Raw genomic sequence first — 54,966 nt, 5'->3', positions numbered from 1 at the left:
GTCATGCTCGCACCACTGGCCGACACCGCATAGCCAGCAACCTGCGATCGATCACTGGTCACCTGCTCGGGGTCACCATATTTTCGTGTCAGTGCCGCAACCGACGCGGCGAGCCGCTTCGCGGCGGCGGCCTCTACGTGGTTGGGCTGAGTGCGGATCGCCTCATCGCCACGACGAGTGCGGGCCGTGGGTAGCGGTACCTGGCGCACGCGTCGTCGATCGCTTCGTCCAAGTCCTCGGAAACGACGCGCAGGTAGCTGCGTTCGCAACCAACTTCGGCAGCGTGGAACTCGGCGAGGCTCACACGGGTGAGGATGACGTCGCGCTTGGAGCGGATCCACGACATCTGGGCGATCATCTCCTGCACGCTGTCGCCTGCCGCGTCACGACCGGCGTCGCCAAGCCGACAGTGCAGCCCGATGAGGTCCAGTCGTTGACGGGCCATGATCGCCGCCGCCAGCACGTCAGCGGGTTGCGCCGTCACGTCGACCAGCAGCCGCTGGGGCCGTTGAGCGCAGCTGGCGAGCAGCGCGATCTGTTGGCCCGAGTGCACGACCAAGCGCCCGACGCCTGCGTTGACGGCGAGGCGAATCTGGCGTGCGGTCGCGTCGGCGCAATGCATGACCAGACGCGGCGGCGAAATTCCCTCCGCAACGGCGAGTTTCAGTTCGTCGGCGCTCGTCACGTCGACACTTACACCGTGCCGCTTCACCCAGTTGGATACCGGCTCCATCCACAAGATGCCCGCCGGATAGCTGATTGCGCCTGCGCGCAATGCCTTTCGGTACGTCGCGCACCGGCGCAACGCAACGGTCACGTCTAGTCGGGGATCCAGTGGTTGCGCAATTGGGCGCTGGGTCAGGCCGACGTGAAATCGTGCGGTGGCTTCCGCCGGTAGCGCCCAGACGCTGCGGGGGTGGTGTGCGGTCATGCGGCCTCCTGACCGAGAATTGCGAGACCTGCCGAGATGGCGACCATGGGGCGCGGGAAGCGCAGCGTGGCGCAGGCATCGTCGAGTGATTCATCGATCTCGGACGCGAGTTTCGGCAGTTGCACCGCCCAGTCGCCCGGCGGGACGGCCCGGCCACCGCCGAGTGCCAGGGCGGAGAGCACGATGTCGTGCTCGTCTCTGATGTGGGCCATCGCGGAGATCATGTGACCGATGGCGGCGGGATAGCTGATGAAGTCCCGCTCCCGCGAACCGATTTCGCAGTGCAGACCGACCAGGTCGAGCCGGCCGCGGTCGAGGATCACGCCGACCGCTTCGTCTGCTTCGCCGGTAGCGCCGTCCGCGACCGCGTTGCGGTCCGTCATCGCGACGAGCACTCCCTGCCTGCGCCGCGGAGCGCGCGAGGCCAGCAGATCAACCTGGTCGGTCGAGGTGACGACCAATCGGTTGACTCCGAGATTCGCCGCGCAGAACAGGATTTCGTTCGCGCTCAATGCGTCGGCGTGGATGGTCAACCGCGCCGGATGAATTCCGGCGGCAAGTGCCACCCCGAGGTCCTCGCTCGAGCGCACGTCGACCGCCAGGTTCTGGTCTCTGACCCACTTGGCCACGGCGGAATTTCGCAATGCGCGTGCGGGAAGGGCTATCTCGGTCGTCGAGAAGGCGCGGCGGTAGACCACGCAGCGGAGCAGAGGTCCCGACAACGGCGGGATCTGGCCGTCGTCACCGTGCACCACTGGATGCCTGCGCGCCGCGGAGGCGTGCGGCGTCGTTCCTGAAATCACCGAAAGAAAGACGTCCGAGAGAGTCACCGACACCTTGTCCACCAACACCTTGTCTCGACGAGCCCCGGCCTGCTGCCGACTGGGCACAACATCGACGATCCACCGATCCCGATCCGCTGACCAGGTACTTTGCGATCTCTTGACGGCCCCCGGGCAAACCTTGACGCCGCATTGACACCGAGCAGAGGCTCACCCAGCGCGTCGGCAAGGGGGCCGAGTGCGAGCGCGGGCAGGTACTCCAGTCCCACCATGATCAAGGTGACACTGACGATCAGCAGGATCACCGCCACCAAGACGGACAGCGGGATCAGGATGCGTACCACCGTCCGCACCAGATCTACCCAGAAATTGCCGATCTCGTTACGCTCCCTGCGCGTGAAACCACGAATCAGGGCAATCGCGACGCACATTCCGACGGCGCAACTCGCGAACGCCTGCACGCCGAGGCCTGCGGTCAACCCGACATGCCCGAGAGTGGATTCACCGGGATAATTCTGCCAACTGGTATTGGACGTAAAGGAAATAGCGGCGGTATTGAACGCTAATGCCGGTGTCATTCCCTTATGGCCCCACGGTTCCGGCAAATACGTTTGCCCAAGCAATATCCCGTAGAGAAGCAAAACGCTTACCGCCGAGATTGCCAACAGCGAAGTCAGATACTTCGTCCACCGTTGCTCGTTGTCGGGTTCGACCCCGACGATCCGGTAGATCGCCATCTCCACCCGCCAACTGGTCGGGGCGGTGTATGCCCTGGCCAGGTAATTCCCAAGTGGCACATGCAAGATCACCACGATGGCGATGACGGCGGCGACCTGCAACCATGCCGCTTGCCCCCAGTACTGCGGACCGTCGATGACCCCGCCTCCTCTGTCTTCGGGTTGTCGTCGGATAACCGTATGAGCTATCGCCCGACAGCCACCCAATGATTACGCGATCGCAACGCCGAATCGACGCCCGTTGACGCGATCTTGACGGGACGGCCGAGGTGCCCGATCGCCTCGCCGAAGGAAGACCGTAAAGGACTCAGGCGGCGGCGTAAAGAAAGCGTCAATGGACGCCTTCGCCCTGCTCGTGCGGGTCTAACTTCGGGTCTGGCCCTCAACGCAGGGGCCCGGCAGAGGCTGTCTCGACCGACACCCGAGCGCCCGCAGGTTTCATTGAACGGAGACGACATGTCCGTAGTGGTGTTCATCGTGCTGACGGTGGCGATCTTCGCCCTGCTCGGCCTGGTGCAGAAGTTAGTCGAGCGGCTGTGAGCTACGACAACGTCATCGGCCTGGCCCTGGCGATACTCATCGCGGTATTCCTCTTCGCCGCCCTGCTCTTCCCCGAGAGGTTCTAGTGAGTACTACGACGGCGGGGATCCTGTTTCTCGCGCTGCTGATCTTGGCCCTTGCCGCGGTACACGTGCCGCTTGGCGACTACATGTACCGGGTCTACACCTCGGCGAAACATTCGCGTCCCGAGCGGCTGATCTACCGGTTGATCGGGGCTGACCCGAAGTCCGAACAAACCTGGGGTGCCTACGTGCGCAGCCTGCTGGCGTTCTCGGCCGTCAGCATTCTGTTCCTCTTCGTCTTCCAGCTGGTCCAGGGCAAGTTGCCGCTGCACCTCAATGACCCCGCAACACCGATGACGCCTGCGCTGGCCTGGAACACCGCCGTCAGCTTCGTGACCAACACCAACTGGCAGGCCTACTCCGGCGAGTCCACGCAGGGCCATCTGGTCCAGATGGCCGGTCTGGCCGTGCAGAACTTCGCGTCGGCCGCGGTGGGCATGGCAGTCGCGATCGCTCTTGTCCGTGGCTTCGCCCGCAGGCACGCCGGTGAGCTGGGCAACTTCTGGGTGGACCTGACCCGCGGCATCATTCGTATCTTGCTGCCCTTCTCGATCATCGCGGCGATCATCTTGATCGCCGGCGGCGCGATCCAGAACTTCCACCTGCACGACCAGGTCGTCAACACCCTCGCCGGCGGCCAACAAACCATCACCGGTGGTCCGGTGGCCAGCCAGGAGGCGATCAAGGAACTCGGCACCAACGGCGGCGGGTTCTATAACGCCAACTCCGCGCACCCGTTCGAGAATCCGACCACGTGGACGAACTGGATCGAGATCTTCCTGCTGCTTGTGATCAGCTTTTCGCTGCCACGCACCTTCGGTCGCATGGTGGACAGCAAGAAGCAGGGCTACGCAATAGCCGCCGTCATGGCAACCCTGGCGGGGATCAGTGTCGCCTTCATGATGCTCGTGCAGTTGCAGCACCACGGCACCAACCCCACCGCGATCGGCGCGGCCATGGAAGGTGTCGAGCAGCGATTCGGCATCGCCAACTCCGCGGTGTTCGCCGATGCCACCACCCTGACCTCAACGGGCGCGGTCGACTCGTTCCACGACTCCTACACGAGCCTGGGCGGCATGATCACGCTGTTCAACATGCAACTCGGCGAGGTCGCGCCGGGCGGCACTGGCTCCGGCCTGTACGGCATGCTGATCCTCGCGGTGATCACGGTGTTCATCGCAGGCCTGATGGTCGGGCGCACGCCGGAATACCTCGGCAAGAAGATCAACCCGCGTGAGATCAAGCTGGCGTCGAGCTACTTTCTGGTCACACCACTGATCGTGCTGATCGGTACCGCGATCGCCATGGCGCTGCCAGGCCAACGCGCTGGCATGCTCAACTCCGGACCGCACGGGCTGTCGGAGGTGTTGTACGCGTTCACCTCGGCGGCCAACAACAACGGGTCGGCATTCGCAGGCATCTCCGTCAATACCGTGTGGTACAACACCGTCCTTGGCCTGGCCATGGTGATCGGCCGATTCCTGCCGATGATCCTGGTACTCGCGCTGGCCGGTTCACTGGCCAAACAGGGCAGCACACCGGCATCCATCGGTACGTTGCCCACCCATCGCCCACAGTTCGTCGGAATGGTTGCCGGTGTGACGATCATTCTGGTCGCCCTTACCTTCCTGCCCGCATTGGCACTCGGGCCTCTCGCTGAAGGAATTCACTGAAATGTCCTCTACCACAATTGATTCTGCTCCCGAAGCGCAGCAGCCGGCCGTGACGCTGAACAAGCGGGTGCAGGGCGGCCTGCTCGACCCGAAGATGCTGCTGAGGTCGACGCCCGACGCGCTGCGCAAGCTCAACCCGCGCACGCTGTGGCGCAATCCGGTCATGTTCATCGTCGAGATTGGTGCCGCTTGGGGCACTATTCTGGCAATCGTCGAACCGTCCTGGTTCGCCTGGTTGACCGTGATCTGGCTATGGCTGACGGTCGTTTTCGCCAATATGGCCGAAGCGGTCGCAGAAGGCCGCGGCAAGGCGCAAGCGGAATCGCTGCGTAAGACCAAGGCCGACACCATGGCTCGCCGGCTCACCGGCTGGCAGGCTGGAGTTCCTGGCCGCGAGGAAGAAGTCGCGGCACCTCTGCTGCAGCAGGGCGACGTCGTCGTCGTGGAAGCCGGCCAGGTGATTCCAGGTGACGGCGACGTCGTGGAAGGCATCGCCTCCGTTGACGAATCGGCCATCACCGGCGAGTCTGCTCCCGTGATCCGTGAGTCCGGCGGCGACCGTTCCGCGGTCACCGGCGGCACCACGGTGTTGTCGGACCGCATCGTCGTGAAGATCACGCAGAAACCCGGCGAGAGCTTCATCGACCGGATGATCGCCCTCGTCGAGGGGGCCAACCGGCAGAAGACGCCGAACGAGATCGCGCTGAACATCCTTCTCGCCGCGCTGACGATCATCTTCGTATTCGCAGTGGCGACACTGCAGCCGCTGGCGATCTACTCCAAGATGAACAACCCGGGTGTTCCGGATTCGCTGGCTCTCAACGGCAATGGCGTAACCGGCATCGTGCTGGTGGCGCTGTTGGTCTGCCTCATCCCGACCACGATCGGCGCACTTCTGTCGGCGATCGGCATCGCCGGCATGGACCGGCTGGTGCAGCGCAACGTACTGGCGATGTCGGGCCGAGCCGTCGAAGCAGCCGGAGACGTGAACACCTTGCTCCTCGACAAGACCGGAACGATCACCCTTGGCAATCGGCAGGCCGCCGGGTTCATGCCAGTACCCGGTGTATCGCCCGAGGCGCTGGCCGACGCGGCTCAACTGTCCAGCCTCGCCGACGAAACACCCGAGGGCCGCTCGATCGTGGTGTTCGCCAAGCAGGAGTACGGCCTACGGGCACGCACCCCTGGCGAGCTCTCGAGCGCCCTCTGGGTGGAGTTCACCGCAACGACCAGGATGTCGGGAGTCAACCTGGAGAACGGGCACCGGCTGCGCAAGGGTGCGGCCAGCTCCGTGGCCGATTGGGTGCGCGGTGAGGGCGGCATCGTGCCAATCGAGCTCGGCCAGATCGTCGACGGCATCTCAGCCGCCGGTGGTACTCCGCTGGTGGTTGGCGAGGTCGTCAACGGAAAGGCATCGGTGCTCGGCGTCATTCACCTCAAGGACGTCGTCAAGCAGGGCATGCGCGAGCGGTTCGACGAGATGCGCAAGATGGGCATCCGGACGGTGATGATCACCGGCGACAACCCGTTGACGGCCAAGGCAATCGCCGATGAGGCCGGTGTCGACGACTTCCTGGCCGAGGCCACGCCCGAGGACAAGATGGCCCTGATCAAGAAGGAGCAGGCGGGCGGCAAGCTGGTTGCGATGACCGGCGACGGCACGAATGACGCACCGGCGCTTGCGCAGGCCGATGTGGGCGTGGCGATGAACACCGGTACGTCGGCCGCCAAGGAGGCCGGCAACATGGTGGATCTGGACTCCGACCCCACCAAGCTCATCGAGATCGTCGAGATCGGCAAGCAGCTGTTGATCACGCGCGGTGCATTGACCACGTTCTCGATCGCCAACGACATCGCGAAGTACTTCGCGATCATTCCGGCGATGTTCGTGGCGCTGTTCCCCGGTCTGGATCTCCTCAACGTAATGCGGCTGCACAGCCCGCAATCGGCGATCCTGTCCGCGGTGATCTTCAACGCGGTCATCATCGTGGCGCTGATCCCGCTGTCGCTGCGCGGCGTGCGCTATACGCCGAGTAGTGCGTCAAAGTTGTTGAGCCGCAACCTCTACGTCTACGGTCTCGGCGGCATCATCGCCCCGTTCATCGGGATCAAACTAATCGACCTGGTAATCCAACTCTTCCCGGGAATGTAAAAGAATGAACTTTTCAAATCTCGCCCGGCAGCACTGGGCAGCGCTACGCGCCTTACTGGTGTTCACCGTCATCGTCGGCATCGGCTACCCCGTGCTCATCTGGCTGATCGCGCAGGTGCCTGGTCTGAACGACAAGGCCAACGGCTCGATCATCGAGGTGGACCGAAAGCCGGTGGGCAGCGGCCTGATCGGTCAGTCCTTCACCGACAGCGACGGCAACCCGTTGCCGAAGTACTTCCAGAGCCGGCCGTCGGCCGCAGGTGCCGGATACGACCCGCTGGCCACCAGTGCCAGCAACCTCGGACCGGAGAGCATCGTCGACACACCCGGCGATCCGTCGCTTCCCGAAGCCGACAACGGCTACAAGGCAAGCCTGCTCACGCTGGTCTGCTCACGCAGCGCCGCCATCGGCAAGCTCGAGGGCGTCAACGGCGCCCGGCCGTTCTGCACCGGTGACGGCGTCGGCGCCGTGCTTTCGGTGATCGGGCCGCGCGACGCCCGTGGAAACGTCGTCGACCCGATCCGCGTGATCAGCGTCAACGAGCCCTGCAAGACGACAACGACGCCGTTCCTAGCCACCTACGAGGGTGTGCGCGTGGAATGCGCCAAGTTCGGCGACGACTACTCCGTCGGCCAGGTCGTGCCCATCAAGGGCGCCGCGACCGACCCACAGGTGCCTGCAGATGCGGTCACCGCCAGCGGTAGTGGCTTGGACCCCGATATCTCGGTGGCCTACGCCGACATTCAGGTCAATCGGGTGGCCAAGGCTCGCAGCATCAGTGCCGATCAAGTGCGGGAAGCGGTGCAGGCCCACGAGTATGGCCGCGACCTCGGATTCATGGGCGAACCGCGGGTGAACGTGCTGCAGCTCAACATCGACCTAGACAAGAAGTATCCGGTGAAGGGTTGACTGCCCGGTGGATGATGAGCATGTGACGCAGCCCGAGCCCAAGGCCGACCACAAGCAGAAACGCGGGGAGCTGCGCATCTATCTGGGCGCAGCTCCCGGCGTCGGCAAGACATTCGCGATGCTCGGCGAGGCGCACCGCAGGCTGGAACGCGGCACCGACGTCGTCGCCGCGGTGGTCGAGACACACGGCCGCAAGAAGACCGCGGAGATACTCACGGGAATCGAGCTCATCCCGCCCCACTACGTCGACTACCGAGACAGCAGCTTTCCCGAGCTTGACGTTGAGGCGGTGCTGGCGCGCCAGCCGCAGGTGGTGCTCGTCGACGAGCTCGCGCACACGAACACTCCTGGCAGCAAGAATCCCAAGCGCTGGCAGGACATCGAGGAGCTGCTCGACGCGGGCATCTCCGTGATATCGACGGTCAACGTCCAGCACCTGGAAAGCCTGAACGACGTCGTCGCGCAGATCACCGGCATCGAACAGCAGGAGACGGTGCCCGACGAAATCGTCCGCGCGGCCGCGCAGATCGAGCTCGTCGACATCACGCCGGAAGCGTTGCGCCGCAGGCTTTCACACGGGAACGTGTACGCCCCCGAGCGCATCGACGCCGCGCTGACGAACTACTTCCGGCGTGGCAACCTGACCGCACTACGCGAGATTGCCCTGTTGTGGCTCGCCGATCAGGTAGACGCCGCGCTGGCCAAGTATCGCGCCGACAACAAGATCACCGACACCTGGGAGGCCCGCGAGCGGGTGGTGGTCGCCGTCACCGGCGGCCCCGAGTCGGAAACCCTGGTACGCCGAGGCTCCCGTATCGCATCGAGGTCCGGCGCTGAGCTGATGGTGGTGCACGTCGTTCGGGGCGACGGACTTTCGGGCCTCTCGGCACCGCAGATGGGCAAGGTGCGCGAGCTGGCCCTCAGCCTGGGCGCGACGTTGCACACGGTGGTCGGCGACGACGTCCCCGCGGCGCTGCTGGATTTCGCCAGGGACATCAATGCCACCCAGCTGGTTCTCGGCACCTCACGCCGGTCGCGGTGGGCACGCATCTTCGAGGAGGGCATCGGCGCCGCGACGGTCCAGCACTCGGGGAAGATCGACGTCCACATGGTGACGCACGAGGGCTCCAGCGGAGCGTTCTCGCTGTCGTCGTTGTCCCCTCGCCGTCGGCACCTGGTGTCCTGGCTGGCCGCCGTGATCGTTCCGTCCGTCATCTGCGCACTGATCGTGTTCGTGCTCGACCCCTATCTCGCTACCGGCGGTGAGAGCGCGCTGTTCTTCGTCGGGGTGCTGATCGTTGCGCTGCTCGGCGGCGTGGCCCCCGCCGCACTGTCGGCGTTGCTCTCCGGGCTCCTGCTCAACTACTTCCTGGTTGTTCCCCGATACAGCTTCACCATCGCCGAGCCCGACAGCGCCGTCACCGTCGTGGTGCTGCTGGCCGTGGCCGTGGCCGTGGCGGCGCTTGTCGACGGCGCGGCGAGCCGGGCAAGGGAGGCCAGGCGCGCGTCGCAGGAGGCCGAACTCCTCGCGCTGTTCGCCGGGTCGGTGCTCCGCGGCGCCGACCTGGAAACGCTGCTGGAGCGGGTCAGGGAAACCTACTCTCAGCGCGCGGTCAGCCTGCTCCGCGACGGCCACGGCGTCATCGCCTGCGTCGGCACCGACCCTTGTGTGGACGTCGATACGGCCGATACCGCCATCGAGGTCGGTGACGACGAATTCTGGCTGCTGATCTCGGGCAAGAAGCTGGCCGCCCGGGACCGCAGGGTTCTCGGGGCGGTTGCCAAGCAGGCGGCAGGGCTGGTCAAGCAGCGTGAGCTGACCGAGGAGGCCGGCAAGGCCGAAGCGATTGCGCAAGCAGACGAATTGCGCCGCGCACTGCTTTCGGCGGTCAGCCACGACCTGCGCACGCCGCTGGCCGGCGCGAAGGCCGCGGTGTCCAGCCTGCGCAGCGACGACGTCGGCTTCTCCCCCGAGGACACCGCGGAGCTGCTGGCAACCGTCGAGGAGTCGATCGACCAGCTGACGGCACTGGTTGGGAACCTGCTCGACTCGTCGCGGTTGGCGGCGGGGGTGGTCCGGCCAGAACTGCGCAGGGTGTACCTGGAGGAAACGGTGCAGCGCGCGCTCCTCGGAATCAGCAAGGGAGCCACCGGGTTTGGCAAACCGGGAGTCGACAGGGTCAAAGTCGAGGTCGGCGATGCCGTGGCGATGGCCGACAGCGGCTTGCTCGAACGAGTGCTGGCGAATCTGATCGACAACGCGCTGCGCTACGCCCCGGATAGCGTGGTACGGGTCAACGCGGGCCAGGTGGGCGATCGAGTGCTGATCGCGGTCATCGACGAAGGGCCAGGGATACCGCGTGGCACCGAGGAGCAACTCTTCGAACCCTTCCAGCGCGGCGGCGACAGCCACAACAGCAGCGGCGTCGGCCTCGGCCTTGCGGTTGCGAAGGGATTCGTTGAGGCGATGGGCGGCACCGCGATCGCGACCGACACCCCGGGAGGGGGTTTGACCATCGAAATCGATTTGGCCGCACCTCCGAAGGAGGAACGGCCATGACCGCGCCGAAGACGACCCCGCCGAAGATCAGAGTCCTCGTCATCGACGACGAACCGCAGATTCTGCGGGCGTTGCGAATCAACCTGTCCGTACGGGGCTACGAGGTCACCACCGCCGCGACCGGCGGTGCCGCGTTGCGCGCTGCCGCCGAGCACAAGCCCGACGTCATCGTGTTGGATCTCGGCCTGCCCGACATGTCCGGAATCGAAGTGCTGCAGGGCCTTCGCGGCTGGCTTACCGCGCCGGTCATCGTGTTGTCCGCCCGCACCGACTCGGCGGACAAGGTCGGCGCGTTGGACGCAGGCGCCGACGACTACGTGACGAAGCCGTTCGGGATGGACGAGTTCCTCGCACGACTGCGGGCCGCCGTCCGGCGAGGGGCCGCGGCGTCCGACACCGATGAACCCATCGTCGAAACATCGTCGTTCACCGTCGATTTGGCTGCGAAGAAGGTCACCAAGAACGGGTCCGAGGTCCACCTCACGCCCACCGAGTGGGGCATGTTGGAGATGCTGGTCCGCAACCGGGGCAAGCTGGTGGGCCGCGAGGAATTGCTCAAGGAGGTGTGGGGGCCCGCCTATGCCAAGGAGACCCACTACCTACGGGTGTACCTGGCTCAGTTGCGCCGCAAGTTGGAGGACGACCCGTCGCACCCGGTGCACTTGTTGACCGAGGCCGGGATGGGTTACCGCTTCCAGGAATAGGTTTCAGCGGTCCGACCCTCCGCCGAGCGCGCGTGTTTGCGGGCGACACGCCGAACGCAGCCCCAACTCTGCGCGCGCTCACGCCGCGTTCGAACGGTCCAACTCAGCGCTTGATCGCCTGCAGGGTGTAGGTCAACGGCATCCGGTCGCGCCCTTCGGCGAGGATGTACTCCTCTTCGTAATCGGGGCTGGGAATCATCGCGTCGTCCAACGGGTTCCACGGCACCTCCCGATGTTCTTCCAACGCGGTCACGGCCAGCCCGGCCTCGGTGAGCGCGGTGAAGATCTCGCCGAGACCATGGTTGAAGCTGACCGACTCGGGTGCGGTGACGACGCCGTCACCGGCGTAGGTGTCGTGTTCGACGAAGACCGTGCCGCCGGTCTCGAAGTACGGATACTCGAGCACCAACAGGCCGTCGGGCCTTGGGTCACTCATCGCCCACAGCACGGGATGGCCCTCCCTGATGAACAGCCGGCCGCCCGGCCTCAGCAGTTCGGCGACGACGGCCGCCCATCGGCGGATGTCGGGCAGCCAGCAGATTGCACCGATGCCGGTGTAGACCACGTCGCAGCATTCCGCACCGAGCACCCCGACCGCACCATCCACGTCGGACTCCACGAAGCGCACGTCGGCGTTGGCCCTGCGGGTCAAGGCCCGGCCCGCGTCGAGTGCGGCAGGTGAGAAGTCCAACCCGGTCACCGAACGCGCGCCGAGCCGGGCGAGCGACACCGTGTCGGTACCGATGTGGCACTGCAGGTGTACGACGTCGAGACCGTCCAGTCGCCCGAGCCGCGGCAGGTCGTAACGCACCACGGGTGACAGGTACTCGGGGTCGTCGAAGCCCGCCAGCTCGTATCCGTCGGGTGCAGTGTGCAGCGGCACCCGCGACTCCCAGTTCGCCAGGTTGATGCGGCGCCAGTCGTCGGTCATGGCTCCATCCTCACAGCCCGGCGTTCACAGCTCGACTTCTTTTTGCCGTCACGCGATCCACGCACAGCATTCGCTCGCTGATCGCCTGCCCGTCCGTGCCACGGTGCCACGCTTGATCGACGCCCTCGCCCAACCCCGCGATTTGTGCACGTGCAGTTGCGACCACCAATGCGACTGCGCGTGCACAAATCGCCTACTTGTCGGCGGTTGCGGCCCGCCTGGCACCTAGTTGCGCTGGGAGCCCTGCGAATCCGCGCAAGTTGACCAGCCCTCGCCGTCGCGGGGGTTCGGTGAGACGCATGTCGGGAAACGCCTCGAAGAGTGAGCGCAACGCGGTAACGCCCTCGATGCGGGCAAGTGCGGCGCCAAGACAGACGTGAATACCGGACGCGAACGCCAGGTGTTCGCGCGCATTGGCCCGGGTGACGTCCAAGTGGTCGGGGTCCGCAAACACCAAGGGGTCGCGGTTGGCTCCTCCGAGCAACAGCGCGACCATGTCGCCCCGTGCGATGCGGTGTCCGGCGATGTCGACGTCGCAACTAGCCGTCCGCGCGGTCATCTGGACCGGGCTGTCGAGTCGCAGGATCTCCTCGACGGCGCCGGGCCACAGGCCGGGGTCGTCGCGCAGTAGTGCGAGCTGCTCGGGATGTCGGAGCAGCAGGGCGATGCCGTTGCCGATCAGGTTCACCGTGGTCTCGAAGCCCGCGCCAACGATCAGTGCGGCGTTCGCCGCGAGCTCGCGATCCGTCAAGGTACCGTCGGCAGCCATTCTGCTGAAAGGGTTTTCACTCGGACCGCCGTCGCGCATTCGGGCAAGATGCTCGTTGAAGTAGCCATCGGTATCCCGCAGACCATCGATGGCCCTCCGATAGGTCTTCCATCCGATTCCGATGTCCAACAGCGGGGCGCCGCCGTGGCCCCACGCCAACATCTGGTCGTGGCTATCGGCGGGCAGGTCGAGGATCTCAGCGATGATCGCGACGGGAAGTCTCGCCGCAAAGTCGGCGATCAGATCGGGATTCGGCGTGCTCGCGAGCTCATCGATCAGTTCAGCGGTCACCTCGGCGACCCTGGTGCCGAGCGTCTCGGTCGCACGTGGGGTGAAGCTTTGGGCCACCAGTTGCCGGTAGCGGGTGTGGTCCGGCGGATTCACGATCACCATCGCAGGCGGTTCGACCGGATTGGCCACGCCAGGGTCGGTCCTCTTGAGCAGCGCAGGCAGAGGCCGGGGCAGGTCCATGTCCGACGGCGCGGTGACGCCGAACCTCTTGTCCCGCAGAACTTCCCGGCACACACCGTGATCGACGCTGGCCCAGACGAACCGCGTGTGCATGAGCGGCCCGTGCGCCCTGACCTCTTCCATCAGCGGATAGGGGTCATCGTCTCGCCCGTGATTGGCGATCAGCCGGGCCAACGGGTCGCCCCGCCGCGCGTGAACCGCCATGTAGGCCCGCGGCACCCCGTGCATCGCCACCCACCGCGCCCAAAGTCCGCCGCCCATAACAACCTCTTCCCCGAGAGCCACCGGTTAGAATGAGACGCGCGAGACAGAAAGACAATCAATGTCTCGCGTGCTTCAGTCGCCACGATACGGCGACGGAGAGCCGCGGGCAAGGAGGAATCCAGTGACGTCGAGTCGAACGGCTGAGTTCGTGCGGCGGCTCGTCGATCCAGATCCCGCCGTGCTCGCCCAGGTCGACAACCCGGACGAGATCACCGCCCGCATCCTGCACGCGACGCTCGAGCAGGCCGAACTCGTCGGAATGCGGCGCAGCACCATGGAGGACGTCGCCCGCCGAAGCGGTGTCGGTCGCGCGACCCTCTACCGGCGCTTTCCGACCAAGGCGGCTCTGACCGATGCCATCGTGCTCGCCGAGGCGCGCCGCTTCATGGAGGGCAGTTCGCAGGCGCACGCCCGTGGCGACACCCTTGAAGACAGCCTGGTCTACGGCACGGTGTTCAGCGTGACCTTCATGCGTGGACACGCTCTGCTCAAGAAGCTGCTGCACACCGAGCCCGAGACGATCCTGCCCAGTCTGACGATCGACGCCGGCGCCATCCTCGACTTCGCCACCGAACACTCGGCTGCCCTGTTGCGGAACGACATCTACGGTGAAGGCGCCACGACGCCCGCCCAGGAGCGCCAGCTGCGTACCGCCGCCGAGCTCCAAACCCGACTCACGCTGTCCTTCATCGTCACGCCACACACCAGCATCAAGCTCGAGACCATCGACGACACACGCGAATTCGTGCGCACCTACCTATTGCCGATGGTTACCGGCTAGCCAAAACGCGCGATTTGTGCACGCGCAGTTGCGATCGACGCGATCGACGCGACTGCGCGTGCACAAATCGCCTTAGGGGGAGGTCTCTTCGGCGAGTGCGATCAGCTTGGCGCGCACCAGGTCCGGGCGCTCGTCGATGATGAAGTGCCCGGCATCGACCGGGTCGAATGTGTAGTCGTCGGCCTTGGCCGTCGCCGGATCCGCCAGCGACTGATGTACCGCGAAGTCGGCGGTGCCGAAGAGCACCCTGACGGGCAGGGTCACGCGGCGGGTCTCGGGATTCCTTGCACTCGAGGGTATTTCGCGCAGGAGAAAGGTCCGATAGGTGTCCCTGGCGGTGCGGGCGCACACCGGATCGCGGAACCGCTCGGTGTAGACGCGGACGACCGCGGGATCCAGGCGATGACTCGCCGGGCCGCTCCCGAACACCATCCGCTCGATGATCCTGGTGCGCTGGTGCACCTGCACCCCGACCGTGGCCATCATGGGCTGATAGGTCAGCAGTCGCCAGAATGTCGGCAGCAGGACCCGCGGGGTCACCCACGGGTGCGCCATGTTCATCACCAGGTAGCCGTCGATCCGCTCCGGCGACGACAGCACCATCCGGTATCCTACGAAGCCGCCCCAGTCGTGGCCGACGAGCAGGAAGCGGTCGAGCCCGAGCGCATCGGCGAGGGCCAGCACGTCCCTCGCGACGTCGTCCTTGGCCCACTTGTGCGGCGCGGGTCCCGACCAGCCGTAGCCGGGCAGGTCGGGTGCGATGATCCGCAGCCCCGGCGGCGGGTCGGCCAGCAGATCCCGGTACACCCAGTGGTGCTGCGGCCAGCCATGCAGCGCGATCACGGGCCTGCCGTCCACCGGCCCCGACTCGGTGACGTGGAACCGGACCCCGCGGGCCTCGACGAACGATCGGCGCACGCCCGCGATGGCGGGCGGTTCGTTGCTTGTTGGCGTGGTGTCAGTAGCCATGCAAGGGACTATAGAGAAACGCGGCGAACGGCCGGACAACGGCAGCCCACGCGATACCGTGCCGCTATGGCCGGATACCAAGCAATGTTCGACGCCAGCATCGAAGACCCGTGCACGTTCTGGGCCGAGGCCGCCCGCGCAGTGACGTGGATCCGCGAGCCGGTACGCATCCTCGACGACTCCAATCCCCCGTTCTACCGGTGGTTTCCGGACGGGGAACTCAACACGTGCGCCAACGCGCTGGACCGACACGTCGACGCGGGGCGCGGTGATCAGGCGGCGCTGATCTACGACTCCCCCGTCACCGACACCAAGCGCACCTACACCTATCGCGAACTGCTGGATCTCACCGCGCGGTTCGCGGGCGTGCTGCGCGGCCTCGGCGTCGACAAGGGCGACCGCGTGGTGATCTACATGCCGATGGTGCCCGAGACGGTCATCGCCATGCTGGCCTGCGCGCGACTGGGTGCCGTCCACTCGGTGGTGTTCGGCGGCTTCGCCGCACCCGAACTCGCGGCCCGCATCGACGACGCCCGCCCGGCCGTCGTGGTGTCCGCATCGTGCGGCATCGAACCGACCCGCACCGTCAACTACAAGCCGATGCTCGACGCGGCGCTCGGCCTGTCGAACTACGCAGCCGAGCACTCCGTTCACTGCGTCATCGTGCAGCGCGAACAATGCCCCTGCGCACTGGTGCCGGGCAGGGACATCGACTGGCAAGAGGCGATCGCCGCCGCCGAGCCCGTGGACCCCGTCCCGGTCGCCGCGACCGATCCGCTGTACGTGCTCTACACGTCGGGCACCACCGGCAAGCCCAAGGGGATCGTCCGCGACAACGGCGGACACGCCGTGGCGCTGCTGTGGACCATGCGACACGTCTACGACACGAATCCCGGCGACGTGTATTGGGCCGCTTCGGATGTCGGCTGGGTGGTTGGCCACTCCTACATCGTCTACGGGCCGCTCCTGCTTGGCGCCACGACAGTGCTCTACGAGGGCAAGCCCGTCGGCACCCCCGACGCAGGCGCGTTCTGGCGGGTGGCCGCCGAGCACGGCGTGAAGACGTTGTTCACCGCCCCGACCGCGATGCGCGCCATCAAGAAGGAGGACCCCGACGGCACGCACCTCGACCGCTACGACCTGTCCGGGCTGCGCTACCTGTTCCAGGCAGGCGAGCGACTCGATCCCGGCACCTACCACTGGGCCGCGCAGCGACTCGGCATCCCCGTGATCGACCACTGGTGGCAGACCGAGACGGGATGGTCGATCGCCGCAGGCCCGATGGGCATCGAGGCCCTGCCTGTGAAGCCGGGCTCTGCGACGGTGCCGATGCCGGGCTACGACGTCCGCATCCTTCGCCCGGACGGCACCGAGTGCGACGCAGGCGAGGAGGGCGCGATCTGCGTGAAACTGCCGCTGCCGCCAGGCACGTTGCCGACGCTGTGGGGCGCCGACGACCGCTACGTCGCGTCCTACCTCTCGGCCTTCCCCGGCTATTACCTGTCCGGCGACGGCGGCTACCTCGACGACGACGGCTACCTGTTCGTGATGGGCCGCACCGACGACGTCATCAACGTCGCGGGCCATAGGCTGTCCACCGGCTCGATCGAAGCTGTGCTTGCCAACCATCCCGCGGTCGCCGAATGCGCGGTGATCGGCGTCGCCGACGACATGAAGGGCCAGGTCCCGCGGGGGTTCGTGGTGCTCAAGGCGGGTGCGTCCGCGGACGGCCTTGTCGACGAACTGGTCGCGGCCGTGCGACAGAGCATCGGCGCGGTGGCCAGCCTGAAGCGGGTCGACGTGGTCGCAGCGCTGCCAAAGACCCGCTCGGGCAAGATCCTGCGCAAGACGATGCGCGGCATCGCCGACGGTCGCGACGAAGCGCCGCCGTCGACCATCGAGGACGCCACGGTCCTCGACGCGCTGAAGCCCGTGCTGCAGTCCTGACGGCGTCACGGTTCGGCCGCAACGGTTCCGCCTCAGCGTGATCCGAACTATTGTGAAGTAGTCATATGTTGATGCCAGTCTGAACCAGCAGAGGAATTGCAATGCGCGTTTCAGAGGTCAAGGCAGGGTCGGGTTGCACGTGTCATTGCAACGCATGCGACGGCGGTCACCATTGCGGAAACCCGCCAAACTGCAACGTACGTAAGTAAACAACGCCGAACGTGCGGTTGTTGAACGGGTCGCGCGAGTCGAGCCGTCAGCAACCGTACTTCGGTGCGCCTCCGGCTTAGACCATCGACAGCGCGATGCCGTCGAGGATGTCGTGCTCGCTGACGATCAGTTCGTCGATTCCGGCACGGCTACCTAGCTCCCGTGCCAACTCCTCGACGATGATCGCGCCACCGCCGATCACGTCGACACGTCCCTCGTGCATCGGGCCGAGGGCCGCGCGCTGCTTGCGCGTCATCGCGATCAGGTCGCCACACACCCTCAGCAATCCGTCGAACCCCACCCGCGACAAGTGGATCGCATCGGGGTCGTAGGTCACCATTCCCTGAGCGAGCGCCGACAGCGTCGTCATGGTGCCCGCCACGCCGACCCACGTCTTGGCGCCCTCGACGAGTACCACCCGCAACGCCTCGGATAGCGCGTCGCGCACCACGATTCGGGCCTCCTCGACCTCCGCGGCCGTCGGCGGGTCCGAGTGCAGGCACCGTTCGGTGAGTCGCACGCAACCGATGTCGGCGGAGAAGCTGGCCGTCACACCCCCAGCGTCGCCCACCACCACCTCGGTCGAGCCGCCGCCGAGGTCGACGACGACGAAAGGTGCTGCGGAGCCATCCAATTCGCCGACCGCACCGGTGAACGATAGCGCAGCCTCCTCGGTCCCGGTGATGACTTCGGCCACCGCGCCGGGCACCACGGCGCCGAGCAGTTCGGCGGTCATCGCGAAGAACTCCTCGCGGTTGCTCACGTCCCGCGCTGCGGACGTCGCGACCATCCGCACCTTCTCGGCGCCGTGCACGCGCATCTCGTCGGCGTACTCCGCAAGCGCAGCGCGCGTGCGGGACAGCGCCGCCGGCGCGAATTGCCCTGTGGCGTCGACACCTTCGCCCAGCCGCACGATGCGCATCTCGCGGTGCACGTCGCGCAGCCGGGCTCTATCGCCTACTGCGTCGACGTCGGCGATCAACAACCGGATCGAATTCGTCCCGCAGTCGATCGCAGCGACCCTCACGTCCAGCTCCTCCGGTCCAGGATTCCCGCCATCGCCGGCTCGATGGCCAGCACGGCCAACGCCTCGTCGCCGAAGGGATTGACCCCTCGGCCCTTCGCCAGCGAATGCGCCATCACCACGTGCAGGCACTTGACCCGATCCGGCATGCCGCCGCCGGAGAACGTGGTGCCCAGCGACTCGATGGCATCCCGCTCCGCCAGATACGACTCGTGCGCCCGACGGTACGCGGCGGCCAGTTCCTCGTCGTTCTGCAGACGCTCGGTCATGTCCCGCATCAACCCCGAGGACTCCAGCCGGCTCGCTGCGGCCGTCAACGCCGGGTGGGTCAGGTAGTACAACGTCGGGAATGGGGTGCCGTCGGGCAGACGTGGCGCAGTCTTGACGACGCCCGGCTCTCCATTCGGGCAGCGGTAGGCGATCTCGAGGACACCGCGGGGCTCGCGGCCCAGCTGCCGCGCGACGGCGGCGAGATCGGCGGGGTCAGCCACCGGGAGGCGGTGCGGGTGGAGGCGGAACCGCAGGCGCAGCAGGCACCGCCGGCGGACCGTGCGGCGCATCGGCGATGGTGTGCCACAGCGACGTGTACCACGGTTGGCCACTGGGGACCGGCGCGGCAGCCGTGCCCGGTAGCGCCTCCGGTCCGGCGGTCGCGGGCAGCTGCACCTGGTAGGGAATTTCGCCGGGCATGACGAACCCGAGGCGTTCGCGCGCCTGGGCGGCGATGAACACCGGATCGCCGAGCTTGACCTTCTGCTGTTCGAGATCGGCGATCTGAGAACGCAATTGGGCTTGGATGGTCTCCAGTTGCTGCATCTCGGTCCGCTGCGCGAAGTAGGTGCGGACCGGGCCGGCGATCGTCAGGGTCAGCACGCAGATCACCGCGGCAAGGATCGCCGCGCGCCGGGCCGCCGAACCCAACCGCTGTTCGGACTGCTGCTCGGCAGCCTCGGCGATCGCCTGCCTGATGGGCTCGACGGCGGCCGGCTTCTCGGCCTCCGTCGACTCGGCCTGCTCCGACGTCGCCCGCGGCAGTGCGGGTCGGGGCTCCCGCTGCACCGGCGATGCACCCCGTGGCCTTCCGCGACCCGACTCACCCGGCTTGCCCGGCCGCGACGCGGGAGTGCGCCGCTTCGGGTCTGGCCGCTTCGCGTCGGGCATATGTGAAAAGTTACTGGGTTGCGGGCGTGAACCGCGGGAAGGCCAGGTCACCGGCGTAGCGCGCGGCGTCGCCGAGGGCTTCCTCAATGCGCAGCAACTGGTTGTACTTCGCGACGCGCTCGCTGCGGGCGGGCGCACCGGTCTTGATCTGCCCGCTGCCAACGGCGACGGCCAGATCGGCGATGGTGGTGTCCTCGGTCTCGCCTGAGCGGTGGCTCATCATCGTCCGGTAACCGCTGCTGTGGGCAAGGGCGACGGCGTCCAGCGTCTCGGTGAGCGTGCCGATCTGGTTCACCTTGACCAGCAGCGCGTTGGCCGCACCCTTCTCGATGCCCTCTTCCAGGCGCTCAGGGTTCGTGACGAAGAGGTCGTCGCCGACGATCTGGACGCGGTCGCCGATCGCCGTCGTCAACGACACCCAGCCGTCCCAGTCGTCCTCGGACAGCGGGTCTTCGATCGACACCAGCGGATACGCGTCGAGCAGCTCGGCGTAGAAGGCCGTCATCTGCTCGGCGGTCCTCGTCTCCTTCTCGAACGCGTAACCGGTGCCGTCGGTGTAGAACTCGGTCGCGGCCACGTCGAGCGCGAGCGCAACGTCGGAACCGAGCTTGAACCCGGCGCCCTCGATGGCCGTGCTGATCAGGTCGAGCGCGGCCTTGGTGCCTGCGATGTCGGGCGCGAAACCGCCCTCGTCACCGAGGCCGGTGGACAGGCCCTGCTTCTTCAGCACCGACTTCAGCGAGTGGTAGACCTCCGCGCCCCAGCGCACCGCCTCCTTGAACGACGGCGCACCGATCGGCGCGACCATGAATTCCTGGACGTCGACACCCGTATCGGCGTGGGCGCCGCCGTTGACGATGTTCATCATCGGGACCGGCAGGATGTGTGCGTTCGGTCCGCCGATGTAGCGGAACAGCGGCAGCCCCGCCGAGTCGGCGGCGGCCTTGGCCACGGCCAGCGAGACGCCGAGGATGGCGTTGGCGCCCAGCCGCGACTTGTCCGGCGTGCCGTCCAGGTCCAGCAGCGCCTGATCGATCAGGCGCTGGTCGTCGGCATTCAGCCCGATGACGGCGGGCGCGATCTCGTCCAGGACGGCCTCTACCGCCTTCTCCACGCCCTTGCCGCCGTAGCGCTCGCCACCGTCACGCAACTCGACGGCCTCGTGCTCGCCGGTCGAAGCGCCGGAGGGCACCGCGGCCCTGGCGAACGTGCCGTCGCTCAATGCCAACTCGACCTCGACCGTGGGGTTGCCGCGGGAGTCGAGGATCTCGCGTGCGCCGACCTGCTCGATGATGGGCACTGGACATCTCCTTGGACGTGGTCGTTTGGTACCTGATTCGGTGATGGCGCCATCAGCCTAATGGGGCCGACTACCCCACGCCGATCCCGACTCCGAAGAGCTACAGCGGGTGGCCGTCGGCGTAGGCCGTGGCCCAGTCGCGGACCGTGCGCGCGTACTGGTCGGACAGGTTGTAGGCGCGCAGCGCGTCCATCCAGCCGCGCGGTTTCGCGAGGTCCTTGCCGCGCCAGCACAGGTAACCTGCCGCCGACAGCGCCGCGTCGTCGATGTTGTCGGGGCTGATCACACCGTCGTTGTTGGCGTCGACGCCGTACAGCCGCCACGTCTCGGGGATGAACTGCATGGGACCCATCGCCCTGTCCAGGGTGGGATCGCCGTCGAGCTTGCCGCCGTCGGTGTCGGGGATCTGCATGTTGCCGAGGGACCCGTCCAGCCGGACCCCGCGGATGGGTGGGGTGACGTTCCCGTTCGGCGCGACGACGGCCCCGCGGTAGGTGCCGTGATGGCTCTCCACCATCCCGATGCCGGCCAGCGTGGTCCAGGCCAGATGACAGCTCGGGTTCTCCACCTGCGCTACCCGAGCCGCGTAGGCATAGGCCTCCAGTGCGGCGACCGGGATGCCGAGGGCCGGTGCACGCTGCGCCGCCCAGGCATGGAGTTGATTGGCGGGTCGGCCCTTGGCGTGCGTGTCGATCTCGGGCACCGGATCGCCCGATGGCGGCGGCACCCCCTCGGGTATGGGGGTGCCGACCTGCCACGAACAGCTCGATGCCATGAGCAGGGCCGTTGCGCATATGACTACGACCGCCCGCAGCCAACGCACTGGCAACACCGGACTCCCTCGACCGACTCGGATTACGGCCATCGTCCCACGCGCAGGGACTGCTCTCGCGTCGCGCCGCGGAGGTGTGAAAAACGCCCGGGTGCGCTGCTAAGGTCAGCCATACCTATCATTGGCTAGCCAATGCTATGTACGCGAAAGGAACAGCAAAGGATGACTGCCGTCGGGGACATGTCGGTGTCGGTTCTCGCTGTGGGCGCCAGCGTTTCCTCGCAACTGTTCGGCAGCGGGCTGATCGGCCTGCGTGAGGGCCTCGAGACCGCGATCGTCGTCACCATCCTGATCGCGTTTCTGGTCAAGTCGGACCGGCGCGACGCCCTGAAGTGGGTCTGGTTCGGCGTCGCCGCCGCCATCGTGATGACGATCGCGGTGTTCCTCGTCATCCAGTTCGGCGAGAACACGATCTCCGGTTTGGCCGCCGAGGCCATCGCGGGCGTCGCGTCGCTGGTCGCCGTCGCGATCGTCACGACCATGGTGCTCTGGATGAAGAAGGCCTCCGCCACGATCTCCGGTGCGCTGCGCGGCGACATGGCGCGGGCGCTCGAGACGGGCGGGCTGGCCGTTCTGACGCTGGCCTTCCTTGCCGTTGGGCGCGAGGGCGTCGAGACGGCGCTGTTCATGGTCGGCTACGCGGAAGCCGACACCCTGTGGCCGCTTGTCGGCCTCGTCGTCGGCGTGCTGATCGCGATCGCGATCGCCTACGGCATGTACGTGGGCGCGGTGCGGATCAACCTGGCAAAGTTCTTCTCGTACACCGGCACGTTCCTTGTCATCGTCGCCGCGGGCATCCTGTCCTACGGGATCGGTGCCCTGCAGACGGTGGGCTGGCTGCCCGGCCTTGCCAATAAGGCCTTCGACATCACGTCCTGGTTCAACTGGTCGGCCTGGTACGGCGAGGCCATCCAGGGCATCTTCAACGTGACTCCGACGCCGACCGTCCTGCAGTTGGCCCTGTGGCTGGCCTACCTCGTCATCGTGCTGGCGCTGTTCCTGCGCCCGATCCGCAAGCCCGCCACACCGAACGACACTTCTCCCTCTGGGCCCCCCGACACCTCCCCCTCCAGCTCCAGTCCGACCCCCGAACCGGAGCCTTCTACCGCACCCGAAAGGTCGACTACGTGAACATCTCTCCCTTGCCTGCCAAGGCGGGCCTCGCTGCGGTCGCGGCGCTGCTGGCCGGCATCTCGCTGACCAGCTGCACCGCCAAGGAGCCGGAGGCCACCCCGAGCACCGACGGCGGCAAGGCCGGACCCGCCCATATCACGGTGGCCGCCTCCGACACCGAGTGCAAGCTCTCGGGCACCGAGGCGGCCACGGGACCAAGCACGTTCGTCATCTCCAACAACGGCACCAAGGTGCAGGAGTTCTACGTCTACGGCGAGGGTGAACGGGTGATGGGCGAGGTGGAGAACATCTCCCCCGGACTGGAACGCAAGCTCATCGTGCAACTCGGCGAGCCCGGCACCTACCAGACCGCGTGCAAGCCCGGCATGGTCGGCGACGGCATCCGCACCGAGTTCAAGGTCACCGGCGACACCGTCAAGATCGACGACGAGGGCAAGTTCAAAGAGGCGTCCGAGAGCTACAAGCGGTACGTGAACAGCCAGACCGACGCACTCATCGCAGCGACGCAGGTGTTCGTCGACGCGGTGAAGAAGGGCGATGTCCCCGCTGCCAAGGCGCAGTTCCCGCTCGCCCGCACCTACTACGAGCGCATCGAACCGGTGGCCGAATCGTTCCCCAACGACCTCGATCCCCGCATCGACCTTCGCGAGGCCGATCTGGAGCCCGGACAGAAGTGGACCGGTTTCCATGTGCTGGAGAAGCAGTTGTGGGTCACCGGTCTGCAGCCGGACGCCAATGCGCTCGCCGACCAGCTGGCGGCCGACGTCAAGGAACTCGACAACGGCGTCAAGGCCCCCGAATACAAGATCGACTCCACCCAGATCGCCGGCGGCGCACAGGGTCTGCTCGACGAAATCTCCAAGAGCAAGATCACTGGTGAAGAGGACATCTTCAGCCACACCGACCTGTGGGACTTCAAGGCCAACGTCGAGGGCAGCCAGACCGCCGTCGCTTCGGTGCGGCCGATCGTCGACGAGCGCAACGCCGAACTCGGCAAGAAGGTGGACCAGAGGTTCACCGAGGTTGAGGCGCTGCTCGAGAAGTACCGTGAGGGTGACGGATTCGTCTCCTACGACAAGGTGACCGAGCCGCAGCGCCAGGAGCTGTCGCGTGCGGTCGACGCGTTGTCAAAGGAAGTAAGTCAGGTGCAGGGTGTCATCGCACCCCAATAGCCCGCCCAATGGCACGGAAACCCCCGCGGTAGAACCGGATTCAGCTCGCCGGGGACTGTCAAGGCGCAAGCTGTTCGGCGCCGCGGGGGTGACTGCCGCCGTGGTCGGTGCGGCGGGTGCCGGTACCCTCGCGGGCCGGGCGTCCGCATCGAGCACCGACCTCGGTGGGCTGGACCAAGCGGTTCCGTTCCGCGGTGAGCGGCAGGCAGGCATCATCACGCCCCAGCAGGACCGGATGCATTTCTGTTCGTTCGACGTCACGACCAACGACCGCGACGAAGTCATCGAACTGCTCAAGCAGTGGACCCAGATGGCAGAGCGGATGACGCAAGGCCACGACGCGTATCCGGACGGTGCGGTCGGCGGCAATCCCTATGCGCCGCCGGAGGATACGGGCGAGGCGCTGGGATTGCCTCCTTCGGCGTTGACGCTGACCATCGGGTTCGGCCCGTCGTTCTTCACCAAGGACGGCAAGGACAGGTTCGGCATCGCCTCACGGCGTCCAGCCGGCCTCGCCGATCTGCCGAAGTTCACCAACGAGATCCTCGACCCCGTCAAGTGCGGTGGCGACATCGCCATCCAGGCATGCGCGCACGACCCGCAGGTGGCGGTGCACGCCGTTCGCAATCTGGCCCGCGTCGGGTTCGGCACCGTCGCGGTGAAGTACTCACAACTCGGGTTCGGCCGCACGTCCTCGACCACGCGTGAACAGTCAACGCCGCGAAACATGCTCGGGTTCAAGGACGGAACGAACAACCTCAAGGCCGAGGACACCGACGCACTCGACAAGAACGTATGGGTGGCCAAGGGCGACGGACCGGACTGGTTGGCCGGCGGCAGCTACCTGGTGACGCGACGCATTCGCAATCGCATCGAGGCGTGGGACCGGACGTCGCTGCTCGAGCAGGAGCGAGTGATCGGACGGCAGAAGGGCAGCGGCGCACCCAACGGGCTGGTTCAGGAGTTCGAGCAACCCAACTTCGACCTGGTGGACGACAAGAACACCCCACTGATCGACGTCGACGCGCACGTGCGGCTCGTCAACCCCGATCACGTGGGTGGGGTCAAGATGCTCCGCCGCGGCTACAACTTCACCGACGGTTCCGATGGTTTCGGCCACCTCGATGCGGGGCTGTTCTTCATCGCGTTCGTCCGAAGTCCAACCACGAACTTCATCCCGGTGCTGGCGCAGATGTCGGGCGATGCGCTCAACGAGTACATCTTCCACACCGGCACAGCCGTTTTCGCGTGCCCACCCGGGTTGCGCGAGGGTGATTCGTCGGCCTACTGGGGCTCGACGCTCTTCTCCTGATCAGGCTGCTCGGGCTCGTCGGCGGCCTCGTCTGAGTCTTCGGACTCGTCCGAGGCTTCGGGCTCTTCCGGCTCTTCGGAATCCTCCGAGGCTTCCGGCTCGACTGGCTCGTCATCGTCGGCTTCGAGGGGCTCGGATTCATCCAGCTCGGGCACGGGCTCCACCTCGGGCTCGACCGTGGGCCAGTGCGCGCGCCACTCCTCCTCGGTGACGACACCGAGCTGCGAGATGTCGAGTACCTCGGGCACGTCATCGGGCCGACGGCTGGCGGCAACGGCGTGCTCGACCTTGCGGACGGTGTCCATGAACTCCAACGTCGCCGAGCGCAAGGTGTTCTCGGCGTCATCACCGAGCGACACAACGATCGACGTCATCGCATCCGGGATCAGATCCACCGGCAGACCCGCCGCGATGACGCGTTGAAACACCTTCTGGGTCAACGCCAGAGCGGGCTGACCGGTCGGCACGTCATCCATGGCCGAGACGGCGCCCTTGTTCCTCTTCTCGTCGGCCTTTCGCTCCTCCCACTGGGCGAGCTGCTCGTCGAGCGAAATCGACTCTCCGGCAAGCACGCTCGGTGCGCGATTGTTCAGCTTGCGCACCAGCGAGTCGGCGACGTCGTCGATGGTGAAGGCGTGCTGCGTCGCGTCCTCGGCGATGCGGGCGTGGAACAGCACCTGCAGCAGGACGTCACCCAACTCCTCGCGCAGTTCACCTGCGTCGCCGCTGCGCACCGCGTCGAACAGCTCGTAGGTCTCTTCGAGCAGGTACCGGCGCAATGAGTCGTGGGTCTGCTCGCTCTCCCACGGACCGGTGGTCCGCAGACGGTCCATCAACGCGACCGCGTCGACGAGCCGGTCACCGCGCTGTGGTCCTGGCGCCGAGATCACCTTCTCGCCGGCCTCGAGACGCGCCCTGACCTTCGGGTGGTTGGGGTCAGAGGACAGCAGCACGGGCGCGTCCTCACCGTCGTACGCCGGTCGCGCCGCAGGCAACGACCACGGCACCTTGACGGGCATCTCCTCGGTGTACTGCACGTCACCTGCGAGCAGCGCAACGGCGTCCACCGGAACGAGCGAAGGACGGCGAGGATCGACCAGGACGACGGTCATCGCGCTCGGCGCTGCTCGTTCATCGGTTCCCTTTGCTCTTCGCGGGGCGCTCTTCCCCACCTCCGGTGAGCTTCGTTATATCAACATCTGCCTGCGGTTTACCATCCAGCGCCAATAGCAAACCGGCCACCACCCGCACCAATTCAAGATCACGAACCCGGGGCGCGCCGATGCCGGTACCCACCCGCGGGATGGGCATCACCACCGTCGACGTGGTCGCACGGAAGGTCGCGCTCGGGTACATCCGCTTGAGCCGAAGTTGCTGGGAGTCCATCAGCGGCAGCGGCGCGATGCGCACGTTCGCCTCCGATATCGAGCTCACCTCGGTGACGTGGTACTCGCGGCACAGTAGCCGCAGCCGGGCCAGTGCGACCAGCCGCTCGGCCGGTTCTGGCAACGGCCCGTACCGGTCGACGAGTTCCTCGACCACTGCGGCGATGCCTGCGTCGTCCGGCGCCGCAGCCAGCCTGCGGTACCCCTCCAGCCTCAGCCGGTCACTGCCGATGTAATCGGGTGGCAGGTGCGCGTCGACCGGCAGATCGATGCGTACGTCCCTCGGTTCCTCAACGGCGGCAACGGTTCCACCGTCCAAAGATGCGGAGTAGGCCGCTCGATATGCTTCCACGGCCTCGCCGACCAGCCGCACGTACAGATCGAAGCCCACACCCGCCACGTGGCCGGACTGCTCGGCGCCGAGCACGTTTCCCGCACCGCGGATCTCGAGGTCCTTCATCGCCACGGCCATGCCCGCGCCCAGCTCGTTGTTCTGCGCGATGGTGGCCAGCCGGTCGTAGGCGGTCTCGGTCAGCGGCACCTCCGGCGGATACAGCATGTAGGCGTAGCCGCGCTCCCGGCTGCGCCCCACCCGGCCTCGCAGCTGATGTAGCTGCGACAGGCCGAACGTGTCGGCACGCTCGACGATCAAGGTGTTCGCGTTGGAGATGTCCAAGCCCGTTTCGACGATCGTGGTGCACACCAGGATGTCGAATTCGCGGTTCCAGAACCCCTCGACTGTGCGTTCCAACACCTCTTCGCCCATCTGCCCATGCGCGACGACGACGCGCGCTTCCGGCACCAGCGCCCTGACCTTGGCGGCCGCGGCGTCGATGGAGCGCACCCGGTTGTGGATGTAGAAGGCCTGACCGTCGCGCAACAACTCGCGCCGCAGCGCCGCGGCCACCTGCTTGTCGTCCTGCGGCCCGACGTAGGTGAGCACCGGAAAGCGCTCCTCGGGCGGGGTGAGGATCGTCGACATCTCACGGATGCCCGCCAGGCTCATCTCCAGCGTGCGCGGGATCGGGGTGGCGCTCATGGTCAGCACGTCGACGTGGGTGCGCATCGACTTGATGTGCTCCTTGTGCTCGACGCCGAACCGCTGCTCCTCGTCGACCACGACCAGGCCGAGGTCCTTCCAGGTGACACCGGTCTGCAGCAGCCGGTGGGTACCGATGACGATGTCGACCGAGCCGTCCTTCATGCCCGCGAGTACGGCGCGCGAGTCGGCCGGGTCGGTGAACCGCGACAACCCCTTCACGGTGACCGGGAAGCCGGCCATTCGCTGGGTGAACGTCTGCAGGTGCTGATCGGCCAGCAGCGTCGTTGGCACCAGGATGGCGACCTGCTTGCCCGCCTGCACCGCCTTGAATGCGGCACGCACCGCGATCTCGGTCTTGCCGTAGCCGACGTCACCGCAGATCACCCGGTCCATCGGGACGGGCTTCTCCATGTCGGACTTGACGTCGTTGATCGCGGTCAGCTGATCGATGGTCTCGGTGAACCCGAACGCGTCCTCCATCTCGGCCTGCCACGGAGTGTCAGGGCCGAACGCGTATCCGGGCGCGGCCTGGCGCTTCGCGTACAACGTCACCAACTCGCTGGCGATCTCCCGCACCGCGCGCCGCGCCTTGGTCTTGGTGTTGGTCCAGTCACTACCGCCGAGCTTGCTCAGCGATGGTTCGGCGCCGCCGACGTAGCGGGACAGCTGATCCAGCGAGTCCATCGGCACGAAGAGCTTGTCCGAACCACCACCGCGTTTGGCCGATGCGTACTCGAGCACCAGGTACTCACGCCGCGCGCCGCCGACGATGCGTTCGGTCATCTCGACGAACCGGCCGATGCCGTGCTGGTCGTGCACCACCAGATCGCCCGCGGTCAGCGCGAGCGGGTCGACGACGTTGCGGCGCTTGGCGGCCAACCGCTTTCCCTCGGTGGCCGCGGCGCGGTTGCCGGTCAGATCGGTCTCGGTGATGATCACGAGGGCGGCACCCGGTAACACGATGCCGTCCCGCAACGGCCCCTTGAGCACCCCGACCACGCCGGGTTTCGGCTCGGCCCCAGGCTCCAAGAGAGCTGCGGGAGTATCGGCTTCGCCCAACTGCTCGACGACGCGCTGCGCGGTGCCTGAGCCTGGGGTGACGACGACGGCGAACCCGCCGGTGGCGACGTGGGCCCGCAACATCGCGAACAGCTCGTCGAGGTCGTGTTGTTGACCGCGCGTCGACGGGGACGGACGGACGTCCACCTCGATGGCCGACTCGCTGCTGAGCTGGCTCAGCGTCCACCACGGATGCCCACTCGCGACGGCGCCGGAGCGGGCCTCCTCGAGATCGCGGAACCCCGACCCACCCAGCTGCTCGATGTCGATGGGCGCGTTCCCGCCCATCGCGGCCACCGACCACGACGCCTCGAGGAACTCGCGGCCGGTCTTGATCAGATCGCCTGCCCTGGTGCGTACCTTCTCCGGGTCGCACACCAGCACCGGGGTGCCTGCGGGCAGATGGTCGTGCAGCAGCGAGAGATCGGTCGGTCGAAGCACGGGCAGCAGCGCCTCCATACCGTCCACCGGGATGCCCTCGGAGAGCTTGGTGAGCATGTCCGCCAGCGTGTCGCCGACCCGGTTCTCCAGGGTCGGTATCTCGGCCGCCAACGCGGCGGCATTCTGGCGCACGTCATCGGTGAGCAGCAGTTCGCGGCACGGCACGGCGACCACGTCGACGACGGCGATCTCCGGGATGGTGCGCTGATCGGCGACGGCGAACATCCGCATCTCGGATACCTCGTCGCCCCAGAACTCGACGCGCACCGGATGCTCGGCGGTGGGCGGGAACACGTCGAGAATGCCGCCGCGGACCGCGAACTCCCCCCGCTTGCCGACCATGTCGACCCGGGTATATGCCAGCGTGACCAGCCGTTCGATGACTGACTCGAATGTCGCCGCCGGAGCGGCTCCGACGGCGAACCCTGGCTGAGCCCCTACCGCAAAACTCACCGGCTCGATCTCGGCCAGGTCGGGCGCCATCGGCTGCAGCAGCGAACGTGCCGCGGTGACCACCACCCGCAGCGGCGGCCCCAGCCGGGCATCGTCGGGATGGGCGAGCCTGCGCAACACCATCATTCGGGCACCGACGGTCTCAACGCCCGGCGACAGCCGTTCGTGCGGCAGCGTCTCCCATGACGGGAAAAGCGTCACCGCATCGCCGAGCACACCGCGCAGTTCGCCGGTCAGGTCATCGGCCTCCCTGCCGGTGGCAGTGACGACGAGCAGCGGGTCCGTCCTGGCCAAGGCGCTTGCGACGAACAGCCGCGAACCGATGGGGCCGACCATGGCCAATTCGGCGGGCCGCTCGGCGGCTCGGTCGATGAGGTCGGTGAAGGTGGGAGCGGTCAGTGCGAGTTCGACGAGCCCCGCAATCGGGGTTTGGGCAGCCGTGTGCCCCACTGCGGTCATGATCTCCCCATTCTATGAGGACGGACAACGTCAAAATTTCGGCGCCCGGCAGTAGGAGACCGTCAAGATTGCCGAACGCCAGGTAAACCGCGCGCACCGTGGAAACCGTGACTCTTCTCGATGTAATGCCGTCGCTCCACCACGCCGCCGCAATGCGCGTCGACCCGGACCTCTGGCCGCTGACCACGCGGGTGGACGTCGAAGGCAGGTTGTGCGTCGGCGGCGTCGCACTCAACGAAATCGCCGATCAGTACGGCACACCGGCTTACATCCTCGACGAGGCCGACTTCCGGTACCGGATCCGCCGCTACCGGGCCGCGCTGCCCGGGGTGCGGATCACCTACGCGGGCAAGGCGCTGCTGACCAAGCAGGTCGCGCGGTGGGTGGCCGACGAGCGTCTTGGCCTCGACGTGTGTTCGCCCGCCGAACTGGCCACCGGCCTGGCAGGCGGCGTGGATCCCCGCAACATCGTCGTGCACGGCAACGCCAAGACCACCGGTGAACTCCGGGCGGCCGCCGATGCGGGCGTTGGCCGCATCGTCATCGACTGCGGCACCGAGATCGCCCTGCTGGCCAGTCAGCTGCGCCACCCGCAGGAAGTCCTGATCCGGGTGGCACCCGGCATCGACATCCATGGCCACGCCGCTGTGACCACCGGCATCGTCGACCAGAAGTTCGGCTTCGCGGTCGCCGAAGGGCAGGCCGCCCTCGCCGTGCGCCGCGTGCTCGATCAGCCGCTGCTCCGGTTGGCCGGGCTGCACTGCCACCTCGGCTCGCAGGTCACCGACCCCGCCCCGTATGGCGAGGCGATCAGGAGAATGGTGTCGCTGATGGCCGACGTCCGCAACCACTACGGCGTGGTGCTCACCGAGCTGAACATCGGCGGCGGCCACGGCGTGCCCTACGTCACCGGTGACGCCGAGCTCGACCTCGAGAAGCTGGCAAGGGTCATCGACGACGCACTCGACCAGGCCTGCGCCACCGAGCGCTTCCCGAGGCCGAAGGTCGCCGTCGAGCCCGGCCGCGCGATAGCCGCCCGCGCCGGGGTGACCTGCTACCGCGTGGTGTCGGTGAAACACCGGCCCGGCGGCCGCACGTTCGTCGCCGTGGACGGCGGCATGGGCGACAACCCGCGGGTGGCTCTCTACGGCGCGCGCTACACGGTGACCGTCGCCAACCGCCATCCCCTTGGCCCGACCCAGACCGTGACCGTCGTCGGCAGGAACTGCGAGGCAGGCGACGTCGTCGCCAACGACGTGCAGTTGCCCGCCGACCTGCATCCCGGTGATCTGCTGGCGGTGGCCTGCACCGGCGCCTACCACCACAGCATGGCGTCGACCTTCAACATGGTCGGACGCCCGCCCGTGGTGGCGGTCCACGACGGACGGCTCCGCGAGCTGGTCCGGCGTGAGACGACGGCCGACCTGCTCCTCCGTGATCTGGGCTGACCTACTCCTGCAACCGCGGATCGGCCTCGAGGTGAGTGAGGCCGTTCCACATCAGGTTGACCAGGTGCGCGGCGACGACTTCCTTCTTGGGCTCCCTGGTGTCCAGCCACCACTGCGCCGTCATCGACACCGAACCCACGAGCGCCTGGGCGTACAGCGGCGCGAGTTCGGGGTCGAGGCCGCGACGGGAGAAGTCGCCGGCAAGGATCGACGCCACCTGCGACACCGCATCGTTGAGAAGGCTGGAATAGGTGCCCGACGCGATGCTGGCCGGCGAGTCGCGGATCAGGATCCGGAAGCCGTCGGTGCGCTCTTCGACGTAGGTCAGAAGAGCCAGCGCCACCCGCTCGACGCGGACCCTTGAGCGGTTGTTGGTCAGCGACGACGTGATGCCGTCGAGGAGGGCCGACATCTCGCGGTCCACCACGACCGCGTACAGACCTTCCTTGCCACCGAAGTGTTCGTAGACGACGGGCTTGGAGACATTGGCGCGCTGGGCGATCTCCTCGATGGACGTGGCGTCGTAACCACGCTCGGCGAACAGCGACTTGGCGATCTCGACGAGTTGCTGACGGCGCTCGGTGCCAGTCATGCGCGCGCGGGGTGCACGCGCTTCCTTCTCCGGTGCGGCCATCGTCTCAATGTAATCCCGGGTCGCTTCGCTCCTGCCCTCCGATGCGTAATCCTCGGAGCTCTCGCCCCACGGGTTCGACTAAAGTCACACCGACAGTCCGTCGTGGTGTAATCGGCAGCACCTCTGATTTTGGTTCAGATAGTTCAGGTTCGAGTCCTGGCGACGGAGCAGTGGAAGGCAGGTCGATGACCACACGAGGCGAGGCCGCGGTGATCGTCATGGCCGCCGGGGCCGGCACCCGGATGCGGTCGGACACCCCGAAGGTGCTGCACACCTTGGCTGGCCGCAGCATTCTGTCGCACACCCTGCACGCCGTCGCGAAGGTCGCCCCGCAACACGTCGTCGTGGTGGTCGGTCAGGACCGCGAGCTGGTGTCGGCTGCCGTCGACGCGCTCGCCGACCAGCTGGGCCGTCGCATCGACATCGCCGTGCAGGACCAGCAACTGGGCACCGGCCATGCCGTCGGGTGCGGGTTGACGGCGCTCCCCGACGACTTCGACGGCACCGTGGTCGTCATCACCGGTGACGTCCCGCTGCTCGACGCGGACACCCTTGCCGACCTGATCGACTCGCACGGCGCCGAATCCGCTGCTGCCACGGTGCTGACCACGACCGTGCCGGACCCGAAGGGTTACGGCCGCATCCTGCGTACCCAGGACGGCGAAGTGATCGGCATCGTCGAGCAGGCCGACGCCACCCGCTCGCAGCAGGAGATCCGCGAGATCAACGCCAGTGTGTACGCGTTCGACACCGCACCGCTGCGCTCGGCGCTGAGCCGCTTGCGCTCCAACAACGCCCAGAGCGAGCTGTATCTGACCGACGTGGTCTCGATCGTCCGCCAGGACGGCGACCTGGTGCGGGCACGCCACGTCGACGACAGCGCGCTGGTCGCGGGCATCAACGACCGGGTGCAACTCTCCGACCTCGCCGCCGAGCTCAACCGCCGCATCGTGGCTGGTCACCAGCGCAGGGGCGTCACGGTCGTCGATCCGGCCACCACGTGGATCGACGTCGACGTCACCATCGGCCGCGACACCGTCATCCGGCCAGGCACCCAGCTTCTTGGCACCACCGAGGTCGGCATGAACTGCGAGATCGGCCCGGACACCACGTTGGCCGACGTCGAGGTCGGTGATGGTGCGTCGGTGATCCGTACGCATGGACAGCTGGCAGTCATCGGCGCCGGTGCCACCGTTGGACCCTTCGCCTACCTGCGCCCGGGCACGCAGTTGGGCGCCGACGGCAAGATCGGCACGTTCGTCGAGACCAAGAACGCCACCATCGGGGCGGGCACCAAGGTGCCGCACCTGACCTACGTCGGCGATGCCGACATCGGCGAGCACTCCAACATCGGCGCGTCGAGCGTGTTCGTCAACTACAACGGAGAGACCAAGAACCGCACCACAATTGGATCGCACGTCAGGACCGGGTCCGACAACATGTTCGTCGCGCCAGTGACGATCGGCGACGGCGCGTACACCGGTGCGGGCACGGTCGTCCGCGAGGACGTGCCGCCGGGGGCGCTGGCGGTATCGGCCGGTCCGCAGCGCAACATCGAGGGCTGGGTGGTGGAGAAGCGGCCCGGCAGCCCCGCGGCAGCCGCGGCGGCAGCCGCAAATCAGGCGGAGGCCGCGCTCGAGGCCGAGGCGGCCGCCGCCGAAGACGACCCAGCCAACGGCTGATTCGTATTCCTTTTGTTGGCAATCTGGTAACCCGGCAACGCGCCACCGGCAACGCTACGTACGATTGCTCCGTATCGCTCCCCGACCGCGAAGGCAGTACCACTGTGGGCACGGACTGGACCGACAACCGCAAGAACCTGATGCTCTTCTCGGGTCGCGCGCACCCTGAGCTCGCCGAACAGGTGGCCAAGGAGCTCGACGTCGAGGTCACCGCTCAAACGGCTCGCGACTTCGCCAACGGCGAGATCTTCGTCCGGTTCGAGGAGTCGGTGCGTGGCAGCGACGCATTCGTGTTGCAGAGCCATCCGGCGCCGCTGAACCACTGGCTGATGGAACAGCTCATCATGATCGATGCGCTCAAGCGCGGTAGCGCCAAGCGCATCACGGCGATCCTGCCGTTCTACCCGTATGCGCGGCAGGACAAGAAGCACCGCGGCCGCGAACCGATCTCGGCGCGCCTGGTCGCCGACCTCTACAAGACGGCGGGCGCCGACCGGATCCTCACGGTGGATCTGCACACCGACCAGATTCAGGGCTTCTTCGACGGTCCGGTGGACCACATGCGCGGGCAGTCGCTGCTCTGCGGGTACATCGCCGAGAACTACGCCGACCACGACATGGTCGTGGTCTCCCCCGACTCGGGCCGGGTGCGCGTCGCCGAGAAGTGGGCGGACTCCCTTGGTGGCGTTCCGCTGGCCTTCATTCACAAGACCCGCGACCCGCTGGTGCCCAATCAGGTGAAGTCCAACCGCGTCGTCGGCGACGTCAAGGGCAAGACCTGCATCATCACCGACGACATGATCGACACCGGCGGCACCATCGCCGGTGCGGTCAAGCTGCTCAAGGAGAACGGCGCGGACGACGTCGTCATCGCCGCCACGCACGGTGTGCTGTCCGACCCGGCGTCGCAGCGGCTGGCCGACTCCGGCGCCCGCGAGGTGATCGTCACCAATACGCTGCCGATCGGCGAGGAAAAGCAGTTCCCGCAGCTGACCGTGCTGTCGATCGCACCGCTGCTGGCCAGCACCATCCGCGCGGTGTTCGAGAACGGCTCCGTCACAGGGCTCTTCGACGGGTCGGCGTAGATGGGCGAGCGTCCAGCCGTCATCTATCACAACCCCAAGTGCACGACGTCGCGCAAGACGCTGGATCTGCTGCGCGACAACGGGATAGAGCCGAACGTCGTGCTGTACCTCAAGACTCCGCCGTCGCGTGCGGAGCTGAAGAAGATGATCGCCGACGCGGGCATCGACGTCCGTACCGCCGTGCGCAAGCGTGAGGCGCTCTACGCCGAACTCGGTCTTGCCGGCGCCTCCGACGACGAACTGCTCGACGCCATGGCAGAACACCCGATCCTCATCGAGCGCCCGTTCGTCACCACCGCCAAGGGCACCCGGCTGGCCCGGCCGATCGACGCCGTCCGCGAGATTCTGTGACCCGCTGGGTAGTACCGGCCGTCAGGATCGGCACAGCCGCGGTGGTCGTCACGGCCGCGGTGGGCTGTGGCCCCGCGACACCCGACTATCAGTCGATCTGGTCGACGTCCGCCACCACGACGACCACCACCAACACCGAAGTGCCGGTGCCCCTCGCGACGTATCTGGAGAACATCGGCATCACGGGTGCGCCGGTGGCACCCGACAAGCTCACCGATCTGACCGTTTCCTTCCCCACCCCGCCCGGCTGGGCACCATATGTCAATCCGAACCTCTCGCCCGGCACGCGCATGATCGCCAAGGGCGACACCTACCCGACGGTGATGCTGCTGGTGTTCCAGCTGACGGGCGACTTCGACGTCGCGGAGGCGCTCAAGCACGCCAACGCCGACGCCCAGATGTCGGAGAACTTCAAGAAACTCAACGACTCGTCCGACAACTACCGCGGCTTCCCGTCGTCGATGGTCGAGGGCACGTACGACCTCAACGGCAAGCGCATGCAGAGCTACAACCGCGTCGTGATCGCCACCGGCACGCCGGCGCGCCCGAACGTGCCGGGGCAGAAGTACCTGGTCCAGTTCACGATCACGAGCTTCGCCGACCAGGCCGCCGCAAACGGACCCGACATCGAGGCCATCCTGAGGGGATTCGTGGTCAAGGCCAAGTAGGCCTTGACCGGTCATTAGGCTTTGGCCCATGAGCGAATGGACCGCCGCCGACCTGCCCTCGTTCGCCGGCCGCACCGTCATCGTGACCGGCGCCAACAGCGGCCTCGGCGAGGTGACCGCGCGTGAGCTCGCCCGCGTCGGCGCCAAGGTCGTGCTCGCCGTCCGCAACACCGCCAAGGGCGACGCTGCCGCGTCGGGTATGACCGGCGACGTCGAGGTCCGCCAGCTCGACCTGCAGGATCTGGCCTCGGTGCGGGCATTCGCCGACGGTGTCGACAGCGTCGACGTACTGGTCAACAACGCGGGCGTCATGGCCGTGCCGTACGCGCAGACCGTCGACGGATTCGAGAGCCAGATCGGCACCAATCACCTCGGCCACTTCGCGCTGACCAACCTGCTACTGCCGAAGGTGACCGACCGCGTCGTCACGGTGTCGTCGATGATGCACCTGCTCGGCAAGATCAGCATCAAGGATCTGAACTGGAAGTCGCGCCCCTACTCCGCGTGGCTGGCCTACGGCCAGGCCAAGCTGGCCAACCTGCTCTTCACCAAGGAGCTGCAGCGCAGGCTCGACGCCGCCGGGTCGCCGGTGAAGTCCCACTCAGCCCATCCCGGCTACTCCGCGACCAACCTGCAGGGACACGCCGCAGGCGGATTCAGCAGCGCGATGATGTCAATGGGAAACAAGCTGGCCACCGATGCCGACTTCGGCGCCCGCCAGACGCTCTACGCGGTGTCGCAGGACCTGCCGGGCAACAGCTTCATCGGCCCGAAGTTCGCGATGCGCGGCCCGACCGGACCCGTCGCCCACCGCAGCCCGCTGGCACGCGACGCCAACAAGGCGACGGAGCTCTGGGAGCTGTCCGAGCAGCTCACGGACACCACGTTCAGCCTCTGATTTTCGCTGAAGGCGCTGTTTGCGCTAACCTTGCTGGCGATCACGGCGAGGGTGGCTTCGGCACTTCTGAGAGAAGTCACCGTTATCGACGGGAACCGATCCGCAGCCCAGCTGTTCGAGTCACCCTTGCCGCGCCAATCTTCACACCGGCACAGGAGCTGACACCATGGCCAAGACCCAGGCCCACACCGCGAACAATCTGACCGCAGAGGTCCGCGCCAAGACGGGCAAGGGCGCGTCGCGTCAGGCCCGCCGCGATGGCAAGATCCCAGCCGTCCTCTACGGCCACGGCGCCGATCCCCAGCACCTCACGCTGCCCGCCCACGAGTTCGCCGCCGTGCTGCGCAACTTCGGCACCAACGCAGTCCTGACTCTGGACATCGACGGCACCGAGGCTCTCGCGCTGCCGAAGGCGCTCGAGATCCACCCGATCCGCCGCAGCATCCAGCACGTCGACCTGATCATCGTGCGCCGCGGCGAGAAGGTGACCGTCGAGGTCAACGTCATCGTCGAGGGTGACGCCGGCCCGGACACCCTGGTCAACCAGGAGACCAACAGCATCGAGATCGAGTCCGACGCGATGTCGATCCCCGAGAACCTGACGCTTTCGATCGAGGGTGCCGTGGCGGGCACCCAGTTCTTGGCCGCTCAGGTCCCGCTGCCCGACGGCGTCACGCTGATCTCCGATCCCGAGTTGCTCGTGGTCAACGTCATCAACGCGCCGACCGCCGAGGACCTCGAGTCCGAGGGCGCAGGCGCCGTGGCCGAGGCCGCCGATGCGGGCGAGGCAGCGGGCGGGGCTGACGAGGCCCCCGCCGAAGCCGAATCCGAATAACTTCGGGTAGTACGGGACCCCTGCCGTGGCCGAACCGCTACTGGTGGTCGGCCTCGGCAACCCCGGACCGGACTACGCCAAGACCCGGCACAACCTCGGTTTCATGGTCGCCGACATCCTTGCCGACCGCATCGGCTCAGGATTCAAGGTGCACAAGCGCTCCGGCGCCGAGGTGACCACTGGTCGCCTCGGCGGCCGGTCTGTGGTGCTGGCCAAGCCGCGCGTCTACATGAACGAATCGGGCCGCCAGGTCGGGCCGCTGGCCAAGTTCTACTCGGTGGCGCCTTCCGACGTGATCATCCTGCACGACGAACTCGACATCGACTTCGGTCGGATCCGGCTCAAGTTCGGCGGCGGGGTGGCCGGTCACAACGGCCTGCGTTCGGTGTCCTCGGCGTTGGGTACCAACGACTTCCAGCGGATCCGGATCGGCGTCGGGCGTCCCCCCGGCCGCAAGTCGGGGGCGACGTTCGTGCTGGAGAACTTCACCGCCGCCGAGCGGCCGGAGGTCCCGACCATCTGCGAGCAGGCCGCCGACGCCACCGAGCTTCTGATCGAGCTGGGGCTCGAGCCTGCCCAGAACACCGTGCACGCCTGGGGTTAGGGCGTTCCCCTGCTTCCCCCGCGAGCGCGCGTGTCTGCGGGCGACACGCCGCAGAATGTCGACACTTTGCGCGCGCTCGCGGATCACCAGCGTGCGCTAACTCATGCCACTGATACCGCTGTCCACCACCTTGACGGTCTTGTGGGGGTAGCGCTTCTCGGCGTGCTCCTTGGCCTCCGAGTTCGGCAGGACGTACAACGTCTCCTGCTTCTCCTGCAACGGCTTGAGGACCAGGTCCATGAACCCCTTGCGGTCGTCGAGGAACGGCTCGATGACGTCCTCGCCTGCCGGGCACACGGCCAGGCAGTAGGCCGCCTTGTAGTTCGCCTTGAACGACAGGCTCTGCCACATCGATGCGTTGTCGGAATCGCTGACCCTGGACCGGAAGTCGGCGGCGTCCTCGCTGTCGGCGATGGTCTGCGCCCAGTCGGTGAAGCCACCCATGAACTCCCGGTAGTTGTGCACCGAGCAGGCGACGAAGTCGAAGTCGCCGTTCTTCTTGATCGCCCCGACCGGGCAGGCCGCGACGCACAACTTGCACTCCAAACACGGCGAGTAGTCCAGCGGCTCGCCGTAACTGCTGATCGGCGCGTCGACGAGAACGGTGCCGAGCAGGATGAAGTTGCCGAACTTCGGATGGATCACGTTGCGATGGATGCCCATCACACCCAGCCCGGAGGCGACGGCGACCGGCTTGTGCGCCACCACCCAGATCCGGCCGGGATAGTTGGCCATCTCCATCGGGAAGGACATCGACGGGTTGATCGCGCGGTGGCCCGCATCCTGGAGCGCGCGCGTGATTCGGTGTGCCGCTTCGTTCATGATTTCGCCGCTGCGATGGAACTCCTGGTTGGCCACACTGCGCGCGGTCGACCGGACGTTGTCGCGGTTCATCTTCACGACCAGGGAGATGTAACTCTTCGTCCCAGGCAACGCGCCGTCGACGTGCTCGACCTCGGATGCCAGCGCCGGGTCGTCCACGCTGGCGAATGCGACGTCGTCGGCCCCGGCCTCGAGGCACACCCGCCGCAGCCAGTCCGTGTCGATCACGCCAGGCGGCTCCGACCGATGCGCCATCATCTTTCGGACGGTCGGGTGCTCCGCCAGGCGTGGCGAAATCTTGCGGGTCGAGGTCATGCCATCTGAGTATAGTCAACAATACTTAGATGCGTAAAGATCGATCCCCCGGCCGTAGGGATTACGTGTGGATCGGGGTCGGAACGCCCCGCCGTGGGTACACCTGTTGGTATGAGCGACACGCTGCACCAGCCCCGCTGGCGGCGACTACTCGACGGTGGCCGCACCTGGGGTGCCCTGGACGTCTCGCTGAGTCGATACGGCGTCATTCGCCACCGCCTGGTGGTGTTCCCGCCCGGCCTCTCGCCCGACGAGCGGATGCTGCTGCGAGTGTGGCGGTCCTGGCCGATCTGGGGAACGCTGACGTGGCTGACGCTGCAGACCGTCCTGATGAACACCATCGGCCCCGGCCCGGCGTTCGCCACCTCCACAGGCGTCTGCCTGGGCAGCGGTGCCGTGGCGATGGCTATGACGGGGGCCACCCGCTGCGGGGTTCGGACGCTGACCGTGGTGCGGATGGTGGGGTTCGACGACCCGCTGGCCATCGAGCGGTACTCCGAGCTGTACGCGCTGGCCGAGGAATTGGCAGAGGCAGATCGCAGGCTCGCCGCCGGCGAATCGACCAGCGTCGAGCACGAGGCCGTGGTGTGGCGGGTCTACGACCGCATGGCCACTGAGGTGCGTCCCTAGTCCGAGGCGCGCCGACCATTGGTCAACTGCGTTGTTCGCGGACCGGCGGCGCTTGGCCGGCCGGTGGCGGGGCCGGGTACCACTCCTCCGGTTCGGGCCAGACGAAGCCCGGGGGTATCGAGTACGTCTCGAAGGTGGTGCCCGTCGCGGCGATGGTGTCGAAGAACCCGAATGCGTTGAGATCCATGAATCGGCCGGCCTGAACGAGGGGGAAGCCTCGGTCGGTGAACTCGGCGGTCCGCTCGTCCCAGTGCCGCTCTTCGCAGTCGAAGGCGACGTGCTGGATGCCCTCACCGTGTTCGTCGAGGAACTCCTGGAAGATCGACGGCCCGTACAGCGGTTGCATGATCTCGACCGCTAGATCTCCGGCGTCGGCGAAGCACACCTTGATCGCGTAGTCGGCCGGCGCGCCGCGGTAGGTTCGGTCTGTCACCGTCGCCGAGTCGAAGGTGTACACCCGCCATGGTCCGATGCCCAACCGCACCAGCCCCTCCATCGTTTTGCGGTAATCGGCTGTGACGAAGCAGATTTCGATCAGTTTTCCGAGAAAGCCGTTGGACAACTGGGTCGCGCTCACCACCGACGGCAGTCGGTCGGCGGCCATCATGCGCGCACGGCCCGTCGCGCCAGAACGAAGTACAGCGCACCGGCCACGACACCACCCGACAACCAGGAGAAGTCGGTATTGCCCAGTGCCGTCGCCAACGGGCCCTGCATGATGGGCACCATCCCGTACTGCCATGCCCAGCCTGCGACGAGCCCGGCCGCGAGACTGATCAGTCCGCTCGAGTCGAACTTCGGGTACACGGAGGTTCCGGCCGGTGCGTACAGCGACGAAACATCCAGTGCGCCACGGCGGATCACCCAGTAGTCCACCAGCATGATCGCCGCCCACGGACTGATCCACACCAGGATCGACACCATCCAGTTGTCGAAGGCGTGCGCGAAGCTGTCAGCCTCGACGAACACCACCAGCACCGCCGAAGCCACCAGGCCGGCGATCAGGGTGACCTTCCACCGCGCGGCGCGCACCCCGAGGGACAGGGCCGCCAGTGAGCAGGAGTACAGGTTGAGGATGTTCGTGGCGATCGGCCCGTGGATGAGCAGCAGCAGAACCGGTACGGCCGTCACGCCGAATGTGCTGACCACCAATGTCGATGGGTCGCTGCCATTGCCTGCGCTCGCGAGGCAGGCGCCGAGCGCGGCCAGCCACACGGTCGGGACGTACATGCCAAGCGCCGACGACCAGAACACCGCTCTCGACGTCGCACCGACCCGCACGAAGCGGCTGTAGTCCGACGCGTACGGAATCCAGGTCAAGCCCCAGCCAATGCCGATGGCGGTGAGGAGTTGGGTGACGGCGGTGAACTTGGCCCCCGGCTCGACCGCCGTGCCCGCAAGGGTCCAGTCGACGTCGGTGGTCGCCATCGCCAGCACCGTCATGAGCGCCATCACCAGGACCGTGATGGGCACCGTGTACTTCTCGAAGCTCCGGATGGCGTAGAAGCCGTACAGGGCCAAGCCGAGCTGGGCCGCCATGATGGCCCCGGCGACGACGAAGTCCAGCCACGGCGTCTCGCCGATCCCGAACTCGGCAAGGATCGCAAGAACGAGATCGAGTACCACCCAGGTGTTGACGCCGACCCAGCCCATCGTCAACACGAACTGCATCACTCCCGGCAGCATCGAGCCGTACCGGCCGAATGGAGCCCGCCCGAGGACCATCTGGTTCACCGCGGTGCGGTGCCCGATGACGTTGAACGCACCGAAGACCGCACACCCGCCGACGTTTCCGAGCACCACGACCAGCAGGGTCTCGATCAGGCTGAGCCCCAACGTGATTCCCAAGGCGCCCAGCACCCAGTTGATCGGCGCGATGTTCGCACCGGACCAGATCCAGAAGAGCTCCCACGGCGAACAGTCCCTGCTTCGGTCCGGTATCGGTTCGATTCCGTGCGCGTCGAACGGCACGCCACCGTCATCGGTTGCGGTCGTGTCCGCGTTCGTGGAACTGGTGGTCGATGCGTCGGTCGGGTGGATTGACATCGGAAGCTCCTTACGTGGCTTCCGCTCATCGAAACACCGCCGACTCGAGCCGAGCAGTGTATAAACGTCCACTACCAACCCATGCGATTGGATGTAAGTACACCGTGCTCAGTTTGGAAGCGCTCTTGAACGACCCCGCGTTGGAGTTGACGCTGCTGGTTCCCGGGCCACCCGGTGCGATCCGCGCTGAAGTGCTGTGGCTGCACAACACCGAACTCCCCGACCCGTCGCCGTACATCCGGGCGACGGAGTTGGTGCTCACCAACGGCTTGTGGCGCGACACCGTCACCGCCGACCAGTTCGTCGCGGCACTCCGAAGTGCCCGCGCGTCGGGCCTCGTCTTCGGGCTCACCGAGCAATCTCCGCAGCCGCCGACCGATCTCGTCGAGGCATGCACGGCGGCGGACATGCCGCTCGCATCGGTGTCGATCGCCGTACCGTTCACGGCGATCACCGAGACGGCGGCACGCATCCAGGGCGAGTCCCGCCAGGAGGCGCTCGCGGGCCTGGTCCGCCGCGGAAATGCGTTGGCGACCTCGATATCCCGCGGCGGCGGCGCGGAGGGTGTCCTCGAAGTGTTGCGCAGAGACCACGATCTGCCCCTGGTCGTGGTGGATCGGCTGGGGCGGCGCCTGGCCGGGGACGGCGGCGATGCCGACGTCGATCGCGCGGCCGCCGACGCGTTGGCCCGCCGCCCACCGCCGCTGGAAGTCGACCTGCCCGGCGTCGGCATCGCGTCGCTGTTCCTCGTCGAGGGCGCGATGGGCGACGTCGATGCCGGCGTGTTCTGCCTGCGATCGCTGCGCGACCTGTCGCCTGCGGAACGCGACGGCATCGAGCAGGCGGCCAGGTTCCTCAGTCTGGAGGTCACCAAACAACAAGCGCTGCAAGCGATCGAGTCTCGGTTCTCCAGTGAGCTGTTGGAGATGATCCTCTCCGGTCCTGCCCGGGCGGCCGACGTGCCGGAGAGGTTGCGTGCCTTCGGCATCGATCCTTCGGCGCAACTGGCGGTGCTCACCATCGTCGTCGGTGACGACCCGCTGCGTCCGAGTGGATCGACCGACGAGATCGAAGGCTTCTTCACCCGGCGAGGCATCCCGGCCGTGGTGGCGTCCGGCAGTCAGGACACCGTGGCCGTGATCCCTTGGGGTAGTTCGGTTCCCGATCTGGTCGAACTCGTCGAGCATCTGGTCAGCACGGTGACCAAGCGCTTCCCCCACGACCGCACCGTCGTGGGCATCGGTGGCCTGGCCGCGAACTCGACGGGCTTGCGCGAGCCGCTGATCCGCTCGCGAGAGGTGTGCCAAGTCCTGCGTCGTCGCGCGACCGGGCCGCAGGTGGGAACCTTCGCCGACGTCGGTACGCATCGCATGCTCCTCGGCCTGCACGACCGGGATCTGCTGCAGCGCTTCGCCGATGACATCCTCGGGCCGTTGCGGGCGAACGACGAGCAGAACGGCACCGAGCTGGAACGCACGCTGCGTGTCTTTCTCGGCAATGACGGCCACTGGTCCACCACCGCCGCCGACCTCTACGTCCACGTCAACACGCTGCGCAACCGGGTGGCGCGGATCGGCGAGCTCACCGGCCGCGACGTGACCAAGCTGCCGGATCGGGTCGACCTGTTCCTGGCTCTCGAGGCCGACGCGCTCAGCTGACCGCTACGCGCCACGCCTGGGCATTGGCGATGGTGGCCATGGGTGAGAGCATCGCGTGGTCGAACGGCTCCAGATTCTTGCCGACCAGCAAGCGGGCGGGCAGATCGGGATTGGCCAGCGCGCCGCGTCCGATCGACACCAGGTCGGCGTGGCCACCGTCGAGGACCGCGCGCGTCTGATCCAGGTCGTGCATGCCGCCGTTGGCCATCACGGGCAAGCCGCTCACTTCGCGTGCCAATGCCGTGATCGTTCTGCCGTCGGAGAGACGTGCGGTGTCGATGAAATCGCGTCCCTCACTGGCGATGTGGAGATAGTCCGCACCCGCCTCGGCCAGCGCGGCGAAGACGACCTCGGCGTCGGCGACGCCACCGGGCCAGCGATAGGTGAAGTCGTTCACCTTGGTCTGCGATACGCGCACGCCGAGCAGGAAATCGCCGCCGAGTCGGCTGCGGATGCCAGCCACGATGCGCGCGGTCAGCCTGATGCGGTTGGCCACTGGTCCGCCGAACTCGTCGTCCCTGGTGTTGGTGTAGTCGGTGAGGAACTGGTCGAGCAGGTAGCCGTTCGCGGCGTGCACCTCCACCCCGTCGAATCCCGCAGCCCTGGCCCGCACCGCCGCGTCGACGAATCCCCCAGTCACAGAGTCGATGTCGTCGTGGTTCATCTCGCGGGGTGTCGGCCAGCGGCCCGACCCGCCGTACTCCTCGAGCTTTTCACCGCGCGGAGCGACCGGCGACGGCGCGATCGTCCCTACGCCGTGCGAGTTGCGTTGAGACAGCGCACCGGCGTGCATGAGTTGTGCGATCACCGGCACGCCCTCGGCATGCACACCGTCGACCATCCGCCGCCAGCCGTCGACGTGGGCATGGGTGGCCAAACCGGGTTGATTGAGGTAGCCCTGGCTGTGGGTCGTATCGGTGTAGGTGCCCTCGGTGATCACGACGCCGAAGCCACCGCGGGCGAAATCGCGGTAGTAGTCGGCCATCTCGCCGGTGGGCGTGCCGTCGGGCGACGCCGACACGCGGGTCATCGGCGCGACGGCCAACCGGTTCCTCAGATCGATGGCGCCGATTCGTTGTGGCTTCAAGGCGGGATGTGTGGTTTGCACGAGCTCAGTTCTCCTTCGATGGAATCGGATTCATTGGGTCGACCTCGACGGCGAGTTGCGTCGGCCGGGCGCCGTTGATGGCGTTGAGGTCCATCGGACATGCCGACACCACCACCACGCAGTCCATCTCCGCCGCGAGCGTCAGCGCGTCCCCCGGCCTGCTCGTCGCGGGCAACCAGCTCAGGTCGCCGTCCGCCCCGACCGGGATGTTCATGAAGACGTTCACCGGCTGGGGAACCACGTCGACGCTCATCCCGATCTGCGCAAGGGCGCCCCGCAGATTGGCCGCGCACGACGCGTGCTCCTCGACGCCAAGCGCCTGGTAGCGCGCCGGGTCGCAGGCGGCGATCAGCATGTCGTGCACGCCCGGCGAGGTGTCGTCGACGAGCGTCAGGATCGGGCGTCGCAGGGTGGTGACGAACTGTTCGCCGATGAGCGGGAAGAGCCTGCCCGTCGAGGTGCGGGTGTGGGATGCCGACAGATGCTCGGCGGGGTCACCGGCCGCGAAGGCGAACAGGTCGCCGACCTGCCCGCCCTCGACGTCGATCACCCGTACGTGTTCGCTGCGTCGCACCCGTACCGCTCGGCCTGCCCCGGCGGGCACCACGACGCGCGACGATGCGCTCTTCAACTCCATGACGCCATTGAAGCGCCGAAGCAATGGTTCCGGCCATGGCGATCAGCACATCGTCACGGGGGTATCGGTGGAGGTTCGTACATGCGCTGCGTTCGACTCCGCGGAGTGGTCAGTGACGGCGAGCCGAGACGATCCACGCACGTGAGTCGAAGTACACGCCGCCGCCGGTGTCGTGGGCGTCGAGCGTGGCACGTAGCCGCGTGCGTGCTTGCTCGGCCGTCGTGGCGTCGAGGTCGGCAAGCAGGTCTTCGTATTTCAGTAGGCGGAGGACGGCATCGAGGGCGGTGGCGCCGTCCGGGCCGTAGTAGACGGGCTCGTGCACGTCGGAGAAGCCGACGTCGGTGAAGCCGGCCTCCGCAAGGATGCCTTCCGTGGCGGTCGGGTCGGCGAGTGAGAACGCGTTCGGACCCTGGGGTGTGGCTTGTACGCCGGTGAGCGTTTGGCGGACGGTGGCCCACTCATTGCCGTCGCGCTCTTGCCAGACCAGCATCACCAGGCGTGCCGCGGGGGGCAGAGCACGCCCGATATTGGTGAACGCGGCAACCGGGTCGGCGAAGAACATCGTTCCGAACCTGCTGATGCAGAGGTCGAAACTCGTCGGTGGAAAACCGTGAACCTGGGCGTCCGCCTGCTCGTAGGCGATGTTGGTCAGACCCTCGTCATCGCTCAGGCGACGGGCGAGTTCGAGCATTGGCGCAGAGGTATCGACGCCCACCGCGTTGCCAGCGACGGCGGCGCGGGCTGCCTCGCGCGTGGACAAGCCCGTGCCACAACCGATGTCGAGCACACGGTCGTGAGTGCCAACGCCGGCAGCGACGCGGAAGCGCTCGTTGTGCAGGCGCAATTCCGCGTCGTAGTCAAACAGGTCGGACATCACCGTCACCTCTCGATACCGTCAGCCGACTAGTCCGTGGTGCGACGCCCGTAGGCGCGCAGCGCAAATGGCGCCAGCACCGCGGTGATCACCAGCGACCACAGCACGGTGGCCAGGATGGGGTGGTGCAGCGGAAGCTGAGCCTCAGGTGGCGCGACGGGCCCGTTGCCCCACAACTCGCGCGTGGCCTGCGCCAGCGACGAGACCGGGTTCCATTCGGCCGTCACCCGCAACCACGTGGGCATCGGCCCGGTTGGCGCAAACGTGTTGGCCAGGAACGTGATCGGGAACAGCACGGTGAACATCACGCCGTTGACCGCCTCCACCGACCGCATCAGCGAGCCGACCAGGATGCCGAACCACACCATCCCGAACCCGAATACCAGCATCAGCGCAAACGCCAGCACTGCCTCGACGGCGCTGCCTCGGATGCGCCATCCGATGCACAGCCCGGTGATGGTCATGACGACGATGCCGATCGAGGAGTGGATGAGGCCTGCCACGCTGCGGCCGATGAGCACCGACGAGCGGCGGATGGGCAGCGACCGGAATCGGTCGATGATGCCTTTCTCGAAGTCGGCCGTGATGCCTGCGGCGACGACGAACGCGGTGAACACGATGGTCTGGGCCATGATTCCGGGCAGTAGGAACTCGCGGTAGCTGGCTCCGCCGGTGTTGGCGATCGACGCGCCGAAGACGAACGCGAACAGCAGTACGAACATGATCGGCTGCACCGTCACGTCGCTAAGCATTTCCGGCATGCGCTTGGTGTGAATCAGGTTGCGCTTCACCATGATCCATGACTGCTGAACGATTGTGGTGGGGTGCGTGGCCGGTCGCGACGCTTCGACGGCGGGCTTGGGCGCCACGGTCGTCATGCGGAAATCTCCTCGTTCTCTTCGTCTTCGGCGCGGTGTCCGGTGAGCGAGAGGAACACGTCGTCGAGGCTGGGCCGGGACAGGCCGATGTCGTCGACCTCGATCTTGCTGTCCTGTAGCCAGCCCGCCACCCTTGTCATGTCCGCGATGCCCTCCGCCGCCGCGGTGAGCTGCCGTGCGCCCTCGTCGACGTGCACCTCGACACCGGTCCTGGCGATCAGCTCGCGCGCGGTTTGCAGATCGGCCGCATGCGAGACCGTCACTACCAGGCTGGAGTTGCCGGCCTGCTGCTTGAGCTGCAGCGGCGTGCCCTCGGCGATGATGCGCCCGCGGTCCATGACGACGATGTTGTCGGCGAGCTGATCGGCCTCCTCGAGGTACTGGGTGGTGAGCAGCAACGTGGTGCCCTGCGCGACCAGGCCGCGCAGCATGTCCCACAGATCGACGCGGCTCCGCGGATCCAGTCCAGTGGTCGGCTCGTCGAGGAAGAGCACCGGCGGAGATGCGATGAGGCTGACCGCCAGGTCGATCCGCCTGCGCATGCCGCCGGAGTACGACTTCACCGGCCGGTCGGCCGCCTCGGTGATCGAGAACTGTTCCAGCAGTTGGTCACCCAGCCGCGTGACGTCGCGACGTCCGATGCCGTAGAGCGCACCGATCATCCGGATGTTCTCCCGGCCGGTCAGCAGCTCGTCGACCGTCGCGGCCTGCCCGGTGAGGCCCATGTTGCTGCGCACCATGGCGGGTTCGGCGAGCACGTCGTAACCCGCGACTCGCGCGGTCCCGCTGGTGGGTTCGGTGAGCGTCGTCATCATCCGGACGGTCGTGGTCTTGCCTGCGCCGTTGGGCCCGAGCAGGCCCATCACCGTGCCCTCCGGTACGACGAAGCTGACGCCGTCGACGGCGGTGCTCTCACCGAACCTCTTGACGAGATCGATGGCCTCGATGGCGAATGTCATGTCAGGAACCGTATCGGCGCGGGCCGACATGGGCCATTGCATTTCCTGCGCATGGAGATTCAGACCGGTCGCGCCCGCCGAACTCATCGGCCGCGGCCGGCCGCCGGCGACGAGCGCGCGCAAAATGCCGTCGCAGATCGGCGTGTCGTGGTACAGACACGCGCGCTCGCGGGAGAAAGGTCTCGCGGGAGAAGGTTAGGTGACCAGCGCGACCGAGTTGGCCCGGCGCAGCTTGCCCGACGGCGTCTTCGGAATGGTGCCCGGGCCGAGCACGACGACGTTGCGTGGGCGCACGTCGACCTCGGTCACCACCTCGTGGGCGACCTGGTGCTCGATGCGACGCACCTGGACCGGGTCCTGCCAGGCGTTGGACTCCACGGCCACCGCGAACGTCTCACGGGAGTGGCCTGCATCGAGCCGGACGGCGACGGCGCAGCCGGGTCGCACGCCCTCGACGCGGCCCGCGGCCCGCTCGATGTCGGTGGGATAGATGTTGCGGCCCGCCATGATGATGACGTCCTTGACGCGACCGCAGACCACGATGTGTCCGTTGTCCATCTGGTAGCCCAGGTCGCCGGTGTCGTACCAACCGTGCTCGTCCTGGGCGGGCAGGAAGCCGCCCATCGTGAGGTAGCCGGGCGTGAGGGACTCGCCGCGCAGTTCGATGACGCCGACGCCACGGGCGGGCATCACCTCGCCGGTGTCGTCGACCACGCGGGCCTCGAGATCGGTGAGCAGCGGGCCAAGTGAGGCCAGACGCCGGGTGTTGCCCTTCGTCGATGGCACGGCCCTGCGCAACGCGGCAAGCAGATCGGCGTCGACCTCGTCGACCACCAGCCCGGCGCCGCACTCGGAGAAGGACACCGCCAGCGTCGTCTCGGCCATGCCGTACGCGGGCAGGATGGCCTCGGGCTGCAGCCCGAACGGCTTGCCTGCATCGAGCAGGTCCTCGACGTCGGCGGGCTCGACGGGCTCGGCGCCGGACAGCGCGAACCGCAGCGTGGACAGATCGAACTGCCCCGGCTCAGCCTGCTTGCGCAGCCGCTTGGCGAACAGCGCGTAGGCGAAGTTGGGCGCCGCGGTCATGGTGCCCTTGTACTTGTCGATCAGCTTGGCCCACAGCAGCGTGTCGCGCAGGAAGTCCATCGGCGTGACCTTGACGAGCTCCGCGCCGAAGTACATCGGGATGGTGAGGAAGCCGACCATGCCCATGTCATGGAAGCAGGGCAGCCAGCTGACCATGACGTCCTTGTCGACGTCGTACTGCGCACCGATGAACATCGCCTCGGCGTTGGAGTGGATGTTGCGGTGGGTGATCTGGACAGCCTTGGGAGACCCTGTGGAGCCCGACGTCAATTGCATCAGCGCGAGGTCGTCCTCGCTGGTCTCGACCGGGTCGATCGGGTCGGCGGCGAGCAGATCGCCGATGGTGAGGACCGTGATGCCCTTTGCCTCCAGCACGGGAATCGCGACTAGGAAGGGCTCGGCGACGATGACGGCGTTGGCCTCGATCATCCCGATGACGTTCATGGTGTCCTCGGCCCAGACCACCAGGTCGGTGCGCGGGGTGGGCTGGTGCAGCATCGTCAGGCTGGCGCCACGCATCCACAGCGCCTGCGCGGTGGGAGCGATCTCGACGGGGAAGCCGGCAAGCACTCCGACAGCGTCACCATGCCCGACGCCGGCCGCGGCCAGACCGCCCGCGATGCGGCGCGCCCGCTCGTGTACTTCGAGCCAAGTGTGGCGGACCGGCTCGTAAGGCTCGCCGGTGACCATGCCCCGCGAGCTCTCGTGCGCATTGCGGTACATCTTCTCGGTAAATCTGCTCACGACGACCTCCTGGGTTCAGGCGCCACTGCCCGGTTTCCATGCTCCGCCAGCTGGTGAACGCTTTCGAGAAGGCGCGCACACACGATTCGGGAGCAGTTTTATTTCGAAAGGGTGATGCCTGCGATAGCCCAGCCAACCAGGAAGTGGTTGCCCAGGGGAAATCCAGACGGCCGGCGCCAGCGCTGCCGATCCGCCCATCGAGATATCCGATGGGAGAAGTCGGCGCGTAGGACGCGTGACCGCTAGCTTTCACCGTCGACCATCTTAAGAGACTCTTAAGTAACTGCCAAACCTACGCGAGAATTGAGGTGTGGGTCACACCTCTAAGCGTGCGCCGACGGAGTCGGTACGACGCGGGCGCCGTGCACCGGTCCGCTGGCCGCCCGGACCGTCCGGCAGACGCCGGCTCCGGCCAATTCCACCCCGACGTCGATGGCCGACGACGCCGACGCACACAGGAACGCGCACGTTGGCCCCGACCCCGACACGATGCCCGCGAGCGCGCCGGCATCCCCTCCGGCCCGCAGCGTGCGGCGCAGCCCAGAGTCCAGGCTCACGGCCGCCGACTGCAGGTCGTTCCCGAGCAGCGGCGCCAATTGCGCGGCATCCCCCGAGGCGAGCGCCGCCAGCAGCGGCTCGGGCTCCTCGAGCCGGGGTGCCTCGCCGCGGTCGGGGTTCGCGCGTAACCGGTCGATCTCGGCGAACACCTTCGGTGTCGCCAGACCACGCTTGCCGAATGCAAGGACCCAGTGAAACGTGTTGCGGGCCAACACCGTAGCTAGCTGCTCACCGCGACCGGTGCCCAGCGCCGTGCCACCATGTAGCGCGAACGGCACGTCGCTGCCCAACTCGGCGGCCAGCGTGTGCAGATCGCGCCGCGGCACCCCCAGCTCCCACAGCGCGTTGATCGCCACCAGCACCGCGGCGGCGTCGGCGCTGCCGCCCGCCATCCCGCCTGCGACCGGAATCGACTTCTCGACCGAGATCGCCACGTCGGGCGAACGCCCAACGTGCTCGGCCAGCAGCTCGGCAGCCCGCCACGCCAGGTTGCGATGGTCGGTGGGCACCTCCTCGACGCCCTCACCGGATACTTCCAACGACAGCACGTCGGCGTTGCGGACCGTAATCTCGTCGAAGAGCGAAACGGCATGGAAGACGGTGGTCAGCTCGTGATACCCGTCGTCACGCAGGTCGCCGACGGCCAGAAAGAGGTTGACCTTGCCGGGCACGCGCACCGTGACGGAACCCGTCGGCACCCATTCGGACGCGGCATTTCCATCAGAGGACGGCACGCCACGACATTATCGCCGCGACAGCGCGGACAAGTACGAAGTGGTGAGATACCCCTCGTTGATCCCGCCGCTCGGCACCAGCTTTTCGGACACCGGAGGACTCCCACGCTAGTGTTTGCTCAGAAGGTGTGTCAAGGATCACTCAACGGTTGCGCCCGCCTGGTCCGGAACCCGACCGGAACCTTAGTCTGAGAGCGTGCCGGTGCCCGACGATCGCTTCGACGAATACGTGGTCGACGGTGTGGTTGGCCACGGCGGATCCACCACGATCTACCGGGCCCACGACAGGGCTGCCCCCGATCACTTGGTTGCGCTCAAGGTGCTCGATCCACGACACCGCGACCCCGTCTGGGTGAACCGCCTTGAGCGCGAGTACGGGTTTGCCAGCCGCCTGGATCACCCCCATGTAGTGACGATGTACGACTTCGGCCGGGAATGGCTGGCGATGCAACTCGTCAGTGGTGGCACCGCGACCAAACTGACCACCATGCGGGACCGGCTCACCGCGCTCGCCGACGTCGCATCCGCACTCGACTTCGCTCACGTGAACGGGGTCGTGCACTGTGACGTGAAACCCACCAACATCCTTGTCTTCGAGGACTTCTCGCAGGGCGGTGCAGTGCTGATCGACTTCGGCGCGGCCCGCTCGCTGGCCGAGGACGCCCACCACCGGCCGACCCACGTCGAGGGATCGTTGCCCTACACCGCTCCCGAGCTGCTGCACGGGCGAACCCCGTCAGCAGCCGCCGACGAGTACGCATTGGCGTGCACCGCCGTCCAACTACTCACCGGCGCACCGCCATTCACCGCGACCACGACGATCGCACTCATCGACGATCATCTGAACCGGCCGGTCCCCCGCTACGCCCGCCGCATCGATTGGATTCCACACGCTTTCGACTCGATCCTGGCCAAGGCGATGGCCAAGGACCCAGACCTGCGCTACGACAGCTGTTCGGAATTCGTCAGGCTGATCACCCGGGCGCTCGGCTGACGTCACAACGGTTTGCGTAACTCAACATTAACTCTCCTCGAGTTTCCCCTTCTGTAACGTGCGATTAGCGTCGGTCCATGACCTCGACCGAGTACGACACGTCAGCACTGGCACATGAGGAAGAGGGTTACGACAAGGGCCTGAAACCCCGTCAGCTGCAGATGATTGCGATCGGTGGCGCCATTGGCACCGGTCTGTTCATGGGCGCTGGCGGTCGGTTGGCCAGCGCCGGTCCCGGGCTCTTCATCGTCTACGCCATCTGCGGCGTGTTCGTGTTCTTCATCCTGCGGGCACTGGGCGAACTGGTGCTGCACCGCCCGTCGTCAGGCTCGTTCGTGTCGTACGCGCGCGAATTCCTCGGCGAGAAGGCAGCTTACGTCGCGGGCTGGATGTACTTCTTCAACTGGGCGTGCACGTCGATCGTCGATGTCACCGCGATCGCGCTGTACATGCACTACTGGGGCGCGTTCGAGGCGATTCCGCAATGGGCCATCGCGCTGGTCGCGCTGGTTATCGTGCTGAGCATCAACATGATCTCGGTCAAGTGGTTCGGCGAGATGGAGTTCTGGGCCGCCCTGATCAAGGTCATCGCGCTGGTCACCTTCCTCGTTGTCGGCATCGTCTTCCTGGCAGGACGGTTCAAGGTCGAGGGCGCGACCACCGGCCCATCGGTGATCACCGACAACGGTGGCATCCTGCCCAACGGCCTGCTGGCACTCGTCGTCATCACCTCGGGCGTCATCTTCGCCTATGCCGCAGTCGAATTGGTCGGCACGGCGGCTGGCGAGACGGAGAACCCGGCGAAGGTGATGCCCAAGGCCATCAACTCGGTGATCTTCCGGATCGCGGTGTTCTACGTCGGTTCGCTGATCCTGCTGGCCCTGCTGCTGCCTTACACGAAGTACAAATCCGGCACTAGCCCGTTCGTCACCTTCTTCTCCAGTATCGGCGTACCCGCGGCCGGCGACATCATGAACTTCGTCGTGCTGACCGCGGCGTTGTCGAGCCTGAATGCCGGGCTCTATTCGACCGGCCGGATTCTGCGCTCGATGTCGATGAACGGCAGCGCGCCCAAGTTCACCTCCAAGATGTCCAAACGTGGTGTGCCGTGGGCCGGAATCGCACTGACGGCCTGCTTCACGGTCGTTGGGGTGTTCCTGAACCTGTTCGTCCCAGCCGAGGCGTTCAACATCGCGCTCGACCTGTCGGCGCTGGGCATCATCGCGTCGTGGGCAACCATCGTCATCTGCCAGATTCAGCTGTACCGCTGGTCGAAGAAGGGCATCCTGGCGCGCCCCGCGTTCCGGTTGTTCGGCACCCCGTACACCAGCTACGCCACCCTGGTGTTCCTGGCCGCCGTGACCTTGCTGATGTGCATCGAGAACTACTGGAACGCCATCGCGATCGTGGTGATCGTGCCCATCCTCATCGGCGGTTGGTACGCAGTGCGGGGCCGCGTGCTCGAGATGGCCCAGGAACGCGTTGGCTTCACCGGCAACTATCCCGTGATCGCCGAGACGCCGCTCATGGACGAGTTCCTCGAGAAGGACGCGCGCGAGGCCGCCAAGCACCAAAAGGCCGACACCGAGTAGGTTTCACATGCTCCTCGCCTTGAATGCCGAGGATTCCCTTGGGCTTACGCAGCCGCGGCGACGATCCGCACGAACTGCCAAGTCCGACCACTCTGAACGCCGGACAACACCAGGCGGGATGGGACAAGCCCCGCGCTCAAGCGCGGGGCTTGTGTCCAAAAATCCGAGTCAGTAAGTACGGATCCGATTCGCTTGCTGCGGCGTGTCCGTGTCAGCCTGACCGGAGCGCTGCAGCAGGCGGACGAAGTCCGCGATGCCGAGTGTCTCACCGCGACGCGACGGGTCGATGCTCGCCGAAAGCAGCCGCTCGGCAGATTCGTTGCCAGACCCCGCCCACTCGGCGAACGCGTTGCGCGACGTCTTGCGCCGTTGCGAGAACGCGATGTCGATGAGCGAGAACACCTTGTCGCGGAATGCGCTCTCGGTGGGCCACGCCGAGGTCTCGTACCGGTCGATGCGCACCAGCCCCGAGTACACCCGTGGGATCGGCCAGAACACCGTCGGCGAGACCATGCCGTAGCGCCGGACGTTTCCGTAGAAACGCACCTTGGCACTCGGCACGCCGTAGTCCTTGCCACCGGGCTCGGCGGCCAGACGTTCGGCGACCTCGGCCTGCACCATCACCAGCACGGTGCGGATCGACGGGAACTCGGCCAGCAGATGCAGCAACGCGGGCACGGCCACGTTGTAGGGCAGGTTGGCGACCAGCGCAGTCGGCTGATCCTCCATGTCGTCCTTGGTGAAGTTCAGGATGTCGTGGTGCAGGACCGTGAGCCTGCCGATCTCGCTGTGCGAGTGCTCGGCGACGGTCTGCGGCAGCTGACGAGCCAGCACCGGGTCGATCTCGACGGCGGTCACCCGTGACCCGCGGTCCAGCAGCGCCAGCGTCAGCGACCCAAGGCCAGGACCGACCTCGAGGACGTGATCGTTGCGGTTGA

General features: G+C 66.7%; 49 protein-coding genes and 1 tRNA gene (1 of these 50 cut by a window edge). 25 read left to right on the top strand and 25 right to left on the bottom strand.

Annotation, left to right across the window (positions count from 1 at the left end; all coding sequences use genetic code 11):
- Positions 1–133: 133 nt before the first annotated feature.
- Genes HNP02_RS13095 through HNP02_RS13085 form a run of 3 tightly spaced genes read right to left on the bottom strand, consistent with a single transcriptional unit; the run spans position 134 to position 2,552 of the window.
- Positions 134–931 carry a hypothetical protein gene (locus HNP02_RS13095; RefSeq protein WP_184438869.1) on the bottom strand — a complete coding sequence of 266 codons (798 nt, stop codon included), beginning with the start codon at positions 929–931 and terminating at the stop codon, positions 134–136.
- Positions 928–1,761 carry a LysA protein gene (locus tag HNP02_RS13090; RefSeq protein WP_184438867.1) on the bottom strand — a complete coding sequence of 278 codons (834 nt, stop codon included), beginning with the start codon at positions 1,759–1,761 and terminating at the stop codon, positions 928–930. Before HNP02_RS13090 ends, HNP02_RS13095 begins: the two co-directional genes overlap by 4 nt.
- Positions 1,758–2,552, bottom strand: a complete 795-nt coding sequence (locus HNP02_RS13085; protein ID WP_221317489.1) for a potassium-transporting ATPase subunit KdpA — start codon at positions 2,550–2,552, stop codon at positions 1,758–1,760. Before HNP02_RS13085 ends, HNP02_RS13090 begins: the two co-directional genes overlap by 4 nt.
- A 339-nt stretch (positions 2,553–2,891) precedes the next feature.
- Between HNP02_RS13085 and HNP02_RS13080 the strand changes: the two genes are divergently transcribed.
- The 7 genes from HNP02_RS13080 to HNP02_RS13050 are packed head-to-tail and all read left to right on the top strand — an operon-like array spanning position 2,892 to position 11,072.
- Positions 2,892–2,990 carry a potassium-transporting ATPase gene (locus HNP02_RS13080; RefSeq protein ID WP_255506449.1) on the top strand — a complete coding sequence of 33 codons (99 nt, stop codon included), beginning with the start codon at positions 2,892–2,894 and terminating at the stop codon, positions 2,988–2,990.
- Positions 2,987–3,076 carry a potassium-transporting ATPase subunit F gene (locus tag HNP02_RS13075; protein WP_184438864.1) on the top strand — a complete coding sequence of 30 codons (90 nt, stop codon included), beginning with the start codon at positions 2,987–2,989 and terminating at the stop codon, positions 3,074–3,076. The genes HNP02_RS13080 and HNP02_RS13075 overlap by 4 nt, the downstream gene beginning before the upstream one ends.
- Entirely contained in the window at positions 3,076–4,746 is a 1,671-nt protein-coding gene (kdpA, locus tag HNP02_RS13070) for a potassium-transporting ATPase subunit KdpA (RefSeq protein ID WP_184438862.1), read from the top strand. The genes HNP02_RS13075 and kdpA overlap by 1 nt, the downstream gene beginning before the upstream one ends.
- A 1-nt stretch (position 4,747) precedes the next feature.
- Positions 4,748–6,898 carry a potassium-transporting ATPase subunit KdpB gene (kdpB, locus tag HNP02_RS13065; protein ID WP_184438860.1) on the top strand — a complete coding sequence of 717 codons (2,151 nt, stop codon included), beginning with the start codon at positions 4,748–4,750 and terminating at the stop codon, positions 6,896–6,898.
- A 4-nt stretch (positions 6,899–6,902) separates the two neighbouring features.
- A complete protein-coding gene (locus HNP02_RS13060) occupies positions 6,903–7,808 on the top strand; it encodes a potassium-transporting ATPase subunit C (protein WP_184438858.1) in 906 nt (301 codons plus the stop codon).
- Positions 7,809–7,830: 22 nt separating this feature from the next.
- Positions 7,831–10,368, top strand: coding sequence for a sensor histidine kinase KdpD (locus HNP02_RS13055; protein WP_184438856.1), 2,538 nt, complete (start codon positions 7,831–7,833; stop codon positions 10,366–10,368).
- Positions 10,365–11,072 (top strand): response regulator, encoded by a 708-nt coding sequence (locus tag HNP02_RS13050; protein ID WP_184438854.1) that lies wholly within the window; start codon positions 10,365–10,367, stop codon positions 11,070–11,072. The genes HNP02_RS13055 and HNP02_RS13050 overlap by 4 nt, the downstream gene beginning before the upstream one ends.
- Positions 11,073–11,175: 103 nt before the next feature.
- Here the strand turns inward: HNP02_RS13050 and HNP02_RS13045 are convergent, their stop codons facing one another.
- Entirely contained in the window at positions 11,176–12,003 is an 828-nt protein-coding gene (locus tag HNP02_RS13045) for a bifunctional 2-polyprenyl-6-hydroxyphenol methylase/3-demethylubiquinol 3-O-methyltransferase UbiG (RefSeq protein ID WP_184438852.1), read from the bottom strand.
- 193 nt (positions 12,004–12,196) lie between these two features.
- A complete protein-coding gene (locus HNP02_RS13040; protein WP_184438850.1) occupies positions 12,197–13,504 on the bottom strand; it encodes a cytochrome P450 in 1,308 nt (435 codons plus the stop codon).
- A 124-nt stretch (positions 13,505–13,628) separates the two neighbouring features.
- Here HNP02_RS13040 and HNP02_RS13035 point away from each other — a divergent pair, with 124 nt between their 5' ends.
- Positions 13,629–14,288, top strand: coding sequence for a TetR/AcrR family transcriptional regulator (locus HNP02_RS13035; protein WP_184438848.1), 660 nt, complete (start codon positions 13,629–13,631; stop codon positions 14,286–14,288).
- Between the two features lie 72 nt (positions 14,289–14,360).
- Here HNP02_RS13035 and HNP02_RS13030 read toward each other — a convergent pair whose 3' ends face one another.
- A complete protein-coding gene (locus HNP02_RS13030; RefSeq protein WP_184438846.1) occupies positions 14,361–15,257 on the bottom strand; it encodes an alpha/beta fold hydrolase in 897 nt (298 codons plus the stop codon).
- 66 nt (positions 15,258–15,323) lie between these two features.
- Between HNP02_RS13030 and HNP02_RS13025 the strand changes: the two genes are divergently transcribed.
- Complete coding sequence (locus HNP02_RS13025; protein ID WP_184438844.1) at positions 15,324–17,204, top strand: acetate--CoA ligase; 1,881 nt, start codon at positions 15,324–15,326, stop codon at positions 17,202–17,204.
- A gap of 286 nt (positions 17,205–17,490) precedes the next feature.
- Here HNP02_RS13025 and HNP02_RS13020 read toward each other — a convergent pair whose 3' ends face one another.
- The 5 genes from HNP02_RS13020 to HNP02_RS13000 all read right to left on the bottom strand — a co-directional run bounded on the left by HNP02_RS13020 (position 17,491) and on the right by HNP02_RS13000 (position 21,731).
- Positions 17,491–18,441 carry a Ppx/GppA phosphatase family protein gene (locus tag HNP02_RS13020; RefSeq protein WP_184438841.1) on the bottom strand — a complete coding sequence of 317 codons (951 nt, stop codon included), beginning with the start codon at positions 18,439–18,441 and terminating at the stop codon, positions 17,491–17,493.
- Complete coding sequence (locus tag HNP02_RS13015) at positions 18,438–18,929, bottom strand: DUF501 domain-containing protein (protein ID WP_184438839.1); 492 nt, start codon at positions 18,927–18,929, stop codon at positions 18,438–18,440. Before HNP02_RS13015 ends, HNP02_RS13020 begins: the two co-directional genes overlap by 4 nt.
- Complete coding sequence (locus HNP02_RS13010) at positions 18,922–19,599, bottom strand: septum formation initiator family protein (RefSeq protein ID WP_184438837.1); 678 nt, start codon at positions 19,597–19,599, stop codon at positions 18,922–18,924. Before HNP02_RS13010 ends, HNP02_RS13015 begins: the two co-directional genes overlap by 8 nt.
- A gap of 10 nt (positions 19,600–19,609) precedes the next feature.
- On the bottom strand, positions 19,610–20,899 hold the full coding sequence (gene eno, locus HNP02_RS13005) for a phosphopyruvate hydratase (protein ID WP_184438835.1): 1,290 nt from the start codon (positions 20,897–20,899) through the stop codon (positions 19,610–19,612).
- Between the two features lie 100 nt (positions 20,900–20,999).
- On the bottom strand, positions 21,000–21,731 hold the full coding sequence (locus tag HNP02_RS13000; protein ID WP_184438833.1) for a lytic murein transglycosylase: 732 nt from the start codon (positions 21,729–21,731) through the stop codon (positions 21,000–21,002).
- 162 nt (positions 21,732–21,893) lie between these two features.
- Here HNP02_RS13000 and efeU point away from each other — a divergent pair, with 162 nt between their 5' ends.
- The 3 genes from efeU to efeB all read left to right on the top strand — a co-directional run bounded on the left by efeU (position 21,894) and on the right by efeB (position 25,349).
- Positions 21,894–22,862: an iron uptake transporter permease EfeU gene (gene efeU / locus HNP02_RS12995; RefSeq protein WP_184438831.1), complete on the top strand. Its 969-nt coding sequence runs from the start codon at positions 21,894–21,896 to the stop codon at positions 22,860–22,862.
- A gap of 2 nt (positions 22,863–22,864) precedes the next feature.
- A complete protein-coding gene (gene efeO, locus HNP02_RS12990) occupies positions 22,865–24,037 on the top strand; it encodes an iron uptake system protein EfeO (RefSeq protein ID WP_375373668.1) in 1,173 nt (390 codons plus the stop codon).
- An 88-nt stretch (positions 24,038–24,125) separates the two neighbouring features.
- Positions 24,126–25,349: an iron uptake transporter deferrochelatase/peroxidase subunit gene (gene efeB, locus HNP02_RS12985; protein ID WP_309241530.1), complete on the top strand. Its 1,224-nt coding sequence runs from the start codon at positions 24,126–24,128 to the stop codon at positions 25,347–25,349.
- Here efeB and HNP02_RS12980 read toward each other — a convergent pair.
- Positions 25,322–26,461, bottom strand: a complete 1,140-nt coding sequence (locus HNP02_RS12980) for a nucleoside triphosphate pyrophosphohydrolase (RefSeq protein WP_184438825.1) — start codon at positions 26,459–26,461, stop codon at positions 25,322–25,324. The genes efeB and HNP02_RS12980 overlap by 28 nt on opposite strands.
- 19 nt (positions 26,462–26,480) lie before the next feature.
- A complete protein-coding gene (mfd, locus tag HNP02_RS12975) occupies positions 26,481–30,188 on the bottom strand; it encodes a transcription-repair coupling factor (protein WP_184438823.1) in 3,708 nt (1,235 codons plus the stop codon).
- A gap of 107 nt (positions 30,189–30,295) precedes the next feature.
- On the opposite strand from mfd, the gene lysA reads away from it, so the two are divergent.
- The gene (gene lysA, locus HNP02_RS12970; protein WP_184438821.1) at positions 30,296–31,636 is read left to right on the top strand and encodes a diaminopimelate decarboxylase; all 1,341 of its coding nucleotides are present in this window, start codon (positions 30,296–30,298) and stop codon (positions 31,634–31,636) included.
- A gap of 1 nt (position 31,637) precedes the next feature.
- On the opposite strand, the gene HNP02_RS12965 is transcribed toward lysA, so the two are convergent.
- Complete coding sequence (locus HNP02_RS12965) at positions 31,638–32,228, bottom strand: TetR/AcrR family transcriptional regulator (RefSeq protein WP_184438997.1); 591 nt, start codon at positions 32,226–32,228, stop codon at positions 31,638–31,640.
- A gap of 138 nt (positions 32,229–32,366) precedes the next feature.
- Between HNP02_RS12965 and HNP02_RS12960 the strand changes: the two genes are divergently transcribed.
- From HNP02_RS12960 to pth, 8 genes are all read left to right on the top strand, one after another.
- Positions 32,367–32,438, top strand: a tRNA-Gln gene (locus HNP02_RS12960).
- Positions 32,439–32,455: 17 nt separating this feature from the next.
- Positions 32,456–33,952, top strand: coding sequence for a bifunctional UDP-N-acetylglucosamine diphosphorylase/glucosamine-1-phosphate N-acetyltransferase GlmU (gene glmU / locus HNP02_RS12955; protein ID WP_184438820.1), 1,497 nt, complete (start codon positions 32,456–32,458; stop codon positions 33,950–33,952).
- 104 nt (positions 33,953–34,056) lie between these two features.
- Complete coding sequence (locus HNP02_RS12950) at positions 34,057–35,037, top strand: ribose-phosphate diphosphokinase (protein WP_184438818.1); 981 nt, start codon at positions 34,057–34,059, stop codon at positions 35,035–35,037.
- Positions 35,038–35,388, top strand: coding sequence for an arsenate reductase (glutaredoxin) (gene arsC / locus HNP02_RS12945; RefSeq protein WP_184438816.1), 351 nt, complete (start codon positions 35,038–35,040; stop codon positions 35,386–35,388).
- Positions 35,385–36,056, top strand: coding sequence for an LpqN/LpqT family lipoprotein (locus HNP02_RS12940; protein ID WP_309241529.1), 672 nt, complete (start codon positions 35,385–35,387; stop codon positions 36,054–36,056). The genes arsC and HNP02_RS12940 overlap by 4 nt, the downstream gene beginning before the upstream one ends.
- A 28-nt stretch (positions 36,057–36,084) precedes the next feature.
- Complete coding sequence (locus HNP02_RS12935) at positions 36,085–36,954, top strand: oxidoreductase (protein WP_184438814.1); 870 nt, start codon at positions 36,085–36,087, stop codon at positions 36,952–36,954.
- A gap of 166 nt (positions 36,955–37,120) precedes the next feature.
- Positions 37,121–37,789 (top strand): 50S ribosomal protein L25/general stress protein Ctc, encoded by a 669-nt coding sequence (locus tag HNP02_RS12930; protein WP_184438812.1) that lies wholly within the window; start codon positions 37,121–37,123, stop codon positions 37,787–37,789.
- A 25-nt stretch (positions 37,790–37,814) separates the two neighbouring features.
- On the top strand, positions 37,815–38,393 hold the full coding sequence (gene pth / locus HNP02_RS12925) for an aminoacyl-tRNA hydrolase (protein WP_184438810.1): 579 nt from the start codon (positions 37,815–37,817) through the stop codon (positions 38,391–38,393).
- A gap of 96 nt (positions 38,394–38,489) precedes the next feature.
- On the opposite strand, the gene HNP02_RS12920 is transcribed toward pth, so the two are convergent.
- On the bottom strand, positions 38,490–39,530 hold the full coding sequence (locus HNP02_RS12920) for a 4Fe-4S binding protein (protein WP_184438808.1): 1,041 nt from the start codon (positions 39,528–39,530) through the stop codon (positions 38,490–38,492).
- A 111-nt stretch (positions 39,531–39,641) separates the two neighbouring features.
- On the opposite strand from HNP02_RS12920, the gene HNP02_RS12915 reads away from it, so the two are divergent.
- Positions 39,642–40,160 (top strand): DUF6611 family protein, encoded by a 519-nt coding sequence (locus HNP02_RS12915; RefSeq protein ID WP_184438806.1) that lies wholly within the window; start codon positions 39,642–39,644, stop codon positions 40,158–40,160.
- A gap of 22 nt (positions 40,161–40,182) precedes the next feature.
- On the opposite strand, the gene HNP02_RS12910 is transcribed toward HNP02_RS12915, so the two are convergent.
- Positions 40,183–40,767 carry a VOC family protein gene (locus HNP02_RS12910; protein WP_221317486.1) on the bottom strand — a complete coding sequence of 195 codons (585 nt, stop codon included), beginning with the start codon at positions 40,765–40,767 and terminating at the stop codon, positions 40,183–40,185.
- On the bottom strand, positions 40,764–42,206 hold the full coding sequence (locus HNP02_RS12905) for a cytosine permease (protein WP_184438804.1): 1,443 nt from the start codon (positions 42,204–42,206) through the stop codon (positions 40,764–40,766). Before HNP02_RS12905 ends, HNP02_RS12910 begins: the two co-directional genes overlap by 4 nt.
- Before the next feature lie 104 nt (positions 42,207–42,310).
- Here HNP02_RS12905 and HNP02_RS12900 point away from each other — a divergent pair, with 104 nt between their 5' ends.
- Positions 42,311–43,864: a helix-turn-helix domain-containing protein gene (locus HNP02_RS12900; protein WP_184438802.1), complete on the top strand. Its 1,554-nt coding sequence runs from the start codon at positions 42,311–42,313 to the stop codon at positions 43,862–43,864.
- Here HNP02_RS12900 and HNP02_RS12895 read toward each other — a convergent pair.
- The 7 genes from HNP02_RS12895 to HNP02_RS12865 all read right to left on the bottom strand — a co-directional run bounded on the left by HNP02_RS12895 (position 43,857) and on the right by HNP02_RS12865 (position 51,442).
- A complete protein-coding gene (locus HNP02_RS12895; protein ID WP_184438800.1) occupies positions 43,857–44,972 on the bottom strand; it encodes an NADH:flavin oxidoreductase in 1,116 nt (371 codons plus the stop codon). The genes HNP02_RS12900 and HNP02_RS12895 overlap by 8 nt on opposite strands.
- 4 nt (positions 44,973–44,976) lie before the next feature.
- Positions 44,977–45,609 (bottom strand): DUF1989 domain-containing protein, encoded by a 633-nt coding sequence (locus tag HNP02_RS12890; RefSeq protein ID WP_184438798.1) that lies wholly within the window; start codon positions 45,607–45,609, stop codon positions 44,977–44,979.
- Positions 45,610–45,718: 109 nt separating this feature from the next.
- Entirely contained in the window at positions 45,719–46,483 is a 765-nt protein-coding gene (locus HNP02_RS12885; RefSeq protein ID WP_184438796.1) for a class I SAM-dependent methyltransferase, read from the bottom strand.
- 29 nt (positions 46,484–46,512) lie between these two features.
- Positions 46,513–47,361, bottom strand: a complete 849-nt coding sequence (locus HNP02_RS12880) for an ABC transporter permease (RefSeq protein WP_184438794.1) — start codon at positions 47,359–47,361, stop codon at positions 46,513–46,515.
- A complete protein-coding gene (locus tag HNP02_RS12875) occupies positions 47,358–48,320 on the bottom strand; it encodes an ATP-binding cassette domain-containing protein (RefSeq protein WP_184438792.1) in 963 nt (320 codons plus the stop codon). The genes HNP02_RS12880 and HNP02_RS12875 overlap by 4 nt, the downstream gene beginning before the upstream one ends.
- 195 nt (positions 48,321–48,515) lie before the next feature.
- Positions 48,516–50,150 carry a fatty acyl-AMP ligase gene (locus HNP02_RS12870; RefSeq protein ID WP_184438790.1) on the bottom strand — a complete coding sequence of 545 codons (1,635 nt, stop codon included), beginning with the start codon at positions 50,148–50,150 and terminating at the stop codon, positions 48,516–48,518.
- A gap of 323 nt (positions 50,151–50,473) precedes the next feature.
- Positions 50,474–51,442, bottom strand: a complete 969-nt coding sequence (locus tag HNP02_RS12865) for a 4-(cytidine 5'-diphospho)-2-C-methyl-D-erythritol kinase (RefSeq protein WP_184438788.1) — start codon at positions 51,440–51,442, stop codon at positions 50,474–50,476.
- A 196-nt stretch (positions 51,443–51,638) separates the two neighbouring features.
- Between HNP02_RS12865 and HNP02_RS12860 the strand changes: the two genes are divergently transcribed.
- Both HNP02_RS12860 and HNP02_RS12855 read left to right on the top strand, forming a co-directional pair.
- Positions 51,639–52,436, top strand: coding sequence for a serine/threonine-protein kinase (locus HNP02_RS12860; RefSeq protein ID WP_184438786.1), 798 nt, complete (start codon positions 51,639–51,641; stop codon positions 52,434–52,436).
- A gap of 77 nt (positions 52,437–52,513) precedes the next feature.
- The gene (locus HNP02_RS12855) at positions 52,514–54,028 is read left to right on the top strand and encodes an amino acid permease (protein ID WP_184438784.1); all 1,515 of its coding nucleotides are present in this window, start codon (positions 52,514–52,516) and stop codon (positions 54,026–54,028) included.
- 168 nt (positions 54,029–54,196) lie between these two features.
- Here HNP02_RS12855 and rsmA read toward each other — a convergent pair whose 3' ends face one another.
- Positions 54,197–54,966, bottom strand: partial view of a 16S rRNA (adenine(1518)-N(6)/adenine(1519)-N(6))-dimethyltransferase RsmA gene (rsmA, locus tag HNP02_RS12850; RefSeq protein ID WP_184438989.1) — the 3' portion only. 136 nt of this gene lie beyond the right edge of the window; 770 of the gene's 906 nt are visible here — the last part of the coding sequence; its start codon lies off the right edge, out of view; the stop codon is at positions 54,197–54,199.

Source organism: Mycobacterium sp. AZCC_0083 (assembly GCF_014202335.1).
Classification (GTDB): Bacteria; Actinomycetota; Actinomycetes; order Mycobacteriales; family Mycobacteriaceae; genus Mycobacterium.
This window is presented reverse-complemented; position numbering and strand designations above follow the sequence as displayed.

What these genes read in the sequence shown, in the direction of transcription:
- HNP02_RS13050 (WP_184438854.1), top strand. Translation starts at nt 10,365, where the DNA reads ATGACCGCGCCGAAGACGACCCCGCCGAAGATCAGAGTCCTCGTCATC.
- HNP02_RS12965 (WP_184438997.1), bottom strand. Translation starts at nt 32,228, where the DNA reads ATGACTGGCACCGAGCGCCGTCAGCAACTCGTCGAGATCGCCAAGTCG.
- HNP02_RS12890 (WP_184438798.1), bottom strand. Translation starts at nt 45,609, where the DNA reads ATGGAGTTGAAGAGCGCATCGTCGCGCGTCGTGGTGCCCGCCGGGGCA.
- HNP02_RS13010 (WP_184438837.1), bottom strand. Translation starts at nt 19,599, where the DNA reads ATGCCCGACGCGAAGCGGCCAGACCCGAAGCGGCGCACTCCCGCGTCG.
- HNP02_RS12880 (WP_184438794.1), bottom strand. Translation starts at nt 47,361, where the DNA reads ATGACGACCGTGGCGCCCAAGCCCGCCGTCGAAGCGTCGCGACCGGCC.
- HNP02_RS12905 (WP_184438804.1), bottom strand. Translation starts at nt 42,206, where the DNA reads ATGTCAATCCACCCGACCGACGCATCGACCACCAGTTCCACGAACGCG.
- HNP02_RS12875 (WP_184438792.1), bottom strand. Translation starts at nt 48,320, where the DNA reads ATGACATTCGCCATCGAGGCCATCGATCTCGTCAAGAGGTTCGGTGAG.
- HNP02_RS13030 (WP_184438846.1), bottom strand. Translation starts at nt 15,257, where the DNA reads ATGGCTACTGACACCACGCCAACAAGCAACGAACCGCCCGCCATCGCG.
- HNP02_RS12910 (WP_221317486.1), bottom strand. Translation starts at nt 40,767, where the DNA reads ATGATGGCCGCCGACCGACTGCCGTCGGTGGTGAGCGCGACCCAGTTG.
- mfd (WP_184438823.1), bottom strand. Translation starts at nt 30,188, where the DNA reads ATGACCGCAGTGGGGCACACGGCTGCCCAAACCCCGATTGCGGGGCTC.
- HNP02_RS12885 (WP_184438796.1), bottom strand. Translation starts at nt 46,483, where the DNA reads ATGTCCGACCTGTTTGACTACGACGCGGAATTGCGCCTGCACAACGAG.
- arsC (WP_184438816.1), top strand. Translation starts at nt 35,038, where the DNA reads ATGGGCGAGCGTCCAGCCGTCATCTATCACAACCCCAAGTGCACGACG.
- HNP02_RS12930 (WP_184438812.1), top strand. Translation starts at nt 37,121, where the DNA reads ATGGCCAAGACCCAGGCCCACACCGCGAACAATCTGACCGCAGAGGTC.
- HNP02_RS12915 (WP_184438806.1), top strand. Translation starts at nt 39,642, where the DNA reads ATGAGCGACACGCTGCACCAGCCCCGCTGGCGGCGACTACTCGACGGT.
- kdpB (WP_184438860.1), top strand. Translation starts at nt 4,748, where the DNA reads ATGTCCTCTACCACAATTGATTCTGCTCCCGAAGCGCAGCAGCCGGCC.
- HNP02_RS13025 (WP_184438844.1), top strand. Translation starts at nt 15,324, where the DNA reads ATGGCCGGATACCAAGCAATGTTCGACGCCAGCATCGAAGACCCGTGC.
- HNP02_RS13060 (WP_184438858.1), top strand. Translation starts at nt 6,903, where the DNA reads ATGAACTTTTCAAATCTCGCCCGGCAGCACTGGGCAGCGCTACGCGCC.
- HNP02_RS13095 (WP_184438869.1), bottom strand. Translation starts at nt 931, where the DNA reads ATGACCGCACACCACCCCCGCAGCGTCTGGGCGCTACCGGCGGAAGCC.
- HNP02_RS13040 (WP_184438850.1), bottom strand. Translation starts at nt 13,504, where the DNA reads ATGGGCGGCGGACTTTGGGCGCGGTGGGTGGCGATGCACGGGGTGCCG.
- HNP02_RS13045 (WP_184438852.1), bottom strand. Translation starts at nt 12,003, where the DNA reads ATGACCGACGACTGGCGCCGCATCAACCTGGCGAACTGGGAGTCGCGG.
- efeU (WP_184438831.1), top strand. Translation starts at nt 21,894, where the DNA reads ATGACTGCCGTCGGGGACATGTCGGTGTCGGTTCTCGCTGTGGGCGCC.
- glmU (WP_184438820.1), top strand. Translation starts at nt 32,456, where the DNA reads ATGACCACACGAGGCGAGGCCGCGGTGATCGTCATGGCCGCCGGGGCC.
- HNP02_RS12935 (WP_184438814.1), top strand. Translation starts at nt 36,085, where the DNA reads ATGAGCGAATGGACCGCCGCCGACCTGCCCTCGTTCGCCGGCCGCACC.
- HNP02_RS12920 (WP_184438808.1), bottom strand. Translation starts at nt 39,530, where the DNA reads ATGACCTCGACCCGCAAGATTTCGCCACGCCTGGCGGAGCACCCGACC.
- HNP02_RS12855 (WP_184438784.1), top strand. Translation starts at nt 52,514, where the DNA reads ATGACCTCGACCGAGTACGACACGTCAGCACTGGCACATGAGGAAGAG.
- HNP02_RS12980 (WP_184438825.1), bottom strand. Translation starts at nt 26,461, where the DNA reads ATGACCGTCGTCCTGGTCGATCCTCGCCGTCCTTCGCTCGTTCCGGTG.